This is a genomic window from Comamonas sp. 4034, assembly GCF_050434545.1.
GTDB classification, from domain to species: domain Bacteria; phylum Pseudomonadota; class Gammaproteobacteria; order Burkholderiales; family Burkholderiaceae_C; genus Comamonas; species Comamonas odontotermitis.
Window position 1 is genome coordinate 57672 of the sequence record NZ_JBNDIT010000001.1, and the last position, 57671, is coordinate 115342.

The following is a 57671-nucleotide window of genomic DNA, read 5'->3' on the forward strand; positions in this document are numbered from 1 at the left end:
AAATCCTTGAACACATCGTATTTGACGGCTTTGTTGATCAACGGCGCAATCGCCATCTCGTTATTGGCCGACACCAGCAGGGTGTAGCCATCTGCCGTGGCCTTGGCCACCTTCTGCGCCCCAATTGCGCCACCAGCCCCGCCCAGGTTCTCGATCACGACCGGCTGTTTCAATCGCTCGGACAGCTCGGTCGCCACAAGACGACCCACCAGATCGGTACTGCCGCCAGGCGGGTAGCCGACCACGATGGTGATGGGTTTGCTGGGATAGTTGTCTGCTGCCAGCGCCGGGATCGCCAGCGTGCCGAGCGCCACAGCGCAGAAAACCGGCATCATGTGCCGGCGCTTCAAAAAGTTATGCATGGTTTCATCCTTGTGCGGCGCAGACACCGGGAAGTGCCGCACCAGCCATGCCCCATTGTGCCCACAAAGGAGAAGCAGACCAATCCAAAAGATTGATCACACGCTACACACTATAGCGGCCGGTTCAATCGCTTTTCCACCTGGCGGCGTTCCCAATCCGAGCCGAGAAACGGCACCCACTGGAACAGCCTGTTGGCTTGCAACAGCAACGCCAAGCCCCAGCCGAATGCGGGCCACACCACCCACCAGTAATGGCGCTGTGTGAATGCGTTGACCAGGGCCAGTACGGCGATGACAACGACATATAGCATCAGTTGCCGGTAAAAGCGGCCCAGTTTACGCACATGGCGCATCGCCAGCCATTCTTCTTGCGCGCGCTGCTGGTCGCTTGCAGTGGTCATTGGCGCGGGGGCTTGCGGGAAAGCGTTGTCAGCGTCTGGGCTGCCCGTTGTCTGTTCGGATGCATGCATGGCCGGAACTCCTCGTAATTGCTGAAAGTCCACCTCAAAGACGGACGCCAGCGATTTCCAGGTCTCGACCGTGGCACCACTGCCTTGCTCGATACGTTGAATGGTTCGCACGCTCAGGCCACTCAGTTCGGCCAGTTGTTGTTGGGACCACCCTCGTTGCAAACGCAGTTTTTGAACCAGCATGTCATTTCTCCTGAAACATCGCCACTGCAATGTGCCAAGTTTCCGTGTGCTGCACCACGCCAGCAGGCCGCCATCCGCACGACAGAGAGCCGACAGGCACTGGACAGTGCCCCTCAGTCCACTGCGTTCAGCATATCCCGCGTTTGCTGCGCAGCCAGACGCGCCGCCTGCGCGAAGTCGTCGCCCTGAGATGCGTACAGAACCGCACGCGAGGAATTGATGACGATGGGGCCGCCCCCGATCCGCGCTGCCTTGACCGTGGCCACGGCATCGCCGCCCTGCGCGCCCACGCCAGGAATCAGCAAGGGCAGCGACGGTGCAAGCGCACGCACGCGCTCGATTTCCTGCGGGCGCGTGGCGCCCACCACCAGGCCGAGCTGGCCATTGGTGTTCCACGGGCCCTGGGCCAGTTGGGCCACATGCTCGAACATCCGGGGGTTGCCGGGCACATCGGCCAGCACCTGGGCCTGCAGGTCATCTCCCCCCGGGTTGGAGGTGCGGCACAGCAGGAAGGCGCCCTTGCCTTCGTATTTCAGATAGGGCGTGATGGAGTCAAAACCCATGAAAGGCGACAACGTCACCGCATCGGCGCCATAGCGCTCAAAGGCTTCCTTGGCGTATTGCTCGGCGGTCGATCCGATGTCGCCGCGCTTGGCGTCAAGAATCACCGGAACATGGGGTGCAACCGCACGCATGTGCGCCATCAGCTTTTCCAGCTGGTCCTCGGCGCGATGGGCCGCAAAGTACGCAATCTGCGGTTTGAAGCTGTTGACCAGGTCGTGGGTGGCATCCACGATGGCGGCACAGAAATCATAGATTCTGGACGCATCGCCCTTCATGGCCCCGGGAAAGCGGCTGGGTTCAGGATCCAGGCCCACGCACAGCATGGAGTTGTTTTGGGTGGCTGCGGCGCGCAGCTGGTCGATGAATGGCATGACCTGTATTGTAAAAGGCCGCCCTCGATGGGTTTTGCGCAGCTGACTGTGCCATGCGGGGATTGCAGTTACCATCGCTGCCCATGCCTACCCTGTCGCGAAAACAACTGATTACATTGACGCTGTTGACCCTGGTCTGGGGCCTGAACTGGCCGGTGATGAAGCTGGGCGTGCAGCATTTCCCTCCGCTGGCTTTCCGCGCCAGCTCCATGCTCATCGGTCTGCCCCTGCTGGCGGTCTTGCTGGTGGTGCTGAAGACGCCCTTCAAGGTGGAGCGCCGCTACTGGGCGCGCCTATTGGTGCTCGGCCTTTTCAACATGGTGCTGTGGCACACCTTGATCATCATTGCCATCCCCTTGCTGCCCAGCGGGCGGGCCGCCATTCTAGGCTATACCATGCCCATTTTTTCAGCAGCCATTGGCGCCCTGTTCTTCAGCGATCGCCTGCCAGCGCGCGCCTGGGCTGGCGTCGCAGCCGCAGCAGGCGGCGTGTTGCTGCTGCTGTGGAACGAGATGGACAAGCTGGGAGGCAAACCCACGGGTGTGGCGCTGATGCTGGTGGCTGCCGGCAGCTGGGCGCTGGGCACGCAGTTGCTGCGGCGCACCACGATCCCGGCACCGACACTGACGCTGGCTTTCTGGATGACCGTGGAAACCACCCTCTGCCTGTGCGTGCTGACCACGGTGCTGGAACGCCCGCAGTGGCATGCCCCCGATGCAATGGCCTGGGGCGCCATTCTTTTCAATGCCATCCTGGTGATCGGCTTTGCGCAGGTGGCCTGGTTCTTTCTGGTGCGCACCCTGCCACCATTGGCCTCCACATTGAGCGTGATGATGATCCCGGTACTGGGGGTCTTCAGCGGCGCGTGGTGGCTGGAGGAAGTTCTGCACTGGCAGGACTGGACGGCTGTGGCCCTGATGGTGGTGGCCATTGCCTCGGTACTGTGGCCGAGCAAAGGCAGATCCAAGGTGTAGCGGCCTTGGCATGTTCGAGCGCTTGTCACTGGGCATCGCTGGTGACCGGGCAGCGTGGGTTCGAAAACCGGATTTCCCCGTCTCTCATCCACCATAAAAAAGCGCACTATCATTTTGATAGTGCGCTGTGCTTTTCAGAGGGGCGAGAGCCCCGTTCTGCCTTAGCGAGGTGCGTTCACCAGACGGGTCACGTCGCGGTCATTTGGCAGTGCGTAGTCGTAACCCGCGAGGATGCGGCTGTCTTCGGTGCGCACGAGCTTGAGGCTGACGTAGGTGAAGTTGGCCGCAGGCGAGTAGGTACCCACCACCACCATCGAGGCGTTCTGGCTACGGGCAATGTCACGCATTTCGCGCGACAGCATCAGCTCGCCAGTGCCTTCACGCACATACAGATCGGTGCGCAGCTTGACTTCCTTGACGTGGAAGCCACGTGCAGCCATCTGGTTGGCGTAGATCTCGGACAGCGTGCGACCCAATGGGGCCGACGCACTGGTGTTGTTCACGTTCACCACGGTGGCCACCAGCACAGGGCCCGTGCCCACGGCTTGAGGCACCACGGTGGCCGTCAGCTTGTTGATGGCGTCCTGGCTGCTGGCCAGGAAATTGTTGGCATCTGCAGCCTGGTAGGTAGGCTCGGTGCGAACCGTGCTCACCGGCTGGGCAGGAACGCCCCAGCTGGTGCAGCCTGCCAATACGGCGGCAGATGCGAGAGCTGCAATGGAAGTCAGTCGCATCATCATTTGTTCACCACCTTCATGTTCACGGCACGATAGGCTTCGGTCTTGGCGAACTGGCCGACGGAGGCATTGTCCACATAGTACACATTGGACTTGCGCGCCACGTACTGGCCTTGGCGCAGCACGGTCGAGGTCAGCAGCACTTCCGAGTAAGCTGGTGTGCCAGCGGCGGTGACGGGCTGGTAATCGGCGTCGCCAATGGTGGCACCAAAGCCGTAGTGACCATTGCGGTTGTAGCCATCCGGCGCTTCGGGGCTGTAGCCGCCGACATGCTGCAGATTGTGGTGCACGATCTTGGCATCGTAGTTCAGCTCAAGCTGCTGACCAGGGGTGTTGTAGACCGAGGCGCCATGCTGCACCAGCTTGGTCACCACCAGATCGTGGAACACCGCATCAAACGCGCTAGCATTCTGCGGCAGGGCCACATACAGCGGCGTCTTGGCATTGAGGCCATTGCGCTCCAGAGTCGCCATGGTTTCTGCCACCACGTCGCTGGCCATCAGGTCCCAGTGGCCCGCAGCACGCACCTTCATCTGGGTTGGTTGCGCATAGTTTGCGCCGTATGGAACGGGAGCTTCTACCGCGCAGCCCGTCAATGCGAGCACAGCGCCAGCCAGCGCTGCAGCTCCAATGGTCTTTTTCAATGCCATGTTTTCCCTCCTCGGAATTGGAATGTGGGCGAGCCGATGCCCGTCCATGCTTGGTTCCATTGTTGTAGATGTGATGGCGCAAAGACAAGGAAAACGATCCAAAGTGCGAGCACAACGAAGCATTTTGTTGTTTTTGCTCACACTTTAGTGTTTACTCCTTGCAAGCGCTCCGGCCAGGGCGCGCCGTGAGCCACCACGCGGGTCGCCTTCAGCCGTTGGCGCGCTTTTCCAGGATCTCGAACGCTGGCAGTGTCTTGCCCTCCAGCACTTCAAGGAAAGCACCGCCGCCGGTCGAGATATAGCCGATCTTGTCTTCAATGCCGTATTTGGCAATTGCTGCCAACGTGTCGCCGCCACCGGCAATGCTGAAAGCAGGCGACTCGGCAATGGCCGCTGCAATGGTTTTGGTGCCGCCGGCAAACTGGTCGAACTCGAATACGCCGACCGGGCCGTTCCAGACGATGGTGCCCGCCTGCTTGAGCTGCTCAGCCAACCTGGCCGCCGTCTCGGGGCCAATGTCCAGGATCATGTCATCGTCGGCCACATCGGTCGCCTTCTTGACCGTGGCGGGCGCATCGGCGGCAAAGGTCTTGGCCACCACTACATCAGTCGGGATGGGCACATTGGCGCCGCGCGCTGCCATGGCATCGATTACCGCCTTGGCTTCACCCACCAGATCAGCTTCGGCCAGCGACTTGCCGATCTTCAGGCCAGCAGCCAGCATGAAGGTGTTGGCGATGCCGCCGCCCACGATGAGTTGGTCCACATTGTTGGACAGTGATTGCAGAATGGTCAGCTTGGTCGATACCTTGGAGCCCGCAACAATGGCCGCCAGCGGGCGTTTGGGGTTGGCCAGCGCCTTGCTGATGGCATCGATCTCGGCAGACAGCAGCGGGCCTGCACAGGCAACCGATGCGTACTCGGCAATACCGTAGGTGGTGCCTTCGGCGCGGTGGGCGGTGCCAAAGGCATCGTTCACATAGATATCGCAGAGTTTGGCCATCTTCTGCGCCAGCTCGGGAACATTCTTTTTCTCGCCCTTGTTGACGCGGCAGTTTTCCAGCAGCACGACCTGGCCGGGCTGCACCTCAACGCCATCGACCCAGTTGGCAACCAGCGGAACATCGCGGCCCAGCAGTTCGGCCATGCGTTTGGCTACGGGGGCGAGCGAGTCTTCGGGCTTGAATTCGCCTTCGGTCGGACGGCCCAGATGGCTGGTCACCATCACGGCAGCACCCGCCTTCAGGGCCATCTCGATGGCGGGAACCGACGCACGCACGCGCGTATCTTCGGTGATGTCGCCGGCATCATTCAACGGCACATTCAGGTCGGAGCGGATGAATACGCGCTTGCCTTGCACCTTGCCCTGGGCACACAGATCGGAGAAACGGAGGATGTTCATGGAATGGTCGTCACAGAGTCAAAAAAACCGAAGGACAGCATGGCCGCTGCCGGAATTGCCGCCATTGTAGAGGCGCCATCCGTGCGGGTGCAGATGCCAGGAGAGGTCTGCGTCTCGCCAGTGATAAAGATCAAGATGGAATCGGCCGCCAGCGCCCCACTGGTATGCGCATTCACATCAAAATCAATAGCAAATCACCAGCCCAGACCAATGTGCAGGGGCAGATATACCGCCATACCGACCACGATGGTGCCCAGAATGCCGCGTTTCTTGAAGTAATAGAAGGTGGCGCAGACGAGCGCTGGAATGCGCGCATCCAGCACCGTGGTGATGAGATGCCCCTGGGTCATCAGCACCTCTGGCGCGATGACGGCGGTGAGCGCCGCCAGCGGTGCGTATTTGAGGCCACGCTTGAGCCAGTCCGGCAGCGGCAGCTCGTTTTTCGGAATCATGAAGAACGCGCGGGTAATGACGGTGATCACCGTCAGGCCGACGATGGCCGTCAGTTGGTAGAGCAGCTCCCAGTCTTCGGCGCTCATCGCACATGCTCCTCGTGCACGGGCACGGCACTGGTTCCATCGTCGGGCTGCTCCGGGCCGGGCGACGGCAGTGGCTTGCTTTTGGCCACGACAACGATTTTGGGTTTGCGCCCGCGCTGATCCACCGCTTCCACCAGAAGGCCAATCGTCACGGCGCAGGCAATTGCCACCAGGATATTGAGCTTGAGCGGAATGCCGTAGGCCGCAATGGCTGCAGTGGCGGCAATCACAGCAGAAACCTTGGTCGCGCGATCAATCAGCATGGAATACAGTACGCCCAACAGCGCCAGCACGCCAGCAAAGCCCAGGCCCCACTCAAGCGGCACCACATTGGCCAGCAGGATGCCGGCAATCGAGAAGCCTTGCCAGGCGACAAAGTTGACCGACGACGCCCCCCAGAAGTAGTACACCTGCTGGGGCTTGGGCACAGGTGCGGTATAGCGGCGCATGAAGGCCACAAAAATCACATCGCCGCTGAAATAGCCGATGCACAGCCGGTGCCATAGGGGCAGGTGCGCAAAATAGGTGCGCCACATGCTCGAGAGGATGACGAAGCGCAGGTTGACGCATGCCGCCGTGAACCACACCACCCACAGCGGCGCACCGGCCGCCAGCAGCGGCAGCACGGCCAGTTGGGCACTGCCGGCATAGACGACGAGCGACATGAAAATGGCCATCGGCGCCGAAATGCCCGCCTTGACCATGGCCACGCCTGTCACCAGCGCCCAGGCGGCAATGCCGACTGCGGTGCCGGACATATCGATCACCCCGGCACGAAAGCTCGGATGTTCGGTTGCGCGGCGCAGCTGCTGCAGGGTCATGCAGCCGCCGGTGCAGATGGATCGTCGCCCAGGATCTGGCCTGCCTGCAGTGCATGGCCACGCAAAAAGTCTGCGGCCTTCAAGCGCTTACCGCCGGGACGCTGCAACTCGGTGATGCGCAAGGCTCCGTTGCCACAGGCCACGACCACGCCTTCATCAGATACAGACAGAATCTGCCCGGGTTTCGCTTGTGGATTGCGCTCTTTGCTATCAATTTCTGCAGACCACAGCTTGACAACTTCGTCGCCGATGCGGGTGGAAGCAGCCGGGAACGGATTGAATGCACGGATGCGGCGGTCGATCTGCTCGGCGCTGTCGTCCCAGTGGATGGTGCTCTCTGCCTTCTCGATCTTGTGCGCGTAGGTGACGCCTTGCGCAGGTTGCGGCGTGCGAGCCAAGCCGCCACAGGCGCTCATCTCCAGCGCTTCCACAATCATGCGCCCGCCCAGATCGGCCAGCTTGTCGTGCAGGCTGGCGGTGGTGTCGGTATCGGTAATCTTCAGGCGCTCGATCAGGCACATGTCTCCGGTATCGAGGCCAATATCCATCTGCATGATGGTCACGCCGGTCTCAGCGTCGCCCGCCTCGATGGCGCGGTGGATGGGAGCCGCCCCGCGCCAGCGCGGCAGAAGGCTGGCATGGATATTGAGGCAGCCCTTGGCGGGCAGATCCAGCACCCACTGCGGCAGGATCAGTCCGTAGGCGGCCACCACGATCACATCGGGCTGCGCCGCCAGCAGGGCATCGCGGGCGGCTGCCGCCTCATCGGGGTATTTGCCATCCAGGCGCAGACTGTGCGGCTGGCTGACGGGAATGTGGTGGTCCAGTGCGCACTGCTTGACGGGCGATGCCTGCAATTTCATGCCACGGCCTGCCGGGCGGTCAGGCTGGGTCAGCACCAGAGGCACATCAAACCCGGCTGCCAGCAACTGCGTGAGCGCCACACGGGCGAATTCCGGCGTGCCGGCAAATACTACTTTCATGTCGTTTGGTGGTGGCGCAAGGCCCCTGTCATCGGCAGGCTTGCACAATGGCTGCAAGCCGCCTGTTAATCACGCTGGCGCGGCTCGGGCGTGGGCTCGTCCATGAACATCAGCTTTTGCACGACGCCCTGCGGATCGATATGCACATGCGCAAACCGCTTGATGTTATTGTCCCAGAAGCGGTAGGTAAAGACGCGGCCCTTGAAACTGTAAACCTGGGTGACTTCCATTGGTGGCCCGAAGTCCTGCAACAGTTGCCGCTCGGTGTACTGGCCATTGCGGATGGCGCCAAATTTCTCAGCCGTCAACACCTGTGTCGTGGACTGCAACTGGCCATCGGCCCCAAAGCGCAGTTGGAAGGCCTCGCGTCCCATGGGCTGGGTGGAGTAGAGCCAGCGCTCACCTCCATCATCGGTTTTGACCACCGAATACGGTGCACCCAGCTTGGCCTGCACCGCCTGCGCGCTGTCGCCCGGCTTGAACTGGGTGGGATAGGCACAGCCTGCAAGCAGCAACCCCGCCGCCAATACCGCCCACAGCCTGTGCAACAGGCTTGCAGGACGACAGCCCGCCCTCTGCAAGGATACGGTGCCGTGGCGCAGGGGCGTGTGCATATCAGGCTTTCGCGTCTGCCAGATCGCGCTTTTGCTGCTTGACCAGCTTGGTCTTGATGCGGTTGCGCTTGAGCGGCGAGAGGTACTCGACAAACACCTTGCCCATCAGGTGATCCATTTCGTGCTGGATGCAGATGGCCAGCAGGCCCTCGGCGTCGATCTCGCGGCTTTCGCCCTTTTCATTCAGCGCCTTGATCTTGACGGCAACCGAGCGCTCGACGCCGTCATAAATGCCGGGCACCGACAGGCAACCCTCATCGCCCATCTGCTTTTCATCGCTGGCCCAGAGAATTTCCGGGTTGATGATGACCATGGGCTGGTCGCGCTCTTCGGACACGTCGATGACGATGACACGCTCGTGCACATCAATCTGCGTGGCCGCCAGGCCAATGCCGCTGGCGTCATACATGGTGGCCAGCATGTCCTGGGTGAGCGTGCGGATACGGTCGTCCACCACTGCAACAGGTTTGGCCACCTTGTGCAGACGGGGGTCGGGATAGCAAAGAATCGGCAGAATTGTCATGGATTTGGTCTGTGAATGTCGTTATTTTCGCCACTTTTGCTCGCCAATGCCCGCCCGGCTTGCAATAATCATTGATCGATCAAGGGCTTGGCCCGAGAATCAGAGCGAATTACAAACGATTGAACGCTGGTCGGCTGCAGCCCGCCAGCGCATGTGAGGGAGTCACCCGGCAATGCCAGCATCCACGCCAACCCAGCTACTGTTCCGCCATCTGCGCGTCACCGCTGTTGCGACAGCCATCGCATCGGTCTGTCTCACCAGCCTTGCGGCAACCCCGGCATCGCAATTGCCGGTTACCGCCCAGCAACGCAGTACTGCGCAAAAAGTGGCATCGCAAGGTATTCCAGAGAGCGATCTTGCAGCCAAGGCTCCTGATACCTATGTGGTCAAGCGCGGCGACACGCTGTGGGATATCTCTCGCATGTACCTGAAGCAGCCATGGCGCTGGCCTGAGCTGTGGGGCATGAACCTCCAGACCATTGCCAATCCACACCTTATTTACCCGGGTCAAACCCTGTACCTGGAGCGCAAGGATGGCTTTGCGCGCCTGGTCACTTCGCGCAGCGGCGAGGACGAAGTCATCCGCATCTCTCCGCGCGTGCGCAGCGAAAGCCTGTCTGGCAACGCATTGCCCGCTGTGAACCAGCGCCTGATCGAAGCCTTCCTGGTAGAGCCCGAGGTACTGGGCGAGGGTGAAAGCGAAAAAGCGCCACGCCTTGTGGGCGCCACCCAGGAACGCGCCCTGCTCTCCCCCGGCGACCGGGTCTATGGGCGCTCGGCCGACAACTCGCTGGAAATGGGCCAGGAGCGCCAGTTCTACCGTGTGTTCCGCAACGCGACGCCTATGAAGGATCCGGAAACCGGCGCCATCCTGGGCTACGAAGCGCAGTACCTGGGCAAAGTCCAGTTGGTGGCAGGCGAACGCCAGGAAACCACGTTGGATGTGAAGGGCCGCCAGCACACCGACCCCGTACCGGCCTCGCTCGACGTGACTTCGGTCAAGGAAGAAATCCGCATCGGCGACAAGCTGCTGCCCATGCCGCGCCTGCAGGTGACAAGCTATGTCCCCCACGCGCCCGATGAGCACCTGCAAGGCAGCGTGGTCTCCATCTACGGCAGCAATTCAGTGGCGTACGCCGCCCGCAACAACGTGATTGCCATCAATCGTGGCCAGGCAGACGGTGTGGAATTGGGCCATGTATTTCGCCTGATGACGCGCGGCGCCCGCATCAAGGACAAGACGGATGCCGACCAGACCGTGATCAAGCTGCCGAACGAAGCCAATGGTCTGGCCATGGTGTTCCGCACCTTTGACAAGGTTTCCTACGCCTTGATTCTGGAGGCCAAGGAAGGCGTGAAGGTCGGCGATGCCCTCATCTCGCCCGACTATCGCCCCTGACAGGTATCGGCCCCCACCCCGCGCAGTCCTTGAACCATGCATGAACAGGCACTGCGCGACTGGATTCAACTGACAGCCACGCCAGGCCTGGGCAATACGTCGGTTCGCCGCCTGCTTGCCCAGTTTGGTCTGCCCGCGCAGATTCTGGCGCAGCCCGCATCGGCGCTGCAATCCTGCATCTCGGCGAACCAGACAAAAGCCCTGCTCCAGCCATCGGATACCGTCCGTAGCCTGCAAACAGCAAGCTGCGCATGGCTGCTGACGGCACCATCATCGTCGCTAAGGCGCCACATCATCACCTTGGGCGACCCAGACTATCCGGGCCGCCTGCTGGAAACCGCCGACCCTCCTGTTCTGCTGTACGTGTTGGGACATGAGCAATGGTTTGGCGCAGACGGTTTGCTCAAGGCTTGGCCAGATAAATCCCTGGCAGTTGTTGGCAGCCGCAATCCCACAGCGCAAGGCAGTGCCAATGCCCATGCTTTTTCTCAGGCACTTGCCAGCCAAGGCGTGAGCATCGTGTCCGGCTTGGCGCTGGGTATTGATACTGCTGCGCACCAGGGCGCTTTGGCAGCACCGCCTCTTGAAACCCCGGCGACGATTGCCGTGATCGGCACCGGCATTGACCGCGTCTACCCCAAACACAACCATGCGCTTGCCCAGCAGGTTGCGGAGCGCGGACTGATCGTGAGCGAATACCACCTGGGAACACCACCACTGGCGCAGAATTTCCCCAAGCGCAATCGCATCATCTCGGGCCTGGCACTGGGTACGCTGGTGGTTGAGGCCGCTCCGGAATCCGGCTCGCTGGTGACAGCCCGCCTTGCCAATGAACAGGGGCGCGAAGTATTCGCCATCCCGGGCTCCATCCATTCCCCCCAGAGCAAGGGTTGCCATGCACTGATCCGGCAAGGCGCCAAACTGGTCGAAACAGTCGCAGACATTCTGGACGAACTGCCACTGCTTTCCAACACCAAGTTTGGCAATCTGCCGCCTGCAGCGGCAGACGGGATTGCAGGTGCACCCAGCTCCCAGCCCCCTGCCAACCCATTGCTTGCAGCACTGGGCTATGACCCGACAGATCTGGACACGCTGTCTGCGAGAACCGGCTGGGATGCGGCGACCTTGCAGATCCAGTTGCTTGAGCTGGAGTTGCAAGGCCAGGTGGCGCGCCTGCCAGGCGGTCTGTACCAGCGTCAAATCAGCGGCTGATCGGCACAGTAGTTCAGTAGTCAACCCGTGACTGATTGCCGGCAGACCTACTGCAACAAGCGCTCGGGATTGGCTTCGATCTTTGCCAGGGCATCGCGCGCCGCACGGGCCGTGATGCCCTCCGCATCGCGCGGCACCAGCAAGCCCGATTGCAGGTAATTGCCCATCCTGCGCAACTGGAACAGAAAATACACGCCGCTGAGCGCCGCAAACAATTGCAGTTGCCGACGCTCGCTGTGCCACGCATATTGCACCTGCATGGGGCTACCGTTGTGGTCCAGCATGAACCAATGGCCCACCGCCAGGTGCTTTGCCCACTCCAGCACTTCAGGCGAGACTTGCGTGCCATTGTCCGCAATCACATGGATGGCCGTGGTATCAATGCCCAGCATGAGCTCGATGCTCTCGGCGCTGAGCGGATAGTCTTCGGTCACGACGTCATCGAGCGCATCTTCGAGGTGGGCCAGGCGTTGTGCCATCGCCTCGATGCGCTCGCGGGGAATTTCATGGGTCTTTGCCAGAAACGCACCGGCAACGATGTCCATCAAGGATTTGACGATTTCATCCTGTCTTTCATTCAGGACACCTGCCAGCGTCAAACCTTGGCGCAAGACCGTTTGCAGCACAGGCAACTGGCGGATGACCTTGGCACGCTCTTCCTTGCTGGGTTTGGCGGACGCGGACCACACCAGATCCAATGCAGCCTGCTTGAATTTCTTGGTGTTCTCGTGCTCGGCCCCGAACCGGATGGTTGACATGGCCAGAACATCCGACCATTGCTTGAACAGGAATTCGCGCACCTCACCATCGACTGGCATGTCCAGCAGCATATCGCGCAGCTGGATCGTGTACTGGATGGCGAGCGTTTCCTTCTGCTCCACCTGTTGCGCCAGACTCACCAACTCCTGGGCCTTGGGCGTCTGCTCGGTCAGGTTGGTTTCCAGAAATTTCTGGAACTCCTTGAGCACCAGTTGAAACACGCGGCTGCCCGTTTCGGGGTATTGCTCAATCACCTGCACCACACGCTTGACTTCGGCCTCCAGTGCCGTCCCGCTGAGCGCTGAGGCCTCGAAGCCCAGAACGCATGCCCCCATGCGGTCGATCAGCTGACGGGCCGGGTGTTCCATGTCATTGAAGAATGCGGGCTCCGCCAAGGCCACGCGCAGCACCGGCACCTGCAGACGCGCAAACCAGATTCGGATACCGGCAGGTATGCGGTCCTCGTTCAGAATGCTCTGGAACATCAAGGCGATGATTTCAATGATCGCCTTTTCTTCGTCAGATGTTGCAACGCTTTTGAGCGATGACGATTGCTGCCTGGCAGCCATGGCTACTGGCGCAATGATGTGCGCAGCGCCGTATTGGGTCGGGCCCGGAACGGTGTCGAACCAGGCCGACTCCATCATCGAGGGTTGTGCGATCAGCGCCTGTTGCAGTGCATGGGAAATCAGTACACCACCTCCACCGCCGCCGCCTTGCACTGTTCGTGCAGTCGCGCCGCCGCCAGCCACGCCCCCACCACCTGCAGACCCTGCAAGTCCGCCCAGAAAACCTCTCAGTTGCGCAAGCACGCCCGTTGCCTTCTGCTTGGCGGCTGCAATCGCACCCATTCCCTGCACTGCGGCAAAACTGGGCGCTACGTCAACCATTCCTGTGGCCAGCCCTGCCCTGGCAGACATGTTGGCGGAGAAAGCTCCTGGCACCACCTGCCCGGAGCTTGCTGCTGCAGCACCGCTGGCAGCCTCCCCTTCCGTCCGCTTGATGCGACTGCTTTTCAGATCCTCTTCTGTGGCAGCATTTTGCTCGCTATAGAACTGCTGCACACTTTCATAGTTTCTTGCACCCACATCAGTGATCTGCGCGAGCAACTCCGTGCGGAGCATCTCCAGCGTGGCACGGTCCAACCCTGCACTCTCCCAGGCCTCCATCAACTTCTGGCACCAGATTTCGGGACGCAGAATATCGCTCGTCCCCAATTCTTCATCTTCCAGAAACTGGGTGACTCTGCGGACATGGTCAAATGCAGGAGCTACGGCCTCCAGAACCTGGGCCGCCATGCGCGATGCAAAAATCTTGCCATTCATCGCCTCATCGGTGACCAGCTCCAGCATCAGGCTGGAGGACGATGTGTCTTCCTGGGCATCTCCGCTCAACAGGCTTTGACGAAAGAGCTTGGTGGCGGCATCAATCCAGGCCTTCTGGTGCTGCTCCAGCTTCTTCAAGGCATCACTCAAAGCCACATGGCTGCGCCCTCCATCCACGATGGGTTTGGCGAGGATGGCTGCTAGCTGCTGATTCAGTTGCAGAATCACCACGGGAAGCCCGGCACACAGACCGCCGACAAACCGCAATCGCGCCTGCCGGGCCAGTTTCTTTTGCCAGATGCGTTGGTGCGATGGAGCGACAGCCACAGAATTCCCGATGCGTTAATGTTATTGTGGCCCTCGCAAACCAAGCCCGGACAAAACGCCTGTCTCATCGAGTTGCGTTTTGTCCGGCGGCATGGTCTGCACAAGCCTTAAGTTGTCACACCGTGGCACCCGCATTGGGGTCGTTGGGGTCATGCTCCTTCTTGGTCTGCTTGACCAAGTCCTCCCGCTTGACACCCAACCACATCGCGATCGCAGCTGCCACGAAAACCGATGAGTAAATACCAAAGAGGATACCGATAGTCAGCGCCAATGCAAAGTAGTGCAGGCTCGGTCCACCAAAAAAGAACATCGAAAGCACCATCGCTTCGGTCGAAGCGTGGGTAATGATGGTGCGGCTCATGGTGGAGGTGATGGCGTGGTCAATCACCTCGTGCGTGTTGAGTTTGCGGAACTTGCGGAAAGCTTCGCGGATCCGGTCAAAAATCACCACCGACTCATTGACCGAGTAGCCCAGCACCGCCAGCACGCCCGCCAGCACGGACAGCGAAAACTCCCACTGGAAGAATGCAAAGAAACCCAGAATGATCACAACATCGTGCAAGTTGGCAATGACCGCCGCCACACCAAACTTCCACTCGAACCGAATGGCCAGATAGATAACGATACCCAGAACCACCATGCCCAGCGCCATCAGGCCCCCGTGCACCAGCTCTTCTCCTACCGAGGGGCCAACGAATTCGCTGCGCTGCAAGGTCACGCTGGAATCGGCCTGCTTAAGCGCCGCCATGACCTTCTCGCCCTGTTGTGCAGATGTCACGCCCTTTTCAATAGGCAAGCGAATCATCACGCGGTCTGCGCTGCCGACGTTCTGCACCAGCACGTCCTGGTAACCCAGGGCACCGACCTGCTCACGGATCTTGCCGACATCCGCAGGCTGCTGGTAAGCCACCTGCATGACCGTACCGCCAGTGAACTCCACCGACAGGTGCAGGCCACGGGTGGTCAGGAAGAACACCGCAAGAACGAAGGTGATGACCGAAATCGCGTTGAGCACCAACGCGTATTTCATGAACGGGATGTCTTTTTTAATACGGAAGAATTCCATTTTCTTCCTCCTTATCGCTTCATCGAGGCCACGGAACGGAGGTCCTCACCTTCGGGCTTCCACACCTGGCCGATAGCCACACTCTTGAGCTTCTTGCGAGAGCCGTACCAGAGATTGACAAGGCCGCGCGAGAAGAATACTGCAGAGAACATGCTGGTCAGGATACCGATGCAGTGCACCACGGCAAAGCCGCGCACCGGACCAGAGCCGAACGCCAAGAGCGCCAGACCCACGATCAAGGTCGTCACGTTCGAGTCCAAAATGGTGTGCCACGCGTGCTCGTAGCCGGCATGGATGGCCGATTGCGGCGACGCACCTGCGCGCAACTCTTCTCGAACGCGCTCATTGATCAGCACGTTCGAGTCAATGGCCACGCCAATGGCCAGGGCCATGGCGGCGATACCTGGCAGGGTGAGCGTTGCCTGCAGCATCGACAGGATCGCCATCAGCAGCAGCAGGTTCACCACCAACGCGATGCTGGAGATTACACCGAACACCATGTAGTACAGGCACATGAAGATGGCGATGGCCACAAAACCACCCACCACGCTCTTGATACCTGCTTCGACGTTTTCCTTGCCCATGCTCGGGCCGATGGTGTATTCCTCAATGATTTCCATCGGTGCTGCCAGCGAGCCAGCGCGCAGCAGCAGCGAAGTGTCGCTGGCTTCCTTGGTGGTCATCCGGCCCGATATCTGCACGCGGCCGCCACTGATTTCAGAGCGGATCACCGGAGCGGTCACCACCTGGCCCTTGCCCTTTTCGAACAGCAGGATGGCCATGCGCTTGCCAATGTTGTCGCGGGTCACGTCCTTGAAAATCGTTGCGCCCTTGCCGTCCAGCGTCAGATTCACCGTGGCTTCATGCGTCTGGCTGTCAAAACCCGGCTGGGCATCGTTCAGGTTTTCACCGGTCAGGATGACCTGTTTCTTCACCACGATCGGCTGGCCGTTGGGGTCGTTGTATTTTTCGGAGCCAAAAGGCACGGGGCCCGAGCCCATTTCGGCCGAGCGCGCTTCCGAGCTCTCATCCACCATGCGCACTTCCAAGGTCGCCGTACGGCCCAGAATGTCCTTGGCCTGTGCAGGGTCCTGCACGCCGGGCAATTGCACAACGATACGGTCCGAGCCTTGCTGCTGGATCACCGGCTCGGCAACACCGAGTTCATTGATACGGTTGTGCAGGGTTGTGATGTTCTGCTTGAGCGCCTGCTCCTGAACGCTGCGCAACGATTCGGGCTTGATGCTGGCGCGCACCGTATATGTGCCGCCAGCATTGTTCACGCTGGCCTGCAGATCAGGCATGGTGTCGGCAATCAGGTTGCGCACGGTGGTCGCAGTCGCCTCGTCCTGCAGGCGCACTTCCAGCGACTGGCCTTCGCGGTTCACGCCGCCATGGCGAATCTTCTTGTCGCGCAGTGCCAGACGAACATCGCTGGTCAAAGTCTCGATGCGCTTGGTCACAGCTGCCTGCATGTCCACCTGCAAGGTGAAGTGCACGCCGCCACGCAAATCCAGGCCCAGGTACATGGGCTTGGCATGCAGCGCCGTCAGCCATGCGGGCGAGCGCGAAATCAGGTTCAGCGCCACCACATAGGCAGGATCGGAAGCATCGGGAATCAGAGCCTTCTCCAGTACACCCTTGGCCTTGAGTTGCTCGTCTTCCTTGTCAAAGCGGGCGCGGATCGATCCGCCATCCAGCACGATCGACAGCGGCTTCACCTCTGCATCGGCCAGCAGCGACTCCACCCGCTTTTCGAGCGCCGCATCCACGGGCACCGTGGCCTTGACCGAGGCGACCTGCACGGCAGGCGCCTCACCAAAAAAATTCGGCAGGGTATAAATAATCCCCACCAGAAGCGCGATCACAATGATCGCGTACTTCCAGACCGGATAACGGTTCATGATCGCGCTTTAACCTTACACAAAATACAAGGCGCAGCCATGCTGCGCCACATCTGTTCTCTCGAAGATTACTTCAGGGTCCCTTTGGGGAGCACCTGAACAACCGCGCTGCGCTGCAATTGCACCACCACGCCTTCGGCCAGCTCCAGCTGCACAAACTGCTCGTTCAGGCCCGCCACACGGCCCACGAGGCCACCGGAGCTGACGATCTCGTCGCCCTTGGCCAGTGCTTCGATCATGGCGCGGTGCTCTTTCTGGCGCTTCATCTGAGGACGGATCATCAGGAAATAGAGCACCACGAACATCAGCACCAAAGGCAGCATGCTGGTCAGGGTGGAGGTCATGCCACCCGAAGCAGCGGCAGCCGGGGCAGTCTGGGCAAAAGCGGAAGAGATAAACAAATGAAGCTCCAAACGTAGATGCAGGCGCCTGTCTCGGCGGCCCAAAGATAGGCATTGTATGCGTGCGCTTTCCTCACGGTGGTGGCAATACCTGCATCTGGGGCGGTTTTTCCCCTGTTTTTCATGGAATTAAGCAGGTTTTGTGCCACCCGGCTATCCAAGGGAGGCGAATGCCTGTAGGGCGTTTATCGTCTCCATTCCCTGCATGCCATGCGCAGCCATTCATCGAGATTGACAAATTTGTCATTCATCGAAAGCCCCTCGACGAAAAAGGCTGCCCGAGGCAGCCTTTCATACCAACACTTGCGGCATCAGACTTGGGCCGGTTGCCGGGCATCGCTGCCAGCCGTCTGGGCTGCTGCCGCCGGATTGCGCCAGCGCTGCAGCAGTTGCTGCCACTTGGCACGGGCGGCCACCAGATGGCGCTCCTTCACATGGCCGTAACCGCGAATGTCTTCGGGGATGCTGGCGATCTCTACTGCCAGTGCCAGGTTCTGGGCATTGAGGCCACGCAGCATCTCTTCCACACAGTCGCGGTACTCCTGGATCAGGGCCCGCTCCATGTGGCGCTCCTCGGTACGGCCAAAAATATCCAGCGCGCCGCCACGCAGGCCCTTGAGGCCGGCCAGCACGCCAAAGGCCTTGCGCATCCAGGGGCCGTAAGCCTTTTTGACCAGTTCGCCCTTGTCGTTCTTCGCCGCCGTCAGCGGCGGCGCCAGATGGTGCACGATCTTGTAATCGCCTTCAAACATGCTGGCAATCTTGTCGGTGAACTCCTGGCTGGTGTGCAGGCGTGCCACCTCGTACTCATCCTTGTAAGCCATCAGCTTGAACAGGTACCGCGCGACGGCCTGCGACAGGCGCGTGCCGGTGCCCAATTGCGCTTCGGCGGCATGCACCTTGTTGACGAACGCCTGGTAATCGGCAGCGTAGGCCGCGTCCTGGTAGTCGGTCAGGAAGGCCACGCGCTTGGTCACCAGCTCTTCCAGCGATGGCTTCTTGACCAGCTGGATCACCTGTTGCGCGGCAAACATGGACTGCACCTGCGACAGATTGGCGGCACACTGGCGCCCCCATTCGAATGCCGCCTTGTTGTTGTCCACCTGCACGCCGTTCAGCTCCATGGCGCGCATCAGCGCAGCGTGCGACAAGGGCACGCGGCCCTTTTGCCAGGCGTAGCCCAGGATCAGCGGGTTGGTGTAGATGCTGTCGCCCAGCGCCTGGGTGGCGATGTGCTCGGCATCGAACATGCCCACGCCGTCCTGCCCCACGGCTGCAAGAATGGCAGCCTCGCAGCTCGCCTCGGGGAACTGCCAGTTCGGGTTGTGCACAAATGCCGCCGTCGGCGTGTTGTGGGTGTTGAGCGCCACAAAGGTGCGGTTCTGCTGCATGGCAGCCAGGGTGGTCTTGGTGGCAGCCACGATCGGGTCGCAGCCAATGATCAGGTCGGCCTTGGCCGTGTCCACCTTGGTGGTGTAGATGGCGTCCGGCGAATTGGCGATCTGGATGTGGCTCCAGGTGGAGCCGCCCTTCTGGGCCAGGCCTGCCGCATCCTGTGTGACCACGCCCTTGCCCTCCAGGTGCGCAGCCATGCCCAGGAGCGATCCGATCGTGATCACCCCCGTGCCACCGACACCCGCAACCACAATGCCCCAGGCCTGCGTGGCGTTGGGCAGCAGCGGCTCGGCCAGGGGTGGGAGCTTGCTCAGGTCACCCTTCTGCTCTTTCTTGGCTTTTTTCAGCTTGCCGCCTTCGATGGTGACAAAGCTGGGGCAGAAGCCGTTGACGCAGGAGAAATCCTTGTTGCAGGTGCTCTGGTTGATCTTGCGCTTGCGGCCAAAGTCGGTCTCGACTGGCTCCACCGACAGGCAATTCGACTTGGTCGAGCAGTCGCCGCAGCCTTCGCACACCGCTTCGTTGATGACGACGGTCTTGTCCGGCGTGGCCATGGTGCCGCGTTTGCGGCGACGGCGCTTTTCGGTGGCGCAGGTCTGGTCGTAGATGATGGCCGTAGTGCCCGCAATCTCGCGGAACTCACGCTGAATGCGGTCCAGCTCATCCCTGTGGTGCACCGTCACGCCTTCGCCCAGCTTGACGCCGTCGTACTTCTGCGGCTCGTCGGTCACGATCACGAGCTTTTTCACACCCTCGGACAACAGGCTGTTCATGATCTGCAGCACCGAATGGCCTTCGGGGCGCTCGCCCACGCGCTGGCCGCCGGTCATCGCCACGGCATCGTTGTACAGCACCTTGTACGTGATGTTCACGCCAGAGGCAATGCTCTGGCGGATGGCAAGCAGCCCGCTGTGGAAGTAGGTGCCGTCACCCAGGTTCGAGAAAATGTGCTTGTCGGTGGTGAATGGCGCCTGACCGACCCAGGTAACGCCTTCTCCGCCCATTTGCGTGAAGGTGCTGGTGTTGCGGTCAGGCATCCAGTTGACCATGTAGTGGCAGCCAATGCCAGCCACGGCGCGGCTGCCTTCAGGCACCCGGGTGCTGGTGTTGTGCGGGCAACCGCTGCAGAACCACGGAAGGCGGTCGCCGCTGTCCTGCTTGAGCTCGATCAAGCCTTTTTCGCGCGCGGCAATGATTTCCAGGCGCGCATCCATGCGGCGCACGATGTCATCGGGCACGCCCAGCTTCTTGAGGCGCTTGGCGATGGCCTGCGCGATGATGGCGGGCGTCAAGTCGGCCTTGGGGCGCAGCAGCCAGTGGGCGCTCGGGTTGGGCACCGACCATTCGCCGCCGGAATTGTCGCCGTCGGTCTCGTCGAACTTGCCCAGCACGTTCGGGCGCACGTCCGAGCGCCAGTTGTACAACTCTTCCTTCAGCTGGTACTCGATCACCTGGCGCTTTTCCTCCACCACCAGGATTTCCTGCAGACCCATGGCGAAGTCGCGCGTGATCGATGCTTCCAGCGGCCAGACCACGTTCACCTTGTGCAGGCGGATGCCCAACTGGCGGCAGGTGTCGTCATCCAGGCCCAGGTCGACCAGCGCTTGGCGCGTGTCGTTGAACGCCTTGCCGCTGGCAATGATGCCAAAGCGGTCCTGCCTGGTCTCGATCACGTTGTAGTTGAGCTTGTTGGCGCGGATATATGCCAGTGCGGCATACCACTTGTAGTCCATCAGGCGCGCTTCCTGCTCCAGCGGCGCATCGGGCCAGCGGATGTGCAGGCCGCCGGGCGGCATCACAAAATCGTCGGGCGTGATGATGTTCACGCGGTCCGGATCGACCGAAATGCTGGACGAGGACTCGACGATCTCCTGGATCGTCTTCATGCCCGACCACACGCCTGCAAAGCGGCTGAGCGCAAATGCGTGCAGCCCCATGTCCAGAATGTCCTGCACGCTGGAAGGAAAGAACACCGGCGAGCCCACGGCCTTGAAGATGTGGTCGCTCTGGTGCGCTGCGGTGGATGACTTGCTGATGTGGTCGTCTCCAGCCAGCGCAATCACGCCGCCGTGCTTGGCCGTGCCTGCCATGTTGGCATGCTTGAACACGTCCACACTGCGGTCCACGCCTGGGCCCTTGCCATACCAGATGCCAAACACGCCATCGAATTTCTTGCTCTGTGGGTACAGATCCAGCTGCTGCGTGCCCCAGACAGCCGTGGCGCCCAACTCTTCATTCACACCGGGTTGAAACTCGATGTGGTTCTCTTTCAAATACTTCTTGGCAGCCCACAGTGCCTGGTCGTAACCACCCAGCGGAGAGCCACGGTAGCCGCTGATGAAACCGGCCGTGTTCAGGCCCTGCAGTGCATCGCGCTGGCGCTGCAGCATGGGCAGGCGCACCAGAGCCTGCACACCGCTCATGAAGGCGCGGCCATGGTCGAGCGCGTATTTGTCGTCGAGCGTGACGCTTTCCAGCGCCTTGCGGATGTGTTCTGGTAGTGAGGCGTTCATCGTCTTGTCTCCTGGGGAGATCTCCTGATATCGGCTTGTGGCTCTTCAGGTTTTTGTGGGGTGTGGATGGGGCCGGCGCCAAGGCCGGCGGGTGCGGCAAAACACCGCACCTTTCTCCGCTGCAGTGTACGGGCAAGCGCGCGGATAAAGTATTCTTTTTCTTGCCGGGGCTTCCCTAATTTTTGAAAGAATCTTGCTCTAAACTAGCCATAAATGAATCAACTCGACAAATTTGACTGGGCGATCTTGCAAGAATTGCAAAATGACGCCCGCCTCACCAACGCCGAGCTGGCCCAGCGCGTGGGTCTGTCAGCTGCGCCCTGCTGGCGCCGCGTGCGGGCGCTGGAAGAAGCTGGCTACATCACCGGCTACCACGCCACGCTTGATCGCCACAAGCTGGGCCTGGGTGTGCTGGCGTTTGTGCGAGTGGATGCGGCGCAGAACACGGCCGACATCACCCAGCGCATGGAAGAGTCGATCCGCCTGCTGCCCGAGGTGACGACCTGCCACTACATCAGCGGCGCGGGCACGTTCGAGCTGCAGGTGGTGGCCAGGGATCTGGAGAGTTTTTCCGGTTTCGTGCGCAACGTGCTGCTGCGGCTGCCGAACGTCAAGGACGTGCACACCACCTTCTCCTTGGGGGAAGTGAAGGCCAGCAGTGCGCTACCATTGCCAGTTACACCTACTAACAAGACACTTCCTCCTCACAAGCCGATGCGATGACTCGGTACAGCATGGGCGAGGCAAGGTCTGTCCACAGGCATCGCCATGCAAGAAAAAGCCGAACTCTTCACATCCATCAAGCGCCATACGCTATCTTTTTTGATGATTCTTGCCAATAGCTCCGCGCTCGCCAGCGCGCACGCCGGCTCAATCTACCAGTGCAAGCAATCCGATGGCAAGGTGGCCTTCCAGGAAACGCCTTGCGCCGCCAGCGCCACCCAGACCCAGATCAACCAGCTCCAGCGGCCCGATGCGGCAGCTCCCAAAGTGGCCAAAGCGGGCGCCCAACCCGCTGCTGCCACCGCAACCAAGGAGGAGCCCGCCGCCAACCTGTGCGTACAGGCGGGCCGTGCAGTCCATGCGCGACTGCAGCAGACGCACCCGCAGGCAGCGTTCAATGCCTGCAGAAAAGAGCTGGCAGAACTTGCCACCAATATGGAATGTGTGCAGGCCTGTATGGACGCCTGGGTGGCAGCGTACAAAAAGCACCAGGCTTCGCAATAAGACTCTCTACGCTGTCCCCATTGCCTTGGCGTCCATCAAACAGCTATCCGGCCCGTACCAAAACAACCTGTAGCGCACAGTGGATATGCGCCACAAGCTATTCATTTAATAGCATTTCAGCGCTTGGCCAGTTGGCGAGGCCACAGCACCCACAGGCGAAGCGGCTGCTTGACGCGGCCGGCGAAATCGCCCGCCTCGTGGCCCCAACCCGCAAAATAGTCGGCGCGTACCGCCCCCAGAATGGCGCTGCCCGTGTCCTGCGCCATCACCAGGCGGTTGAGTTGCACAGTCGGCCCCGTGGACGACAGCCACACCGGCGTGCCATAGGGAATGCTGGCGCGGTCCACCGCAATGGAGCGGCCCGGGGTCAGCGGCACGCCCTGCGCGCCATTGGGGCCGAATTCGGCGTCCAGTGCAGACAGCGGCTCCTCCTTGAAGAACACATAGCGCGGATTGCTCCACAGCAGTTCGTTGATTCGCGCGGGGTTGGCAGCGATCCAGGCCTTGATGCCCGGCCAGGTGGCGTCGCGCACCAGGCCCTGGTCCAGCAGCCATTTGCCAATGCTCTTGTAGGGATGGTCATTGGTGGCCGCATAGGCCACGCGGATCATGCGCACCGAGCCGTCAGCCTCCTGCACCCGCACCCGACCCGAGCCCTGGATGTGCAGCATCATCGCGTCCACCGGGTCGTTTACCCAGGCGATCACCTTGTCCTGCAGCTCGGCCTGGGCCTGCGGCAGGGTATCAATCTGCTGGCGACTGAACCAGGGCTTGCGCGCACCAAGGCTGGCGGGCGCCTTGTACAGCGGGATGGAGTAGCCATTGCCCGGCTGGCGCGCGCCATCGAGCATGGGCTCGAAATAGCTGGTCAGCATGCCGTCCGGATTGCCGTCGAGCGACTCAACCCGGTAGGGCTGAAAGCGCGCCACCATCCATTCGCGCTGCTCCTGCGTGGTGGCCATGCTCATGCGCCGCACTTCCGAGCAGAACTGCGCAAACGGTGCGGGCGGGCGGCCGCAGCTCTTGATCCAGGCGTTCCAGGCGTCAGCCAGGTTGTCCTGCTCCAGCCCCGGTACCGACGACCAGTGCACCGGCACCCAGCGGCTTTTGCCTTGCTGAATGGGTGCAGGCAAAGGCTCGTTCGCATCGGGCGGTGGCACCTCGATACTGCCCGAAATGGATGGCCGCGAGGTCGGCTCCTCCAGAGGGACTTTGGTGGAGCAGGCAGACAGAATTCCTACAATGGCAACCATCCACAGCGTGCGTAAGGAACGAGAACCCATGGGATTGATATTGCTGGAGGCGCTATTGGCGTTGGTCATACTGGTGGCGATCGTCTGGTGGACGATGTTTGCCGGTCGCAAAAAAGGGGAAATCGTACGCAAAGATGAGCAGCCTCCGCATGAGTAGGCTTTGGGCAGATACCCGCCAGCCGTAGGACAGTGCCGCTCGTTACCGTCGTTTTTACCATTCTTAAGCTTTGTAGCTGGCATTTGCGTGTAGGTGCGCTCACAATTTGGCTCCAAGGTGCAGGCCCGCTGGAGGCCGCGCCCAACTTGATAAGGAGTTCCACAATGAGCAAAAAAATCCTGGTCCCTGTCATTGCCAGCCTGGCGATTCTGAGCGGCTGCGCCAATATGTCGGACACCCAGCGCACCACTGCGACCGGTGCCGGCGTGGGCGCCCTGGGCGGCGCCGCCATTGGTGCCATTGCCGGCGGCCATGCAGGCAAGGGCGCCGTGATCGGCGCGGGTGTGGGTGCCTTGGGCAGCTACATCTGGTCGCAGCACATGGAAAAGCAAAAACGCGAGATGGAGCAGGCCACCCAGGGCACTGGCGTGACCGTGACGCAGACGCAGGACAACCAGCTCAAGCTCGATATCCCGAGCGATATTTCGTTCCAGACCAACCGCTCGGACATCCAGAGCAACTTCGCCCCCATCCTGGACCGCTTTGCCGAAGGCCTGCGCAACAACCAGAACGCACAGGTACGCATCATCGGCCACACCGACAGCACTGGCAACGATGGCATCAACGACCCGCTGTCGCTCGCCCGCGCCGAGAGCACGCGCAACTACCTGACCTCGCGCGGCGTCAATGGCGGCCGCATCCAGGTGCAGGGCATGGGCTCGCGCCAGCCGATTGCGACCAACGACACCGCCGACGGCCGTGCGCGCAACCGCCGCGTCGAGATCTTTGTGGGCGAAGTGCAGCAATAAACGCTTGCTGCCGCTGTTGCTGCCCCGCAGCACTTGCGGGCCTGCCTCCCAGGAGCGCCAAAGGCGCTCCTTTTTTGATGGGTGCGCCTGCCAGAGGCGCCCCGCGTTCAGGTCAGCTCGCGCAGCAGGTTGGCCAACTCCACCGCCGACTTGACCATCATCTTGTCGAACACGCGGGCGCGGTGCACCTCGACCGTGCGCACGCTGATGGCCAGTTCGTCGGCGATCAGCTTGTTGGGCAGGCCGTCGATCACCAGGCGCATCACGGCCTGCTCACGGTCCGTGAGGTCGGCCACACGTCCGCGCACCTGCTGCTGCCCGCGCAATGCCTCCAGGTGCGCGGCAGATGCGTGCAGGGCATGCTCCACACGGTCCACCAAGGCATTGTCGGAAAACGGTTTTTCGCAGAAATCAAAGGCGCCGCGCTTGACGGTGGCCACCGCCGTGGGCACATCGGCGTGGCCGGTTAGAAAGATCACCGGCATCGCGGCAACCACGCCCTGCTCCAGCAGGCGGTCGAACAGGGCCAGGCCGCTCATGCCGGGCATGCGCACATCCAGCAGCACACAGGCAGGATCCTTCTGAACCGGGCGTGCCTGCAGCATGGCTTCAAACGCCTCGGCTGACGCAAAGCCTTCACTGAGCAGGCGGCGCGAGCGCAGCAGCCAGGCGAGCGCTTCGCGCACTTCGGCGTCGTCATCAACGATATATACGGTGGCATTCACAAGCGGTTGCATCGTCTCTCAATCATTGCGCCAGGTCGGCAAGGTAAAGCTGAATATCGTGCCCTGCGGGCTGTTGTCATGGTGCACCAGATGGCTGCCGTGCTGCTCCACCACGGTACGGCACAGGGAAAGGCCCAGGCCCATGCCCTCGTCCTTGGTGGTGAAGAACGGCGTGTACAGCTGCTGCGCCACCTCGCCGGAGATGCCCACACCCCAATCCGTCACGGCAAACTCCACCCAGGCTCGGCCAGCAGCGGCGTCGCCCTGCGCATTGGTCAGACGCACATCCATGCGCAAAAGCCGCGGCTCGCAGCCCGGCGAGTCCATGGCCTGCATGCCATTGCGGCTGAGATTGAGCAGCACCTGCTCGACCATGGTGCGGTCGCAGTACACGGCGGGGACATCCGGCGCCAGCACGGCCACCACTTCCACCTGCAGTTTACGCCCCTGCAGCCGCACCAGCGGCAGCACGGCATCGAGCAGCTCCTGCGGAGGCACCAGCTCACGCGCCTGCCCGCGGCGGCGTACAAAGTCGTGCACGCTCTTGATCACGCGGCCCGCGCGCTCGGCCTGAAAAGCCATGCGCTGCACGGCCATGCGCACATCGGGCAGATACGCCTGCAGCTCGTCTGCAGGTGCGTTCTCGGGCAGCAGATTGAGTGTGCCGGTGGCATAGCTGGATATGGCTGCCAGCGGCTGGTTCAGTTCGTGGCTCAGTAGCGACGCCATCTCTCCCACCGTGGCCAGGCGTGCCGTGGCTTGCAACCGCTCCTGCGAAGCCCGCGAAAGCTCTTCCACCCGGCGCTGCTCGCTCATGTCGACAAAGGCGCTCATCCAGCCGGTATGCAGGCCTGCGGCATTGATCAGCGGCGCCTCGAAGATCAACACCGGAAAGCGCACGCCATCCTTGCGCATGAAGGTCGATTCATAGCCCTCGCGCGCAGGCGGCAACTGCCCCGAGAGGCGGATGCGCTGGCGCCGCGCATACTCCGGCGCCAGCTCGGGCGGCCAGTAGGGCGTGGAGCGGCTGGGGTCCAGAATCTCCTCTGCCGTAAAGCCCACCATCTCGCAGAAAGCCGGGTTCACATAGGTGGTCTTGCCCTGCAGATCGCGGGCCCGCAGCCCGGTGACGAGCGAATCTTCCATCGCCTTGCGAAAGGCGAGTGCGTCGCCCAGGTCCCGCTCGGCCTTGAGGCGTTTGCGGTTGTCGCGCACCAGCACCACCAGCACGGTCACGAGCGCGATCGACATGCCCGTCACCAGCGCCGTCAGCACATTCGGGAAGACGTTGGGCGCCGCATGCCAGCTGTCGATGCGCAGCATCAGCGTGGCACCCGGCAGATCCAGCAGCTGGGTGGCCGTGAACACGCGCGTGCCGCGCCGAGGCGTACTCACGATCGCCAGGCGCGTGCCATCGGGCTCGGTGAACGACAGTTCGTGGTTGCGGCGAAAGTTCTCGTTCACCAGATCCGTCAGCACGTTCTGCAGGATGTACGTCACCACCACGAATCCGTGCAGGCGCTCGCCGGTCTGCACAGGCGTGCACAACTCCAGCAGCTCCAGCCCGGTGCCGTTGCCCTGCGAGAGAAAATAGCTGCCCGCATACGAGGCGCTGCCCGAACGCTGGGCGCGCATGCAGGCGGTGTTGCTCTCCGTATTGACGCCGGTGCGGTCGATGCTGGACCACTGCAGGTTCAGGTAGGGAGATTCCTCGCTCGCTTCAATCTGCATCTGCGGGTTGCGCCATTCGATATGCGCCAGATCGCGGTGGTTGCGTAGCATGTCGGCAGCCGTCAGTTGCCAGGCCATCACATCGCTGTCATAGCGCGGCATGGTACGCAGGCGGTTGACATTGCTGTTGAACGTGGTGCGGATGTCGGCCACGGCATCGGCCGCTTCGCGGTCCAACCGCTGCTGTACTTCAGAGACCTCATAGCGCCCGGCCAGCCATACCTGCATTACCAGCATGCCCGCCACCAGCAGCATCAGCAACAGCCATAGCGACCAGCGCCGCCAGCTGTAGTGCCAGCGCCGGGCCGTCCAGCGCGCCCATGCGGTCATCAGCATACGCGGTGCTGCAATGCTGGCAGTTGCGCGCGCCACTGCTGCTGCGCTGCCCAGTCCAGATCGGCCAGCACCACGCCAGCCTCGCTCGCCTGCATCGCCATCACTTCGCCCCACGGATTGACGGCCATGCTGTGGCCCCAGGTGCGGCGGCCGTTGTCGTGGGCGCCACCCTGCGCGGCCGCCAGCACATAACTCAGGTTCTCAACCGCCCGGGCGCGCAGCAGCAACTCCCAGTGCGCCTGGCCTGTGGTGTAGGTGAAGGCGCTGGGTGCCAGCAGCAACTGCGCGCCTGCCTGGGCATGCAGGCGGTACAGCTCCGGAAATCGCAGGTCGTAGCACACCGACAGGCCAATGCGCCAGATATGGCCATCCTGGCTTGCCAGATCAAAGAACACCGGCTCTCGCCCCGGAGCAATGACGCGGTGCTCGTCATACGCCTCGGTGGCATTGGCATAGCAGAACAGATGCATCTTGTCGTAGCGCGCCACGCGTTCGCCCTGCGGGCTGAACACCAGGCTGCTGTTGAACACATGCTGCGCATCCGGCCCCTGCAATGGGAGGGTACCTCCCACAATCCACACCCCCAGTTCGCGCGCGCTGTCCGCCAGGAACTGCTGCATGGGGCCGTGCCCCAGGGGTTCGGCCAGCGCCAGCTTGTCCGTGTCCTTGTGGCCCATCAGGCAGAAATACTCTGGCAGAACAGCCAACTCCGCCCCGGCGTGCGCTGCCTGCTGCAGCAGCGCCCAGGCCTGGTCGCGGTTGGAATCCCAGCGTGTGCTGGTCACCATCTGAAGGGCGGCAACTTTCATGGCGGCGGAGTGTCCAGGCAAAAGTTCAAAGAAATCTGCGAAATGCCTTGATTATCCGCGCGAGTGCTCAGAACGTGTTTACGTTCTCAGGAGCTGGAAGTGAGGCAGCCTCTCAGTGCGACGGCTCTGCCTGCTTGTCCGCCGCAGCGGCACGCTGAATGCGCCGCACCTCCGGGTCCGCCCAGGAACCCGAGACTTCGAACTGCTGCGTCACCGCCTGCGTGATCTGCCCCTTGAACAGCGCCTGCGCCAGAAAGCTGCCGATACCGATGACAGGGTTGATGGCCGTCGTCACCAGCGACAAGGTGGTGGTGTTGAGCTCGGGGATGACCACCACATGCAGGTTCTGGGTTTCATCGCGCAGATTGACCTTGCCCTCCAGCAGCACAGCGGCGGTCACGCCTTTCATCTGCAGGTTGGTGGTGGAGGCCAGGCCATCGTGGATGTCCACATCGCCACGCACAAAATCAAAGCCGAACCCGGCGCTGAAGATGTCCTTGAAATCCAGGGTCAGCCGACGCGGCAGCGCCTGCAGGTTGAGCACACCCAGCAGCTTGGCAATGCCCGGCTCCACTTTGAGGAACTGGCCCTGTCCCACGTCCACATGCAGCTTGCCGTCCATGCTGGTGTAGTCGGGGCTGAGCGGGCTGCCCGTCCATGCAATGCGCCCTTGCAGAACTCCCTTGCCCCTGCTCACCACACCGGCCATGCCCAGGCGACGCAGCAGATCGCCCGTGTCCTTCAAATCGAGCCGCATGTCGAGCTGCGTGCGGCGCGCGCCCTGCGCAGCAGGCCCGACGGCTGCCGCTTGGACGGCCCCCGTTTGGACGGCCCCCGTTTGGACGGCCCCCGTTTGGACGGCCCCCGCTTGGACGGCCCCCCAATCTCCACTCGCCTGCAGGCTGGCGGCGTCGTTGCTCAGCACCATCTGCTGCAGGTGCCACCACGACTGCGCACCCTGGCTGCGGTTGCTGGCCTGCAAATCCAGCCGACCGACAGAGTGGCCGTGCCAGCGCAGGTCATCCACGACAATGTCGAGCGCAGGGAGGCGCCGCGGCTGCTCATTGCTGTCGTCCTCTGCAGCTGGCGCCTTGCTCTCGTCGCTGCTTTTCTTGTCCACCCGCAATTGCGACAGGCGCGCGCGCACCGTGCCGGGGCCGCCCTTCTCCTGCACATAGTCGAGCTGACCGTCCAGCAGGCTGGAGCGCACCTCGCTGCTCCAGCGATCACCCTTGCGCGACCCGCGCATCTGCAATTGCTGCACTTCCATGCCCCGCACCTGCAGCGCGCCCACACGCACATCCCAGTGGTCAGGCAGGTAATCGGCCACGAGATCACTGCTGCCGATGGTGCTGCCGGCACTGCGCGCTGCGGTCTGCCCGGAAGGCGGAGCCGCAGCCGGGCCTGCCGCAGGCTCCAGCCGCTGCAGCGCGGTTTGCCAGGCCTGCACGTCCAGCCGTGGCAACTCGATCTCCGCTGCCACGCCCTTGGCAGGCAGGGCCAGCGCACCGCTGCCCAGGCGGATGGCACCACTCACCACCTTGGCCGGTGTCGCCGCATCGGCATCCCATTCGCGCACGTAGCGTACCTGCGCCCTGCCCGCAAGATCAAAGTCAATGGTTTCTCGCACGGGGCTCTGCCCAGCAGAGGCCGCACTTTCCGGTACCGTGGATGCAAAGTGCATGGGCCAGCTCTCGGCCTGGGCCTTTTGCAGCGGCTGCGGCAGGTTCAGCGCCATACCCTGCAGATCGCTGCGCACGTCCACCAGGGGCACCCCACGCGCCATGCTGATGCGCAATTGGTAGGCCGCCTGCCCTTGCGCGAGCCGGGCCAGTTGCACGGCGGGCCCCAGCTCCTGCGCCTGCAGCAGGCCTTGTACGGTGGCGATGCCGCTGGCGCGGACATCCACGGCCGGGCCGTGGTCTACACCGGGAGGGAGTTTGCTCACGTCCATGCCGCCCGCAAACTGCACCGCTCCCCCCAGGGCCTCACCCTTCAAATCCTGCAATGCAAAACCATGTTCGGAAAACTGCACGGCCCCCGTGACCTGCTGCACCTCGGGCGCATCGCTGTGGAACTGGATGCGGTTGCCGGCCAGCAACACCTTGCCATCGACCTTGGCCTTTTCCATATGGTGCACCGGCAGATCAAGCTTGAGCTGCAACTGCGCTTCGCCATCGGCCTGCGTCTGCGCCAAAGCGCCATCGGTGAGTGCATCAATGTGCGATTTGCGCACCGTGTTCAACATATCGACCAGTGGCCCGCGCGCGCGGGCATTGACGGCGACCGTGGTGTCGTGAAAATCTGCAATCCTGGCCGTGGCCTGTTCCACGCGGATGCGCTCGTTGCCGTCCAGGATGCCTTTGGCCTGGTTGACCTGCATGCCCGGGCCGTCAAACACCAGCTCTCCCGAGAGGCGGTTGAGCTCCGGCCAGGGCTTTTCGCCCGGCAACAGGTGCGAAGCGGGCACGTAGGCATAACGCACATCGCGCACGGGAGCCGTGATGCGGAAAACGCCCTGCCCCCGCTCGCGGAAAGGCACATCCCACAGATCGCCTTTGATCTCGAACTGCACATTGCTCGCCTGGCCCGCCAGAATGGCATCGCGCACATAGTGGCGCGCATCGGGAGGGATGTGCAGCGGCAGATAGCGGTGAACCATGGTGCCATCGGCGCGCTCCAGCGCCCCTTTGAGCTGCAGAATGCCGGGAAAGCGAGACTTAGCTCCCGACTTTTCCGGATCAGCCGTGTGCCAGGACCAGCGCGCATGGCCCGCGGCGTGCGGATTGGCAAATTCCAGCTTCTCCGACTGCATCTGGATCTGGTCGCCCGCCACGGTCCAGCTCAGCTGGGTGTGCGCTGCGGTAATCGGCAGCAGTGGCTCCTCAAACACGGTAGGCAGATAAAGCGCCCCATCGGCAAAGCGCACGGTCGCCTCGCCCCCTGCGGCGCTGGCGTTCAGCTGCAAGTCGAGGCCGCGCAGGCCCCAATGCGCATCCCGCGCGCCGAGCACCAGTCCGCCATGTTCGTCGCGCGCTGCGTTGGCGCGCACGGGAGCAGCAGGCATGCCAAAGGCCAGGTGCCCCACATCGGCCTTGACGCGCCAGTCCTCGATCGTGTCGGCATCCCCGCCGCGCCAGTGCGCCGAGGCTTCACGGATCAGGCCTGCGGGCCGGTTGCTCACCAACCACTGGCGTACATCGGCAGGAATGGGCAACAGCCGCGCCAGCTCGGCCAAAGATGCGATATCGAGCGATTGCGCGCTGGCTTCCGTCTCACTGGGCTGCTTGCCCTGGGCATACACGTGGTTGATGCGCACACTGCCACCGGGCCACTGCTGGCCCTGGGCCGATTCCACGGCCAGCTTGTCGGTAAAGAGGCGAAAGCCGGTTGCATCGGCCTTGCCTCCCAGCCGTCCGTGTACCGAGCGCAGCAGCAAAATCGGAGTTTCGTCCGCCGGCTTGCTATATTTTTGAGAGCTACCAGCACTTACTGGTCGTTCACCAGCCGCAGCTTTTTCTTCGAAAAGCGCAAAATTGCGCCGCATGCCGACATCGCGCAATGCCACATCGGCAGTTCCATTCTTGATCTGGCCGCGTTCCACATCGATCCACAGGCGTGCAGAACCCAGCCCTTGCTGCAACCCGACCGAAGGCGGCAGGTAGGGTGCCATGGCAGCGGCATTGAGCTGCTTGGCCTCGGCGTAAAGCTGGCCGCTCCAGTGTTTCCAGTTGCCATCGTGCAACGCCCAGATCGGCTGGCGCATGCGGCCGCGCAGCTCCAGCACATCGCCCCAGTCGGCAGGCGGGCGGGCGCTGATCTGCCATTCATGGCGCAGGCCGGGGTTGCGCAGCAGAATATTCACATCGCGCAGGGTGACCGGCGGCAGGCCGCGCAACTGGTCGTCCCACACCACGCTGCCGCCTTGCAGCACCACTTCGCGCTGGCGGAACAGCCAGTCCGCCGCGCCGCTGGAGTCACTCTGCCCCGATGTCGCCACAGGAATCCCCGCCACGTGCACAGCGCCATCGACCGTGCGCTGCACCACCAGTTGCGGCGCAATAATAGCGATCTGCTCGGCCCGCAGTCGCAGCAGCGACGGTACCGACAGGGCAACTTTCACCTCCGGCAGTGCCAGACCGGCAGCGCCATCGGGCTGCAACAGCTGAACCCCCCGCGCCGCAATGGCGGGCACCAGGCCGTTGTCGCCATCGGCCTGCAGCGACTCGATGCGCACGGGTACGCCCAGCAGCTGCGACAAGCGAGATTCCACTTGCGGGCGAAAGTCATTGATACGCGGCACAATCCACCAGTGCAACGCCGCCACGGCCACTGCCAGGAGCAATGCCGCAACCAGCAAAAGCCTCAAAGCCCATTGCACCAGTGTGGCAAGAGGCCGGAGCAGTCGGGACGCGCGCACAGTCAATGAAGTCCAATCAGTAGGGGAAAGAAGAATTATGGCCCGCGGCAGCCTCGCAGCTTGCATTTCAGATGTGAACATTTGAACAGGCGCCGCCGATCCATTCTTTGAATAGCGCTATGGCACAAACGGATATCACCACCCAGCCGGCTCCCATGCAATTGCCCTCGCCGCTGGCAGCACACTCCCGCTTTTTCCAGCGCCTGCATCGCCGCTATGCCGACATGCTGGACATGCTGCCCGCTGGCGCTCCTGTGCATGCCACCATGCGTTCCACCCTGGAAGCACTGCAGGCCAAAGGCTACGACCTGGGTGCCTCGCTGCGCATCCTGCGCCAGCTGGTGATGGAGCGCCTGATCTATCTGGATTGCGATGACCACGCAACCCTCGCGGCAGTCACCCGCAGCGTCACCGAACTGGCCGAGTTGGCACTGGATGCCGCCACCGCCGCCGCCCGCGCAGAGCTGGATGTCGCACACGGCGCGCCTCAGGGCGCCGATGGCCAGCCAGTGCAGTTCTGGGTGATCGGCATGGGCAAGCTGGGCGCGCGCGAGCTCAATGTCTCCAGCGACATCGACCTGATCTATGTGTACGAACAGGACGGCGATACCGCCGGACGGCCGGACGGCCGGGGCAAGCTCAGCAACCACGAATACTTTCTGCGCGCCGTCAAGCGAATCTACCAATTGGTTGGCGACACCACCGAGCACGGTTTCGTCTTTCGCGTCGACCTGATGCTGCGCCCCAACGGCAACTCGGGCCCGGCGGCCATCTCGCTGTCGGCACTGGAAGACTACCTGCAGACCCACGGCCGCGAATGGGAGCGCTTTGCCTGGATGAAAAGCCGCATCGTCGCGCCGCTCGCCGACATTGCCACGCCCAACGTGCAGGCACTGCGTGGCGTGGTGCTGCCCTTTGTGTTCCGCCGCTACCTCGACTATGCCGTGTTCGACTCGCTGCGCAACCTGCACCGCCAGATCCGCGAGCATGCGTCCAAGCGCAGCGCCGGGCACCCGGAGCGCGCCAATGACGTCAAGCTCTCGCGCGGCGGCATCCGCGAGATCGAGTTCATCGTGCAATTGCTGCAGGTGGTGCGCGGCGGGCAGTTCCCCGAGCTGCGCTGCCGCCCAACCTTGGAAGCACTGGGGCGCCTCGCCCGCGCAGGCCTGATGGCCGATGCGACCGCCCAGGCCCTTGCCAATGCCTACACCTTCCTGCGCCAGGTGGAGCACCGCATCCAGTACCTGGACGACCAGCAGACCCACGTATTGCCCACGCGTGACGACGACCTGCTCTGGATGGCCAGAACCCTGGGCTACGACAACGAATGCGCCTTCCTGCACCAGCTCGATGCCCACCGCGAGCTGGTGGCCGAAGAATTCGACAAATTGCTGGGCGATACCAAGGGCTGCAGCTCCGGCCAATGCGGCGGCACCAAGGCCCCGGCAGCCCCGGAACTGGACGCCGTGCTGGCCCAGCTGCCGGGCAGCGTGCGCGAGCGCATCGAGCAGTGGCAGCGCAATCCCCGCTACGCCTACCTGAGCGACGGAGGCAAGACCCGCCTGGTGATGCTCCTGCAGCGCACCGCGCAATGGCTGGCCCAGGGCCAGGTGAGCGAAATCGCTGCCGTGCGCCTGGCCGACTGGATGGAGCCCTTGCTGCGCCGCGAAAGCTACCTCGCCCTACTGCAGGAACGCCCCGCTGTGCATGAGAAATTGATGCACCTGCTGGGCGCGGCCAAGTGGCCAGCCCGTTACATGCTGCAGCACCCTGGCGTGATTGATGAGCTGGCCAGCGATGCGCTGATGCACGAACGCTTCAACGCCCCCGAGTTCGAGACCGAACTGGAGCGCCGCCGCGCCGCACTGCAATCGACCGGAGAGGACGACGACGAAAACCTGCTGAACCTGCTGCGCCGCGCCCACCACGCGGAAACCTTCCGCACCCTGGCGCGCGATGTCGAAGGGCACATCACCGTCGAGCAGGTCGCCGATGACCTGTCGGCACTGGCCGATGCGGTGCTGCGCATCACCACACAGTGGTGCTGGCAGCGCCTGAAAAACCGGCACCGTGACGAGCCCCTGTTCGGCATCATCGGCTACGGTAAGCTGGGCGGCAAGGAACTGGGCTACGGCAGTGATCTGGACATTGTCTTTGTGTTCGACGACGCCGACGATCGCGCCCCCGAGGTGTATTCGGCCTTCGTGCGCAAACTCATCAGCTGGTTGACCGTCAAGACCGGCGAGGGCGACCTGTTCGAGATCGACACCGCCCTGCGCCCCAACGGCAATTCGGGCCTGCTGGTCACCAGCTTTGATTCCTACGCCAACTACCAGCAGCAGCGCGGCAGCAATACCGCCTGGACCTGGGAGCACCAGGCCATGACGCGGGCGCGCTTTGTTTTGGGCAGCGACGCCCTGGGCGCACGCTTTGATGCCGTGCGCGAAGCCGTCATCACCGCGCCGCGTGATGGCCAGGCGCTGCGTGACGAAATTGTCACCATGCGTGAACGCGTGCGCGGCGCTCACACCGTACCCACGGGCCTCTTCGATGTGAAACACAGCGTGGGTGGCATGATGGACGTGGAGTTTGCCGTGCAATACCTGGTGCTGCTCCACGCTGGCGCGCACCGCGAACTGATTCCCAACCTGGGCAATATTGCGCTGGTACAACGCGCCGAAGCCGCCGGTCTGGTGCCTGCCAGCGTCGGTCAGGCAGCCGCCAATGCCTATCGCGCGCTGCGCCGTGTGCAGCACGTGGCACGGCTGAACGAAACCCCGACGCAGGTGCCGCTGGGTGAATTGCAGCCAGAGCAGCAAGCCGTTCTGGCGCTGTGGCAAGCCGTATTCAACCCGGGCTAAATACCCCACACCCACCGCATTGCGACAAGGGTTTATACTTGGTTCCGACATCGGCGTGGGCGATCACTTGCACGCAAAGACCCGGCCGTTTGCACTAGTATTAATATTTACCCTATACTGAAACGCGATAGAAAATTACATTCGAAAACAATTAATTTGTTTATTTACAATACATTTTCTCCGGTGCTCTGGAACTTCGGGATTTGAGCCATACTCTATGAACAAGAGTTCAGCAGAGTGGCTTGCCCAAGCTGCAGAATCCCAGCCAGTTTAGTGTTGCGAAGTCTTTCAGGCCGTATGCGGTATGACTGCAAACCTGAGGTGCTTCTCCTCCCTCCCTCTCTATCATTCACTTCGGGACGCTTCGCAACTTTTTTCTTCCAAGGCCCAGTCTACGGACTGGGCCTTTTCTTTGGTGCGGATGGCTTTGGCGCGATGAAGCTGTCGGCAGCGGTGCGCAGAAGGAGGGGGTCTGCCCCGTATCAGATATCAGACCTGGGTTGGGTAGCTGCAAAGCTGGGCCGCGCTTCCAGACGCTCCAGCAATTGCGCCAGATTCGGATACTTGCCCTGCCAGTCCAGCTCCGGAAAGCGGAACAACAGCCACGCCAATGCGCATCCCACGGCAATGTCGGCCAGGCTCAGGTGGATGCCGTTGCCGGCAAAATAGCTTTTCTTGCCCAGGCCCAGACTCATGGCATCGAGCCCAGACCAGACCTTGCCCCATTGGCGATCAATCCATTCCTGGCTGCGCTGCTCAGGCGAGCGCCCGGCAAAAATGTTCTCCAGTCGCACCAGAACGGCCGCATCCAGCACGCCGTCGGCAATCGCTTCCCATGTGCGCACCTCAGCGCGCTCCCGGCCCACGCCAGGAATCAATTTGCCCACCGGCGACAGCGTATCGAGATACTCAACAATCACGCGCGAATCCACCAACGCCGCGCCATCATCCAATACCAGGCAAGGCACCTTGCCCAGTGGGTTGGCAGCAGTGATGGCCACCCTGTCCTGCCACACATCCAGCAGCTCCAACCGGTAGTCGAGCTTTTTCTCCGCCAGCACCACGCGGACCTTGCGTACGTAAGGGCTGGCGAGGCTTCCTAACAATTTCATAGCATTTAAGGTAATGGATTTGCGTAATCGTGGGAGCAAGGGTGGGCTGCACGGACCTTGCTGTAGGTCAACGTGCGCGGCACTGGTGTGGATTGTACCGAGCCAAATCCAGACTGCCGCCGCGGCAAAAGTGCAACTCCTACAATAGCGGTCCATGAGCCTGTCTTCCCTTACCGCCCTTTCCCCGCTGGATGGCCGTTACGCCTCCAAACTCGCAACCCTGCGCCCGATCATGAGCGAATACGGCTACATGCACCGACGCGTGCAGGTCGAAATCACATGGTTCATCGCGCTGTCGGACGCCGGTTTCGCCGAGTTTGCCCCGCTCTCCGAAGGCGCGCGCAGCTATCTGCACGGCTTGGTTGCCAACTTCTCCGAAGCAGACGCCGAGGCGATCAAGGAGATTGAAAAGACCACCAACCACGACGTAAAGGCGGTGGAATACTGGATCAAGGGCAAGTTCGATGCCCGTCCCGAGCTGCTCAAGGCGGCGGAATTCGTGCACTTTGCCTGCACCAGCGAAGACATCAACAACACCAGCCATGCGCTGCAGATCCGCGCCGGCCGTGACCAGGTCGTGCTGCCGGGCCTCGACCGCGTGGTGCTGAAGCTGCGCGAAATGGCGCACCAGTACGCCTCTGTTCCCATGCTCAGCCGCACCCACGGCCAGACTGCATCGCCCACCACCGTTGGCAAGGAGCTGGCCAACGTGACCGTGCGCCTGCAGGCCGCCATGGAGCGCATTGCCAACGTAAAGCTGCTCGCCAAGATGAACGGTGCCGTCGGCAACTACAACGCCCATCTCTCGGCCTGGCCCGAATTCGACTGGGAAGCCTTCAGCAAGAACGTGATCGAGAAGCAGGAGCCGCAGGGCCTGGGACTGAGCTTTCAGCCCTATTCCATCCAGATCGAGCCGCACGACTACATGGCCGAGCTGTTCGATGCAATTGCCCGTGCCAACACCATCCTGATCGACCTCTCGCGCGACATCTGGGGCTATGTCTCGGTCGGTTACTTCAAGCAGCGCCTCAAGGCAGGCGAGATCGGCTCGTCCACCATGCCGCACAAGGTCAACCCCATCGACTTTGAAAACGCCGAAGGCAACCTGGGCCTGGCCAACGCGCTCCTGCGCCACCTGGCCGAGAAGCTGCCGATCAGCCGCTGGCAGCGCGATCTGACCGATTCGACCGTGCTGCGCAATATTGGCGTGGCCATGGGTTACACGGCCCTGGCCTACGCTTCGCTGATGACCGGGCTGAACAAGCTGGAATTGAACGAAGAGCGCCTGGCCGAAGACCTGGACAATGCCTGGGAAGTGCTGGCCGAGCCCATCCAGACCGTGATGCGCCGCTACGGCGTGCAAGGTGCATACGAAAAGCTCAAGGAAGTCACGCGTGGCAAGACGGTGCTCGCCGAAGACCTGCACCGTCTGATCAACGGCCTGGAAATCCCCCAGGCCGACAAGGATCGTCTCCTGGCAATGACACCTGCCTCGTACACCGGCAAGGCGGCCGAGCTGGCCAAGCGCATCTGACCCTGTCACCGGGCATTCCGCCCGGTTTTTTAATAAAAGTAGCTGCTGGTGCGTACCCCAAAAACGCAAGCAGCTATTATTTTTGAAGCATTACCCGCCATGGCGCTCAAATCCACGGTCTACAAGGCCAACCTGTCGATTGCAGACATCGACCATAACTACTACGCCGACCACAACCTGACCCTGGCGCGCCACCCCAGCGAAACCGACGAGCGGATGATGGTGCGCCTGGTGGCCATGGCGCTCAATGCCCACCAGTTGCAGGATTTGTGCAATGGCGATGGCACCCTGGGTTTTGGCGCAGGCCTGTCCGACCCCGATGACCCGGATGTCCACCTGACCGATTTCACCGGCGCCAAGCGCGTATGGATCGAAGTGGGCCAGCCCGAGGAGAAGCCCATCACCAAGGCCTGCAACAAGTCGGACCACATGCTGGTGTACTGTTTTCACCACGCCGCCGAAGTATGGTGGAAAGGCCTGGAAGGCAAACTGGCGCGCCAGGAGAAGCTCGAAGTCTTCCGCCTGCCCTCCGATGTGTCGCAGGAGCTGGCCCGGCTCGCCGAGCGCAGCATGCAGCTGCAGGCAACCATTCAGGAAGGACAGCTGACGCTCTCCAGCAACCTTGGCACCGTGTTCGTGGAGCCGATTCGCTGGAAATAAGCCATCCGCTGCTGCAAAAAGCCCCCATCGACTGGTTGAGGCGACGCCACATACGCCGCTGGAAACCATGAAAACAATAGCTGCTGGCGCTTATGTATCAAGCGCCAGCAGCTATTTTCATTCAACGAGCTTGACAGGTACGCCGCCCAGAGCACGCTCGGCATAGCGGTTGAAACGCCACGCCGAGCCATCGGCCGTAATGCGCTGCCACACGGCGCGCTTTTGCACGGGCGAGTACGACAGCCAGTGCTGTACCTCTTCGAAGCTGCGCCCGCAGCCCTTGCAGAAACCATCGCCCTGGCTGGTGGAGCAGATCGCGATGCAGGGCGTATCCGGCGTGGTGTCATACCAGGCAAGCCAGGCAAACATCGCCTCGCCATCCAGCGCGCCGGCGTCTATCTCGGAAACGCGCCCAAACACCATCTGCGCATACACCTCGGCCAGGGCGCACACTTCGGGTGCCAGCGCCAGCCCCGGGCCACTGGGCACCCGTTGGCGCCAGTGGTTGATGGCGGCCTCGATGTCGGTGATGTAAATACGCTCCATAACCCTGGCGATCATAGACCGCAGCATCTGCCAGTCGGGCAAGCCCATGACAATTGCCCTGCGCGCTTTGGGCTTGAAAAAGCCGGGCCACGGGCAATACTCCGACGCCGCGCCGGGGCTTTTCACCCATTGTTCGCTGGCATGTGTTTCAATACCGGCTGACGAAGGGGAGTAGCTCCCGTCCAAGCGCTGCCTGCGGCAGGTGTGGGGACAGATAATGCGTCGTCAATACGAAGCCTCAACAGCTTCCGGCGCGTTAGGTTCATGGCGACATGATCTGAGCAAGACCTTTGAAAACCATGGTGCCGCACCACAGGTTTTTCGAAGCCACTGCCCCTGCCTGCGCGCTCGCCGCAGCGGAACACGTCGCCTCTTCAAACCTGTAACGACACCCCATCGCTGGCGGTTTTCCAAAACCGGCCGGTTTCTCAAAATAGGTGCTTACATGGATTTGGATTTTCTCACGCACACACCCTTCTGGATCGCCCTCGGCCAGATCATCATCATCGACATCCTGCTCGGTGGCGACAACGCCGTCGTGATTGCGCTGGCCTGCCGCAAACTGCCTCCCGAACAACGCCGAAAAGGCATCATCTACGGTACTGCCGGTGCCATTGTGCTGCGCGTCATCCTGATCGCCTTTGCCATGGTGCTGCTTGCGCTGCCTTTCCTCAAGGTCGTGGGTGCCATCCTCCTCGTGTGGATCGGTATCAAGCTGGTGGCTCCCGATGAAGAGAGCCATGACAACATCCAGGGCAGCGACAAGTTGCTGGCGGCCATCAAAACCATCATCGTGGCCGACCTGGTCATGTCGGTGGACAACGTGATCGCCATTGCCGGTGCCGCACAAAGCTCCGGCGAGCACCAGATGCTGCTCATCATCCTGGGCCTGCTCATCTCGATCCCGATCATCGTCTGGGGCTCGCAACTGGTCATCAAGCTGATGGAGCGCTATCCTGTCATCATCGTGGCTGGCGGCATGCTGCTGGGCTGGATTGCAGGTGGCATGCTCGTGACCGACCCCGTGTTTGTCAACACCGAGAAATGGACCTGGATGCCCAAGCTGGGCACGACCGACGAAAAGGGCATGGCGGTGATCTCCACCTCGCTGTACTGGATAGCCCATGTAGGCGGCGCACTGCTGGTGCTGGCACTGGGCAAGTGGATCGCCAGCAAAAAGACTGCGGAACTCTCGGCAGAAAAGTCCCACTAAGCGGATACAGCCACATTTTCCTTCAACCACCGGGCGGCGCCCAAAGCGCCCCCCGGCCCACCTAGGCCACTTGGATGAACGTAAAAATAGTCTTTGTAGATGACGCCGCTTTCGCCCTGCAACGCTTGACGGAGCGAGCAGCCAGCTGCGAAGAGCACTGGGTGTTGGTGGCTTGCGCCCCCAAGATCACCCGCCGCGCCAGCCGCTGGGGCAACCGCAGCACGCTGGACAAATGGCGCAACAAGTGGGCCAAGAACCTGTTTGAAGGCCTGATCCCGCAAAGCCCTCTGCTGCAGAGCGCACGCGTGTCCACCCACATCTCCGAGGTGAGCGTTCAGCAGATGACTGCCCAGCTGCATGCCGAATACCCGGAAGCTGAAGTGCTGGACTGGCGCCGCCCCAAGGCCATCTCGGAGCCGCCTTCGGCCGATTTTGTGCCCCACCGCGCCAAGCTGGCAGGCTCGCTGCTCAGCGTACTGGGCGTCTGCTTTACCTTGGCGCTGGATTGATCAAATCACCAGCCCGCCCTCACCGGGCCTCTCCCATCAAGCACCTTCGGGTGCTTTTTTGTTGCCTGGGGAGCAACTGTCACTGGGCGCGAGTCTCGCAATAGCGACACTCACATCCGATATTGGAGAAATGGGATGACATGACGCAGCTACTGCAATCCGCTATGCTGCCCAACCATGAAACTCCTCATCAAATGGCTCCTCTCTGCCCTCGCCCTGCTGTGCGTGGCCTATCTCTATAGCGGCGTAGAAGTGCGCAGCTTTGGTTCAGCACTGATTGCAGCCCTGCTGATCGGCCTGTGCAACGCTATCGTGCGCCCGATTCTGGTGGTACTGACTTTGCCAGTGACAGTGATCACCTTGGGCCTGTTTCTCTTCGTGATCAATGCGCTGATGTTCTGGGCCGCATCGGGAATCGCAGGCAGCGGCTTTCAAGTGCATGGCTTCTGGGCCGCGCTGATCGGCTCGCTGCTCTACTCCATCATCAGCCTGGTCATCGAATCACTTACGAGCCGCCTGCTCTTTCGCGAGTGATTGCATCTCGCGCAGGCGCGTATCGATGATCGAGGCCTCGTAGTAATCGGTGCGGTTCTGGCTGCTGCGCGCCATGTCCTGCCCTGCACGCAAGCGGTCTACGGCAGCCGCATAGTCGTACTGGGCGCTGCGCGCCTCCGCTTCGGCACGGATTGCGCGCAAGGGCTGGCCTTGCAGGCGGAATGCCGTCGCCAGCGCTTGCCATGCAGCAGCGTCCTTGGGAGACTGCGCCGTCAGGCTCTGCAAGGCATTGCTGGTATTGCGCAGCACATCGGCATGCTGCGCCAGGGCTGTGGACGGCAACTGTGCCAGGGCCTGCGCATCCAGTATTGCAACGGCCCGATCCAGACCACCGATTGCCGATGATGGCGCAGCAGTCGAGTTCGTTGGCATCGCCAGCGGGGTGCTGGCGTCCGCATCCGATATGCGCAGTGATTTGTCTTCGCCCCGGCTGATGACCGCTTCATTGACCAGACCCGTCGCCGCATTGCTGACCGTCGTCGTCTGGCGAGCAGCGGGCGCTTGTGGATTGGCAACAGCCGCACTGGCCAGCTTGCCCAGTGCAGCCAAGGCGGCATCCGGCGCCCGGTTGGCCAGTGCCAGATCGGCGCGCAGCAGCCCGGCCTGCCGGGTGGCATCCGGGTGGCCCTGCACCAACGCGTCCAGTTGGTCCAGCGCCGCCCGCATTGCATCACTACGGCCCAGCTGGCTATTGGCCAGCGCCGCCAGATACCAGCCACCGGCACGCTGCCCAGCCGTCTTGGCGGCAAACTCGGGCGCCTGCGTCAGTTGCACCCATTGCTGCAGTACGGCGGGCTCCGCCTTGGACAGCACCTTGGCCCGCGCCGACATCATCTGCGCCACCATGCCTGCATCCTGCGGCTGGCGCGCTGCACTGCTGGGCAGGCGCGACTGCATATCGGCAATCCGCTCCGTGGTGAGCGGGTGGGTGCGCAGATAGGGCCAACTGCCGTTGTCATTCATGCGGTTGGCCTGCTGCAGCTTTTCAAACATCGTGACAAAGCCCGCCTGCGAGTACCCTGCAGGCTGCATCAGGCCCATGCCGGTGCGATCCGCCTCGCGCTCCATATCGCGCGAAAAGTTCAGCTGCGTCTGAATGGCGGCAGCCGTCCCGCCCATCATCAGGGCCTGCGCCGCAGCCGGGTTCTTGCTGGCAGCCAGTGCGCCCAACAGCATGCTCGCAATCATCACCGGCGTCATGCGCTTTTGCTGCGCCATCATGCGTGCGATATGCCGCTGGGTGATATGGCTCAACTCGTGCGCCAATACCGACGCCAGCTCGTCACGGCTACCCACCACCGCCACCAGACCCGTCTGTACCCCCATGAAACCGCCAGGCAGCGCAAACGCGTTCACGGTCGCATCCTGGATCAGCATCACCTGCCAGGCAAAACGCTCCTGCAACTCGACCGTCAAGGTGCCGCGCTGCTTGGCGGCAGCCATCAATTCCTGCCAGATGCTGTTGACATAGTCGTACAGAATCGGGTCGTCGATGAATTGCGGATCGCGGTAAATCTCGCGTGCAATATCGTCACCTAGACGCCGCTCCTCGCTGGTCGTCATCTCGGCGCCTTCGCCCATGGCTGGCAAACTCCCCTGGGCGTGGGTCGCCATAGGAGCCAGCGCAGCTGAAACTATCAAATTAGTAGCTAACAGCGCACATCCCGTACGCGCAAACAGCCATTTTTTCATCAAAATTCCGTGTAGCAAAAGATATGACTCCCGGTCGGAGTCAAGGCATTGCCTGTCGCAATCTCCATGCAGGCAACGATAACGCTAACACGTATGATGAAGCACCCTCGCACAAGTTGCACATGCTGCGCAGAGACAAGAGATACCAGCGATTGAGATTGAAAGCACACGCCATGAATGAACTCACCCACTTCGACGCCCAGGGCCAAGCCCATATGGTGGACGTAGGCGCCAAACCTGCCACCCACCGCATTGCCATTGCAGAAGGCTACATCACCATGCAGCCAGAAACCCTGGCCATCATCCAGGCTGGCACCGCCAAGAAAGGCGACGTTCTGGGCGTGGCACGCCTCGCCGGCATCATGGCCGCCAAGAAAACCAGCGATCTGATTCCGCTATGCCACCCCATTGCGCTAACCAAAGTGTCAGTGGATTTTGAAGTGCTGCCGGAGAAAAATGCTGTCCGCTGCGAAGCCCGGACGGAGACGGTGGGGCAGACGGGGGTGGAGATGGAGGCCCTTGCTGCGGTGCAGATTGCGCTATTGACTATTTATGATATGTGTAAGGCGGTAGATAAGGGGATGGTCATGAATAGCGTGTGCTTGCTAGAAAAACACGGCGGCAAAAGTGGTAGCTTTATCGCTTAAACCAATTTCTAGGCGATCATTTTCTTATTTATAAAAACCAGACGCTTGTCAAGCATATATTTAATAACATAGCCAATCACCAATCCAATCAGCCCTCCAACATACCGCATCACTTCACCAGCAAACAACCAATGGAATAGTACCTCCATTCCCCAAAAGACAAAAGTGGTGATCACCCCCATCAAAGAGTAGAGCACAAAAATCTTGGCTTCATGCTGGGCACTGCTTGCTTGAAAACGGAATATCCAACGCTTGTCCAGCACATACTTCACCACCAAGCCAATCCCAGTGCCTACCAACATGGAAAGGGCAATACGATAAGGCCCGTCATAAAGCTGATTACTCAACCACTGGCTGCCAAGGTTGGCTGCAATGGAGATCCCCGCAAACGTTGTATAAAGCAATGCAAGCGGCATCACAGACGGATCCGACGAAAGATAATTTCAGGGATATTTTTTATAATCTGCATTATCCCCCACCAAAACCATGGCAAATAAACCACCGCCTTGCGCCGGTCTATGGCACGGATAATACCGCGTGCAACCACCTCCGGAGACGCCCACAATGCACCTTTCTTGAAGCCAGCCGTCATCGGTGTATCCACAAATCCAGGTTTGATAACAAGAATATTGATGCCCTTGGTTCTCAAACGCTGCCCAAGTCCAGAGAAAAACGCCGACACGGCAGCTTTCGCGCTCCCATAAAGATAATTACTGGCCCGTCCTCTGTCACCTGCAACTGAAGAGATCACCGCCAGTGTTGCCCCGCGCTGCAAGTAGGGGACCATCACAAGCCCCAAACCAATAGTTGATGTTCCGTTGGTCGAAAATTCACGCAAGGCAGTCTCCACTGATGCATCACACTTTTCCTGAGAGGGCAAGGTTCCGTGGGCGATCAGAGCTATATCTATGCCACCAAGTGCCGCCCGAGCGGCCTCCAGCATCGGAGCATGCTGGTCAAAACTATTGACATCAAGCTCCCAAGTCTTCGTATCGGCTGCACCACGCACTCGCAAATCATCTGCCACCGCGTCAAGTCGCTGAAGATCACGCCCCACCAAAAAAAGCGCTGCACCGCGCTTTGCGTATTCGCGCGCAACGGCTTCCGCAATAGCAGAGTATGCCCCAATAATAATTACTCTTTGCATGAAAATCTCTCAAGCCATTACACGACGCCAGAATGCCGATGAAAAATTGGGGTCGATATAGCGCGAAAACTCCTGCCATCGCGGATATCCTGCCCGAAAAAGTTGCCCTGACATATGCGCATCCTTGGCAGGGTAGATAGCCCCGCCAGCCCCTGCAACTATCGCATCAAGGCGATCAAACAGCTTTAAAACACTTTCTCCATTGTTTCGAAAATCCAGCGCCAAAGTGGTACCCGCGCGCGGAAATGAAAGCATTCCAGGCGATGGTTTATTGCCAAATTCTTTCAACACTGCCAAAAATGACCCGTTCCCACTACGAGAAATTTCGCGCAATAGATCTTTCACCGCATCCCTAGCAGTAGCAGATGGCAGCACACACTGATGCTGCAAAAATCCCTTGGGCCCATATATTCGATTCCAATGAGAAATGCCATCAAGTGGATAAAAATAGCTCTGATAATGTGTTAAAGCACGTTTTCTGCGCGTAAACTGGCGCCAATAATATAGTGTATTAAAAGGACGCAACGTCAGAGCGTTGACCAGAGAAAATGGCGGCACCAGTGGCATGCTTTGGCGAGCTACAGTCGCTGGGGTTGGTGCATTTGCGTCACCGCTGACATGGTCACCACGTAAAAAATGACCTCGCCCCAGGTGCTTGCCACTTGCTAGACAATCAATCCAAGCCACCGTGTATTCAAATTGGTCTGCAGACTCTTGAGAAAGCGAGAAAAAATCATCTAATGTGTCAAAACGGATTGATTCTGTCTCCAACCATGGACCCGGAACCCGACGCAGCTGCAACTCTGCTGACAAAATGACTCCAGTCAACCCCAACCCGCCGATAGTTGCAGAGAACAAAACATCACCTGGCTGTAATTGCTGCCGAGAGCCATCACTACGCAACAACTCCAGCGCACGCACATGGCAGCCAAAGCTGCCGGTGCGATGGTGATTTTTGCCATGTACATCATTGGCGATAGAGCCACCAACGGTAGCGTAACGGGTTCCAGGGGTCACCGGCAGAAACCAGCCCTGCGGTAGCACTACGTCAAGCACCTCCGCCAACGTTACTCCAGCCTCGCAGCACAGCACACCACTGGCAGCATCAAAGGCGATAAAGCGGTCCAGTGAGCGCACCATCAGCAGCGAACCTCCCGGGTTGAGGTTGCTGTCGCCATAGCTTCGCCCTGCTCCATGGGGCAACACCGTTCCATCAAACGCAGGCAGGTCGGTATGTCTATTGACTACCGGGAGCAAGCGTTGCGTATTCTTCGGACAGTGCGGATAACGCCCCCAAGATTGGCCGGTGACACGGCCCGCCGACGGTTCGCTCATGGATGCTCCTGATTGGGCCTCATGTCGCCAACACAACCGCGATCGCACATAAGCAGATTACCACCAAGCTCGCCTTGTCGGATGCCGCAAACACAATCGGGTCATCATGCATGCCTCCTCGGTGAGCCACCATCCACATATGACTCACCCAATAAAGCAACATAGGGCATAGTAACCAAAGCAGCTTGGGCTGGTGATACAGCGTGAGACTCTCAGGGCTATTGATATAGAGCGCCAACACCAGCACACCAATATAGCCAGCGGCAGCACCCAGCGATTCAATCAATGGCAAATCCATCGTGTCATATCCGCGCCCGGACGCGCCCCCTTTACCGGCAGCCTGGGCGGCGTGCAACTCAGTATAGCGCTTGAGCAATGCCAAACTGAGGAAAATGAACATCGAAAACGACAATAGCCAGAAAGACAAGGGCGCGCCAATCGCAGCCGCTCCAGCAATGATTCGCACCGTATATAACGCCGCCAGCAATATCACATCAATCATCACCAATCGCTTGAGATGGAGTGAATAACTCACAGTCAACAACCAATAGCCTAGCAGCACCAAAGCGAATTTCCAGCCACACCATGCAGCCAATATGAAACTGACCACGGTAAGCACAACAGCAGCAAATAGGCCCTGCAACACTGGTAAATCACCGGCTGCAAACGGACGTTTGCATTTACGCGAATGCTGACGATCGGAAGACAGATCAAGCAAATCATTCAGCAAATAAACACCCGATGCACACAGGCCAAAAGCCAGAAAGGCCACAGTCGCTTGCACCAGTGCTTCTGGCTCCAAAACACGGTGTGCGGCTAACAATGGCACAAATACCAGCAAATTCTTGGCCCATTGGTAGATGCGCATGGCCTTAACCCAGGTGCGCAAGCGATACAGGCCGCCACGCGCGGTTGTGGGCCAATGCGCCCGTACCTGTGTCAAAAGGCCCGCCTTCTCAGCCAAAGCATCACTGCCAACTACCAATCCTGTGGCTGCATGTTTCCATACCTGCAGATCTACGTCGCTATTGCCAACATAGTCAAAGCCGCGCTCGCCAAAGCGCTCCACCAATTTTTCCGCCTTGTGCCGCCCAGCCAGATTGGAGCAGCCATCACTCGCCATCACTGATTCAAACAATCCCAAATGATCGGCAATTGGCTGCACCAGTAATGCATCGGACGCTGTGCACAATACACGCGGACGCTGAGAGGTTGTGCGTAATAGCTCCAGTATACGCATGTCATACGGCAAAGTGTTGGCAGTGACCTCAACACGGGTAGCTATTTCGCGTTTGAAAGCAGCCTTGCCCTTTAGTAGCCAAAAGGGCAATAAAAACAAATAAAGCGGATTTTTTGTGAAGAGTAATAAAAGGGATTCATACAATAAGTCACTACGTAGCAGGGTTCCATCGAGATCAATGCATAAGGGGCAATCAATCACGCTACCAATGATTTTTTTTTCAGTCATTTTTCAGCGATTTACAGAAACCGCAGTCGCGGGAACTCCCACTATCTGCCATGTGTAATTCCAACCAGATGAAACTCCATAGCAAGATAACGGAGATTTATCGGAAATAGGGACACCCGGCAATCCAATTGCTTCTCTGTCAAAATTATCAAATATTTCTTTATAATATCCAGTATTTAATCGCCATACTGCCTTAAATCTTCCTTTTGCAAATAATGGCTTCCTGACTACCATATCAACATCAGCATAAAGATCCGAAAGTGCTTTGTCTACGATTTTATTTTCTCCAGAAACCATAGACTCCAAATACCCTGCAGGTAGGGCTCTTTCATGATGCCCAATACGCGATTTTGACTTGGCAGGTAGTCTCGCCAAAAAGGGCTCAGCAAGTGCCATAGGGTCGATCCATCTGACCGTTTTCTCCGACGCAAATCCAGCCATACCTATAGCACATCGAGTGTACAAACCAGGCAGCACCAATCCCGCTTGAAACCAAGGATGCAAGGTCCACCCGCCTTGTCTTAAAGATGGAGAAAGGCCAAGCCATTGGTAATAAAACCCTCGCTCGTCCGCAATGCCATTTTCTATAACGGCCTGATTAAAATTAGGCGGAGAAAATACCGTAAGCATTAATGAATTAAAAGACAATAACAAATAACTCATTAATAAAGAAACGAGAACCCTTCCAGCCACACAAGAAAAAAGCAATGCCGCGAGTAGTGTCGGCATACTCAAGAACCGCCCCCCCATATAGTCAGCGCCAACATAGAATAGATATGCAGTAAAAAGCAATATCCCCAAAGAAAAAGCCAAGAAACGCTTGTTTAAAAATCCTGAAATTATTCCCAAAATGAGAATAGGTAGAGTAACCTTATCGTTCTCATATATCCATTGAAAATAATAAACTGCTTGAACAAACCGATCTTGAACAGCCAATCCCGTGCCAACTTTCGCAAGCGCCGTATTAGGAACTGGTGATCCGTAATAAAACAAAGAAAAAATAACCCACGAAATTATTGGAATTAGACCTATAAATATACGGCCCCATCTTCGATCTTGGAAGCATAGAAATAAAAAGGCAGGGAAAAATAGAACAACAGCATCAGGACGCGTTAAAAACAATAGAGATATCAGCAACGAAGCCAGACCAGCATCCTTTCGCTCAATCCACATCCAGAAAAATAAAACTGCAAGCAAATGCAGAAGTGGATTTTCCAGGCCCGAACTAGAATAATCAACAAATGACCTAGACCAAAGCAATGAGCATATAGGAAAAAGTGCCCACCAACGATGATTCTTTAAAGCTCGATAGGAAAAGTATAGCGTCAGTACTAAAAGAAAATACGATAAGAATATGACTACATAAAACGGATCATCAAACAATCCTGTCAAAGGGAGCAGAATAAAAAACCAAAGAGGGTGCGTATAAACCTGTACACGCTCCCCTGAATTCCATACCAAACCCAACCCATCAAGGGTGTTATTTATGACACGAAAGGTAATGAAAGCATCCTCTGCGACCCATGCTGTCTTATAGAATGCCATCGTGAAAATAAGCACAATAGCGATAAAAATCAAATTTCTTGATTTTTCGAACTCTTCGTTTATTTTCATAATTCACCAATCAATAAGGATCGAGATCAATCCATGCCTTGGGCAATAAAGATTTCTTATCAATCAATACCGTCCATACATTTTCAAAATATCTCACAGGCAGCCATAATATTTCTCCACTTTCTTGACCTGCATTTGCAATGGCGTCTCTAATCACTGGCAATTGCTCAGGATATTTTTGAATCAATTGGTCAACAGGCTTCGCTTTGCTTGCGATTAAATCGTAACCGGTATTCAACGATCTATAATATTCTGGTAAAAACTGAATATCCTTCCCATTCAGCGCACTAAAGATCAACTCTGTTCTTTCTCGTGGATCTTCAGGCATAGGAGTCCAAACATATTTCGGCCCTGTCCAACTACGCTGCCTCCACTGTAACTCTGGGGCCTTCGACAAGTCCTCGTCCGTAACATCTCCGGCTGCCACGACCTCAAAGCCATCTACCGCGAAAACAATAAATACTGGACGTGCAGCTGTAATTGCATGCATACCATATACAAGCGCAGAGGCTTGAATGATCGCAACGACTATATAATCTCGAAATAATACCGAACGCGTTTTTTTTGGCGTGTAAATTACCAAGCTAATGAGCGGCCCCAGTATAAAATCAGAAATCGTTACCAGAAGAAAAAGTTTGGCCCCCCCCAGCATTTGATGAAAAGGAGCAGGAAACCAAATTTTAAATACTAGTAAAGCACAAAGCGCCGCCACAATAAGCGTAATGAGCAGATGCACAGTCGCAGCTCTAAGCTTGCCAAGCAAGATTTCGCGCTGCATCATTTGTAGCTTTCAAAGGCTTCTGGTAGTACTTGGCTTCTCAGTTCTTCGCATGTTTTTCTTACATCCTCTTTGCTGTCCTGCCATCTATTGCAAAATAACAAAACTGCACCGCTCATATTTTTTATATATCTATTTTTTCCGAAGTAATAAATATCCTTTTGCGCGTCCACAGTTGCTTTTGCCTTCGAATAATCACCAGTCAAATACTCAATTGTTGCCCTTTGCAAAGCGACCGGCACTCGTTGTCCTGATCCGAAATACCATTCGGCTATCTTGTTATATTTAGCCGCTGCCTTTAGATCTCCATCAAACGCAAGTTTGGCATTTGCATAGTCCATGAGTGATCCGCCGACTTGCTCAGACGTCAACCCTAAATCAATCAGCATTTGCCTTCCATTTTTAATCGATTGAAAGTCTGGCATTGCGTACATAATACCTTCCATGTACTTCACAGCTTCTGCATCACCCTTTCTAGTCAAAAGATTGGCATATAGAATCTGCTCCGGCACCCCAAGACCTCCATTAATCTCTTTGAGACGCTCGATTTCTTTCTCAACTAAATCAAAACGTTCTTCTGTCAGTGCAGCTTGCATATAATTGTAGCTAACCACACCTGCATCAGGTGTAGATTGATGCGCCCACGCCCATAAATTCAGCGGTGTTTTCCAAACTGGAATTGTTGTAATTGTCACCAAGCTCGCAAGCAACAGCCACCCGACCATACCAACTGTCACCATTAACTTCATTGCTCTGGCAGAAATATAATTTCTCAAAAATCTGATCTTCCTCAGCTCTAATGACGCAACAAAAATCCCCAAAAAGGCGAGCGGCAATGTCATGAATCGGTCTTGCACCAAGCTACCTGCTATCCATAGCGGAATGATGTGAAGCACCAGAGAAAAACTGATCAAGGAAGCTAAAAGCATCCACGCCCAGACCTTGCCCTTCCATACCGCCTTCCATATTGAGAAAGCTATAAAGAAAGCCATCAGCGGGTAGATTACTAAACTATAACTAGACCACCAATCCAAATCGCCATAAGGATAAAAAAGACTAATTCTACCAAAAGGAAGGAAGGCAAGAATTGCATACTCTTGCAATGTTTGCATTGGGAGCAATGTTTTTACAATGGCTTCAAAATGCTGAAAATTGATTGTGGAATGATAGATTCTCGAAACCGTTACTGTCCGAAGAATGCCATATAAAACACCAAAAACAATTAATGCAAAGAATGTTTTTCTCTCTTGCGAAAAAATTTTTATGATGGAACTCAGTCCCTTTTCAGTACCGCTACTTGAAGCCAAGCCAACGCATATTAATAAAAATGGTAAAACAACTCCGAGCTCTTTTGATAAAAGCGCCAAAATAAAACAAAAACCTATAACTAATGACTTTAACCATCCAGTTATTTTCTGGCTAACGAATATACAGCACGCCAACAGACAGAACGTCGTGCACATCACATCAAATCGCCCAGACACCCATGCAACAGCTTGAATTAAAGCAGGGTGAACTGCATAAAAGCCGGCTGAAAAAAGAGCACGAATCTGGACATTTTTAAATCCTGCTTTTTCCAAGATTTGGCATGCCAGCCAATATACTAGAATGACGTTCAGTGAAAATAGCAATAAATTAATTGCATGCGAAATAACAGGATTTTGACCAAATATATGAAACTCGATGAACCATGTTAAGAAAATCACGGGGCGAAAATATGTTGTCCCTTCTAGCACTGGTTGAGATATCAGACCCCAGCTCAGTGGCTGCGTCATCAAATCGTTCTTATCCAAAAATATAACACCGTCGTCCCACACATAAGCAAAACCTAAACTCTGCGCGTACAAACACCATGTCAATGCCAATAAAAGCAGTATGGCCGCCTTTTTTTTGTAATACCATTCATTCGACATGTGAATCATCCATTAAATTTTTAAGCAAACACGAAATAAAGGCCCTAAAGGGCCTTACGTTGAGTCAATATTTCATGTAAATTATGGTTTACACGCATTTGGCAGATATTTTGTCTCAATAGTCGTACCACTCCCGGTATAACCATCTAAAGAGGTATTTCCGCATACCCATGCAATACCTCCATTACCAGTACTAAAAGTCAAACGCTGCCCATTGGCCTTGCCAGTTGTCATGTATGCAGAAATTATTCCTGAAGGAAAAGTGCCACCAATTGTTGCCGCCACCGACGCATATTTTCCAGCAACTGTAGCATTGAGCTGCCCCGTGCCAGCAGTGACTGCGGGTCCCACTAGAGTGGGCCAGGTATTTTTGTCAGTTGCCCATTCCGCCAACGGGTTTTTCAAACCGGCCACCATTTCAACCGCATCTACCACCTGACTGCGAGTCAAGTAATCTTGATATGCAGGCAAAGCCACAGCAGCCAGAATTCCGATGATCGCCACGACGATCATCAATTCGATCAAGGTAAATCCCTTGCTTTTCAGATTTATCATCATGCCCCCCGATATCGAAATAGAAAGGGGGCCGTAGCCCCCTTTTTTTAACTTAAGCCGCAGCCTTATGGCTTGCAGGAGTTTGGCAAATACTTGGTTGCAATCGTGGTATTCGCGCCAGTTACACCATCTACTGTCGTATTGCCGCATGCCCAAGTGCTGCCGCCGTTGCCAGTAGTCAGCGTAAGGTTTGTACCAGATGCCTTGCCGGTTGTCATCGCTGCCGTGATTGTACCCGCTGGGTAAGTACCACCAATAGTGGTATTTACGGTCGAATACTTACCAATGACGGTTGCATTCAATTGACCAGTGGTCGCAGTTACAGTAGGACCAACCAGCGTAGGCCATGCATTCTTGTCAGCGCCGTACTCTGACAGAGGGCTCTTCAAGCCACCAGACAAGGTAACGGCTTCAGCCACTTGACCGCGGGTGATGTAATCTTGATATGCAGGCAGCGCCACAGCAGCCAAAATACCGATAATCGCCACAACGATCATCAGTTCGATCAGGGTGAAACCCTTTTGCATCTTACGCAGCATGTTGAAACCTCTCTATGGAATCTGTATTGAAACTAGTAGCCAGATCACAGCGACTTGGCTTGTGAGTAGTAGTGCAAGCGCCGTGCCAACTTTTGGCGGTGAGCATCAGCTTGCGTGAGGCTGACAAAACTGCGGCTTTTTGTTAATTGATTGTTGCAAACAGGCATTTTTGTCACATTCGGCCTGGCTCGACATTTTTGTCATTTCGCAGACCATCCGCCAGCCGGCCTCAACCTCCCCCTCTCAAGTGACAACGGCACCCGAAGGTGCCGTTGGTCTAGAGATTGAAGGAGTGAGCAGACAATCATCAACTCAAGAACTCATACTCCATGCCCGCCAACTCAATCTTGTCGCCACCTTTGACCACCGCTTCGGTAGTGCTCAGTGCGCGACCATTGAGCTTGGCATCGGTAGCACCGTCTACCTTCGAGACCACGTAGCCCTTGCCGCGTCTGGTGAAGGCCACTACTGCGATGCCAGGGCGGCCTACGGCGGTCACGATCTTGGAGAGCATCACATCTTCATCAGCACCCTTGACTGCGCGCAGGTGGGCACCAGCGTTATAGGGCGATTCCTCATGATGGGGAAATGCTGCGGGCGACGTGGATGGGCCTTCTTCATGCGACTCGTTCTCGGGCAGCATGTGGGGCACGGGGACGGACAGCGCTTCGGTATAGAAGCCGCCATTGGGCGAGCCGGTTTCCGGTGCAATGGAACTCATCAGAAAGCGGATGCGGCATTTGCCGATGTCGAGCAGATCGCCGCTTTGGAGCACCTGGCGGCGGATCTTGATGCCATTGACCCGGGTGCCGTTGGTGCTGCCCAGGTCTTCCACCACCACGATGCCAATTTTCTTTTCATAGGTGAATGCCACATGCTCCCCACTGACAGCCATGTCAGTGAGGATGATGTCGTTGGAGGAACGACGGCCCAGGGTAGTTCTGGACTCTTTGAGCACATAGTCCTGAACCACCATACCATCTAAAGAAACTATTAATCTTGGCATGTTGATTTACCTCCGTGTAATTATACGTAAAATCACAATGGAGTTGCCGGTCTTGATAGTTTTGTTAACAAACGATACGTATCGTCGCTCACGCGTGGGTTTCGGGCGCAAAAAAAGCGCCCTCGGGCGCTTTTCTGGAAGATGGTTGCGAGGGCAGATCAGGCGGCTTTCGCCTCGCCTCGCTTTTGCAGCCACAGGCCCAGCCCCACCACCAGTGCAGCACCTGCAGCAGCGGCAATGTAGTGCAGCGCAGGATTGGCCTCGACATAGCTGTGCAGCAGTCTGTCGTTCATGATTGTTTCGCCGCCAACCCAGCCGATCAGGCCTGCGCCCAGGATGACGATCACGGGGAAACGCTCCATCAGCTTGATCATCAGTGTGGAGCCAAAGATCACCAGAGGGATGGAGATGGCCAGGCCCAGGATGAGCAGCACCATGTTGCCCTGCGCCGCTGCGGCTACGGCAATCACGTTGTCCAGGCTCATCACCAGGTCGGCAATCAGGATGGTACGGATGGCAGTCATCATCGAGCCGGTGCCCTTGGATGCGCCTTCGTCGTCTTCATTGCTGGTCAGCAGTTGCAGACCAATCCACAGCAGCAGGCAACCCCCGACGATCTGCAGGAAGGACAGCTCCAGCAGCTTGGCGGCCACCACAGTCAGCACAATCCGCAACACCACGGCGGCGCCGGAGCCAAACATGATGGCTTTTTTCTGCTGCTCAGGCGGGAGTGAACGTGCTGCAAGGGCAATGACAACCGCGTTGTCGCCCGAGAGAATGATGTTGATCCAGATGATCTTGACCAGCCCGATCCAGAAGTCGGGGTGACTGAGGTACTCCATTTTGCGCTCCGTAGTTATGAATGCAAAGACGCCAGATCATGGAGATCTGGCGTCTTCTTTTTAGTTGGAGTACGCAGTGTAGCGGCGCAAACCGCTCTTTACATGCGTAATTTTGCGTAGATACCGCTCGGAGCCTCTTTACGGGTACGCGGAGGCTCCGTCCACGTTCTTACTTCAGCAAGCCCTTGAGCAGGCGGCCCATTTCGGATGGGTTGCGGGTAATGGTGAAACCGCACTCTTCCATGATGGCCAGCTTGGCATCAGCCGTGTCAGCGCCGCCGGAGATCAGCGCGCCTGCGTGGCCCATGCGCTTGCCGGGAGGAGCAGTCACGCCAGCAATGAAGCCAACGACGGGCTTCTTCATGTTGGCCTTGCACCACTGTGCAGCTTCCGCTTCGTCCGGACCGCCGATTTCGCCGATCATGATGACGGCATCGGTGTTGGGATCGTCGTTGAAAGCCTTCATCACGTCGATGTGCTTCAAGCCATTGATCGGGTCACCACCGATACCGACGGCAGACGACTGGCCAATGCCCAGTTCGGTCAGCTGTGCCACGGCTTCGTAGGTCAGCGTGCCGGAGCGGCTCACCACGCCAATGCGGCCTGGCATGTGGATGTGGCCGGGCATGATGCCGATCTTGATTTCACCGGGGGTGATGAGGCCTGGGCAGTTGGGGCCCAGCAGCAAGGTCTTCTTGCCGCCGGCCGCTTCCTTGGCTTTCATCTTGTTGCGCACTTCCAGCATGTCACGCACGGGGATGCCTTCGGTGATGCAGATGGCCAGGTCCAGATCGGCTTCCACGGCTTCCCAGATGGCAGCAGCAGCGCCAGCGGGCGGCACGTAGATCACGGACACGGTTGCGCCGGTGTCCTTGGCAGCGTCCTTGACCGAGCCGTAGATTGGGATGTCGAAAATCTTTTCGCCAGCCTTCTTGGGGTTTACGCCAGCCACGAAGCAGTTCTTGCCGTTTGCGTATTCCTGGCACTTTTCAGTGTGGAACTGGCCGGTCTTGCCCGTGATGCCTTGGGTAATGACTTTGGTGTCTTTATTGATATAGATAGACATGTTGTGTTCTCCAGGGCTTACTTCACTGCGGCAACGATCTTGGTGGCCGCTTCGGCCATGGTGTCTGCGCTGATGATCGGCAGGCCCGATTCAGCCAGCATCTTCTTGCCCAGCTCTTCGTTGGTACCCTTCATGCGCACGACCAGCGGCACGCTCAGGTTCACAGCCTTGCAAGCGGTGATCACGCCGGTGGCAATGGTGTCGCACTTCATGATGCCGCCGAAGATGTTGACCAGAATGCCCTTGACCTTGGGGTTCTTGAGCATGATCTTGAAGGCTTCGGTGACCTTCTCGGGGGTGGCACCGCCGCCTACGTCCAGGAAGTTGGCAGGCTCGCCGCCGAACAGCTTGATGGTGTCCATGGTGGCCATGGCCAGGCCGGCGCCGTTCACGAGGCAACCAATGTTGCCTTCCAGGCTGATGTAAGCCAGGTCGAACTTCGAAGCTTCCACTTCAGCAGGATCTTCTTCGTCCAGATCGCGCAGGGCCACCAGCTCTGGGTGACGGAACAGTGCGTTGGGGTCAAAGTTGAACTTGGAATCCAGTGCAATCACATTGCCCTTGGAGTCACGGTTGAGCGGATTGATTTCAACCAGCGATGCGTCCGTGTCCATGTAGCACTTGTACAGCTTTTGGCAGATGTCGATGAACTGAGCCACCGAATCAGCAGGCATGCCAATGCCCTTAGCCAGCTCTTCGCCATTGGCTTGCGTGAAGCCAGCGATGGGGTCGACCAGCACGGTAATGATCTTCTCGGGGGTGCTGTGCGCCACTTCCTCGATGTCCATGCCGCCTTCGCTCGAAGCGATGAAGGCCACCTTCTGCGTGCCACGGTCGGTCACGGCAGACAGGTAGTATTCCTTCTGGATGTCGGCGCCGTCTTCGATGTACAGGCGACGAACCTTCTGGCCTTCAGGGCCGGTCTGGTGCGTGACCAGCTGCATGCCGAGGATCTGCTCAGCCAGCTTCTTCACATCGTCGATCGTCTTGGCCACCTTCACGCCACCGCCCTTGCCGCGGCCGCCTGCGTGGATCTGGGCCTTCACCACCCAAACCGGGCCACCCAGCTTTTGTGCGGCTTCCACTGCTTCTTGCACAGTGAAAGCGGGAATGCCACG

Annotated in this window: 52 protein-coding genes (2 of these 52 cut by a window edge); 14 read left to right on the plus strand and 38 right to left on the minus strand. The window is 59.0% G+C overall.

Annotated elements, in window-relative coordinates; all coding sequences use genetic code 11:
* The 3 genes from ABIE32_RS00250 to pyrF all read right to left on the minus strand — a co-directional run.
* Nucleotides 1–362, minus strand: partial view of a Bug family tripartite tricarboxylate transporter substrate binding protein gene (locus ABIE32_RS00250; protein WP_429012646.1) — the 5' portion only. It extends 625 nt beyond the left edge of the window; 362 of the gene's 987 nt are visible here — the first part of the coding sequence; it begins with the start codon at nt 360–362; its stop codon lies beyond the left edge, outside the window.
* A gap of 110 nt (nt 363–472) precedes the next feature.
* Nucleotides 473–1015: a helix-turn-helix domain-containing protein gene (locus ABIE32_RS00255; protein WP_429012648.1), complete on the minus strand. Its 543-nt coding sequence runs from the start codon at nt 1013–1015 to the stop codon at nt 473–475.
* Between the two features lie 113 nt (nt 1016–1128).
* Nucleotides 1129–1950, minus strand: coding sequence for an orotidine-5'-phosphate decarboxylase (pyrF, locus tag ABIE32_RS00260; protein ID WP_429012650.1), 822 nt, complete (start codon nt 1948–1950; stop codon nt 1129–1131).
* An 83-nt stretch (nt 1951–2033) separates the two neighbouring features.
* On the opposite strand from pyrF, the gene ABIE32_RS00265 reads away from it, so the two are divergent.
* On the plus strand, nt 2034–2924 hold the full coding sequence (locus ABIE32_RS00265) for a DMT family transporter (RefSeq protein WP_429012652.1): 891 nt from the start codon (nt 2034–2036) through the stop codon (nt 2922–2924).
* Nucleotides 2925–3085: 161 nt separating this feature from the next.
* Here ABIE32_RS00265 and ABIE32_RS00270 read toward each other — a convergent pair whose 3' ends face one another.
* The 9 genes from ABIE32_RS00270 to def form a co-directional block, all read right to left on the minus strand.
* On the minus strand, nt 3086–3658 hold the full coding sequence (locus ABIE32_RS00270; RefSeq protein WP_429012655.1) for a FlgO family outer membrane protein: 573 nt from the start codon (nt 3656–3658) through the stop codon (nt 3086–3088).
* Between the two features lie 2 nt (nt 3659–3660).
* A complete protein-coding gene (locus ABIE32_RS00275; RefSeq protein ID WP_429012658.1) occupies nt 3661–4311 on the minus strand; it encodes a hypothetical protein in 651 nt (216 codons plus the stop codon).
* A gap of 208 nt (nt 4312–4519) precedes the next feature.
* Entirely contained in the window at nt 4520–5713 is a 1194-nt protein-coding gene (locus tag ABIE32_RS00280; protein ID WP_429012660.1) for a phosphoglycerate kinase, read from the minus strand.
* Nucleotides 5710–5889, minus strand: coding sequence for a hypothetical protein (locus ABIE32_RS00285; protein ID WP_429012662.1), 180 nt, complete (start codon nt 5887–5889; stop codon nt 5710–5712). The genes ABIE32_RS00280 and ABIE32_RS00285 overlap by 4 nt, the downstream gene beginning before the upstream one ends.
* An 18-nt stretch (nt 5890–5907) precedes the next feature.
* On the minus strand, nt 5908–6252 hold the full coding sequence (locus ABIE32_RS00290; RefSeq protein WP_429012665.1) for an AzlD domain-containing protein: 345 nt from the start codon (nt 6250–6252) through the stop codon (nt 5908–5910).
* Nucleotides 6249–7073 carry an AzlC family ABC transporter permease gene (locus ABIE32_RS00295; RefSeq protein WP_184704354.1) on the minus strand — a complete coding sequence of 275 codons (825 nt, stop codon included), beginning with the start codon at nt 7071–7073 and terminating at the stop codon, nt 6249–6251. Before ABIE32_RS00295 ends, ABIE32_RS00290 begins: the two co-directional genes overlap by 4 nt.
* Nucleotides 7070–8056, minus strand: a complete 987-nt coding sequence (gene fmt, locus ABIE32_RS00300) for a methionyl-tRNA formyltransferase (protein WP_429012668.1) — start codon at nt 8054–8056, stop codon at nt 7070–7072. Before fmt ends, ABIE32_RS00295 begins: the two co-directional genes overlap by 4 nt.
* A 65-nt stretch (nt 8057–8121) precedes the next feature.
* Nucleotides 8122–8670 (minus strand): hypothetical protein, encoded by a 549-nt coding sequence (locus ABIE32_RS00305; protein WP_429012671.1) that lies wholly within the window; start codon nt 8668–8670, stop codon nt 8122–8124.
* Nucleotide 8671: 1 nt separating this feature from the next.
* Complete coding sequence (gene def, locus ABIE32_RS00310) at nt 8672–9193, minus strand: peptide deformylase (protein ID WP_224150577.1); 522 nt, start codon at nt 9191–9193, stop codon at nt 8672–8674.
* Nucleotides 9194–9365: 172 nt separating this feature from the next.
* On the opposite strand from def, the gene ABIE32_RS00315 reads away from it, so the two are divergent.
* Both ABIE32_RS00315 and dprA read left to right on the plus strand, forming a co-directional pair.
* Entirely contained in the window at nt 9366–10592 is a 1227-nt protein-coding gene (locus ABIE32_RS00315) for a LysM peptidoglycan-binding domain-containing protein (RefSeq protein ID WP_429012674.1), read from the plus strand.
* Nucleotides 10593–10628: 36 nt separating this feature from the next.
* Nucleotides 10629–11804 carry a DNA-processing protein DprA gene (gene dprA, locus ABIE32_RS00320; protein WP_429012676.1) on the plus strand — a complete coding sequence of 392 codons (1176 nt, stop codon included), beginning with the start codon at nt 10629–10631 and terminating at the stop codon, nt 11802–11804.
* A 47-nt stretch (nt 11805–11851) separates the two neighbouring features.
* Here the strand turns inward: dprA and ABIE32_RS00325 are convergent, their stop codons facing one another.
* From ABIE32_RS00325 to ABIE32_RS00345, 5 genes are all read right to left on the minus strand, one after another.
* Nucleotides 11852–14215 (minus strand): DUF1631 family protein, encoded by a 2364-nt coding sequence (locus ABIE32_RS00325; protein ID WP_429012679.1) that lies wholly within the window; start codon nt 14213–14215, stop codon nt 11852–11854.
* A gap of 115 nt (nt 14216–14330) precedes the next feature.
* Nucleotides 14331–15281, minus strand: a complete 951-nt coding sequence (secF, locus tag ABIE32_RS00330; RefSeq protein WP_395023758.1) for a protein translocase subunit SecF — start codon at nt 15279–15281, stop codon at nt 14331–14333.
* Nucleotides 15282–15292: 11 nt separating this feature from the next.
* Nucleotides 15293–17185 carry a protein translocase subunit SecD gene (gene secD, locus ABIE32_RS00335; protein ID WP_429012682.1) on the minus strand — a complete coding sequence of 631 codons (1893 nt, stop codon included), beginning with the start codon at nt 17183–17185 and terminating at the stop codon, nt 15293–15295.
* Between the two features lie 68 nt (nt 17186–17253).
* Nucleotides 17254–17586, minus strand: a complete 333-nt coding sequence (yajC, locus tag ABIE32_RS00340; RefSeq protein ID WP_224150583.1) for a preprotein translocase subunit YajC — start codon at nt 17584–17586, stop codon at nt 17254–17256.
* 311 nt (nt 17587–17897) lie between these two features.
* Complete coding sequence (locus ABIE32_RS00345; protein ID WP_429012685.1) at nt 17898–21494, minus strand: indolepyruvate ferredoxin oxidoreductase family protein; 3597 nt, start codon at nt 21492–21494, stop codon at nt 17898–17900.
* Between the two features lie 213 nt (nt 21495–21707).
* Here ABIE32_RS00345 and ABIE32_RS00350 point away from each other — a divergent pair, with 213 nt between their 5' ends.
* Together ABIE32_RS00350 and ABIE32_RS00355 are read left to right on the plus strand one after the other, a co-directional pair.
* The gene (locus ABIE32_RS00350) at nt 21708–22217 is read left to right on the plus strand and encodes an Lrp/AsnC family transcriptional regulator (RefSeq protein ID WP_429012688.1); all 510 of its coding nucleotides are present in this window, start codon (nt 21708–21710) and stop codon (nt 22215–22217) included.
* Between the two features lie 45 nt (nt 22218–22262).
* Nucleotides 22263–22721 (plus strand): DUF4124 domain-containing protein, encoded by a 459-nt coding sequence (locus ABIE32_RS00355; RefSeq protein WP_429012690.1) that lies wholly within the window; start codon nt 22263–22265, stop codon nt 22719–22721.
* A gap of 116 nt (nt 22722–22837) precedes the next feature.
* Here the strand turns inward: ABIE32_RS00355 and mltA are convergent, their stop codons facing one another.
* Nucleotides 22838–24043 (minus strand): murein transglycosylase A, encoded by a 1206-nt coding sequence (gene mltA, locus ABIE32_RS00360; RefSeq protein WP_429012692.1) that lies wholly within the window; start codon nt 24041–24043, stop codon nt 22838–22840.
* Here mltA and ABIE32_RS00365 point away from each other — a divergent pair.
* The gene (locus ABIE32_RS00365; protein WP_429012694.1) at nt 24003–24131 is read left to right on the plus strand and encodes a hypothetical protein; all 129 of its coding nucleotides are present in this window, start codon (nt 24003–24005) and stop codon (nt 24129–24131) included. The two genes, mltA and ABIE32_RS00365, sit on opposite strands and share 41 nt — an antisense overlap.
* A 164-nt stretch (nt 24132–24295) precedes the next feature.
* Nucleotides 24296–24940 (plus strand): OmpA family protein, encoded by a 645-nt coding sequence (locus ABIE32_RS00370; protein ID WP_224150588.1) that lies wholly within the window; start codon nt 24296–24298, stop codon nt 24938–24940.
* Nucleotides 24941–25047: 107 nt separating this feature from the next.
* On the opposite strand, the gene ABIE32_RS00375 is transcribed toward ABIE32_RS00370, so the two are convergent.
* The 4 genes from ABIE32_RS00375 to ABIE32_RS00390 form a co-directional block, all read right to left on the minus strand.
* Nucleotides 25048–25677, minus strand: coding sequence for a response regulator transcription factor (locus ABIE32_RS00375; protein WP_224150589.1), 630 nt, complete (start codon nt 25675–25677; stop codon nt 25048–25050).
* Between the two features lie 6 nt (nt 25678–25683).
* Complete coding sequence (locus ABIE32_RS00380; RefSeq protein ID WP_429012697.1) at nt 25684–27732, minus strand: two-component system sensor histidine kinase NtrB; 2049 nt, start codon at nt 27730–27732, stop codon at nt 25684–25686.
* Nucleotides 27726–28541 (minus strand): carbon-nitrogen hydrolase family protein, encoded by an 816-nt coding sequence (locus ABIE32_RS00385; RefSeq protein WP_429012699.1) that lies wholly within the window; start codon nt 28539–28541, stop codon nt 27726–27728. The genes ABIE32_RS00380 and ABIE32_RS00385 overlap by 7 nt, the downstream gene beginning before the upstream one ends.
* A gap of 112 nt (nt 28542–28653) precedes the next feature.
* Nucleotides 28654–32961, minus strand: coding sequence for a YhdP family protein (locus ABIE32_RS00390; protein ID WP_429012700.1), 4308 nt, complete (start codon nt 32959–32961; stop codon nt 28654–28656).
* 119 nt (nt 32962–33080) lie between these two features.
* On the opposite strand from ABIE32_RS00390, the gene glnE reads away from it, so the two are divergent.
* On the plus strand, nt 33081–35822 hold the full coding sequence (gene glnE, locus ABIE32_RS00395; RefSeq protein ID WP_429012702.1) for a bifunctional [glutamate--ammonia ligase]-adenylyl-L-tyrosine phosphorylase/[glutamate--ammonia-ligase] adenylyltransferase: 2742 nt from the start codon (nt 33081–33083) through the stop codon (nt 35820–35822).
* A gap of 482 nt (nt 35823–36304) precedes the next feature.
* On the opposite strand, the gene ABIE32_RS00400 is transcribed toward glnE, so the two are convergent.
* The gene (locus ABIE32_RS00400) at nt 36305–36934 is read right to left on the minus strand and encodes a glutathione S-transferase family protein (RefSeq protein ID WP_429012705.1); all 630 of its coding nucleotides are present in this window, start codon (nt 36932–36934) and stop codon (nt 36305–36307) included.
* Between the two features lie 154 nt (nt 36935–37088).
* On the opposite strand from ABIE32_RS00400, the gene purB reads away from it, so the two are divergent.
* A complete protein-coding gene (purB, locus tag ABIE32_RS00405) occupies nt 37089–38468 on the plus strand; it encodes an adenylosuccinate lyase (RefSeq protein ID WP_429012707.1) in 1380 nt (459 codons plus the stop codon).
* A 99-nt stretch (nt 38469–38567) separates the two neighbouring features.
* Nucleotides 38568–39128, plus strand: a complete 561-nt coding sequence (locus ABIE32_RS00410; protein WP_224150596.1) for a YaeQ family protein — start codon at nt 38568–38570, stop codon at nt 39126–39128.
* Between the two features lie 117 nt (nt 39129–39245).
* On the opposite strand, the gene ABIE32_RS00415 is transcribed toward ABIE32_RS00410, so the two are convergent.
* On the minus strand, nt 39246–39674 hold the full coding sequence (locus ABIE32_RS00415) for a DUF3717 domain-containing protein (RefSeq protein WP_429012710.1): 429 nt from the start codon (nt 39672–39674) through the stop codon (nt 39246–39248).
* Nucleotides 39675–40119: 445 nt separating this feature from the next.
* Between ABIE32_RS00415 and ABIE32_RS00420 the strand changes: the two genes are divergently transcribed.
* The 3 genes from ABIE32_RS00420 to ABIE32_RS00430 all read left to right on the plus strand — a co-directional run bounded on the left by ABIE32_RS00420 (nt 40120) and on the right by ABIE32_RS00430 (nt 41930).
* Nucleotides 40120–40887, plus strand: a complete 768-nt coding sequence (locus ABIE32_RS00420) for a TerC family protein (RefSeq protein WP_395023741.1) — start codon at nt 40120–40122, stop codon at nt 40885–40887.
* Between the two features lie 74 nt (nt 40888–40961).
* Complete coding sequence (locus ABIE32_RS00425; RefSeq protein ID WP_184704400.1) at nt 40962–41396, plus strand: hypothetical protein; 435 nt, start codon at nt 40962–40964, stop codon at nt 41394–41396.
* Nucleotides 41397–41573: 177 nt separating this feature from the next.
* Entirely contained in the window at nt 41574–41930 is a 357-nt protein-coding gene (locus tag ABIE32_RS00430) for a phage holin family protein (RefSeq protein WP_429012715.1), read from the plus strand.
* Here the strand turns inward: ABIE32_RS00430 and ABIE32_RS00435 are convergent.
* A complete protein-coding gene (locus ABIE32_RS00435; RefSeq protein ID WP_429012718.1) occupies nt 41898–43565 on the minus strand; it encodes a M48 family metalloprotease in 1668 nt (555 codons plus the stop codon). The genes ABIE32_RS00430 and ABIE32_RS00435 overlap by 33 nt on opposite strands.
* A gap of 251 nt (nt 43566–43816) precedes the next feature.
* On the opposite strand from ABIE32_RS00435, the gene moaC reads away from it, so the two are divergent.
* Nucleotides 43817–44290, plus strand: coding sequence for a cyclic pyranopterin monophosphate synthase MoaC (moaC, locus tag ABIE32_RS00440; RefSeq protein ID WP_429012720.1), 474 nt, complete (start codon nt 43817–43819; stop codon nt 44288–44290).
* A gap of 8 nt (nt 44291–44298) precedes the next feature.
* Here the strand turns inward: moaC and ABIE32_RS00445 are convergent, their stop codons facing one another.
* The 13 genes from ABIE32_RS00445 to sucC all read right to left on the minus strand — a co-directional run.
* Nucleotides 44299–44706: a GtrA family protein gene (locus ABIE32_RS00445; protein WP_429012723.1), complete on the minus strand. Its 408-nt coding sequence runs from the start codon at nt 44704–44706 to the stop codon at nt 44299–44301.
* Nucleotides 44706–45437: an SDR family oxidoreductase gene (locus ABIE32_RS00450; RefSeq protein WP_429012725.1), complete on the minus strand. Its 732-nt coding sequence runs from the start codon at nt 45435–45437 to the stop codon at nt 44706–44708. Before ABIE32_RS00450 ends, ABIE32_RS00445 begins: the two co-directional genes overlap by 1 nt.
* A gap of 9 nt (nt 45438–45446) precedes the next feature.
* Nucleotides 45447–46772, minus strand: a complete 1326-nt coding sequence (locus ABIE32_RS00455; protein ID WP_429012728.1) for an FAD-binding oxidoreductase — start codon at nt 46770–46772, stop codon at nt 45447–45449.
* Nucleotides 46773–46791: 19 nt separating this feature from the next.
* Nucleotides 46792–48240 carry a UbiA family prenyltransferase gene (locus ABIE32_RS00460; protein ID WP_429012731.1) on the minus strand — a complete coding sequence of 483 codons (1449 nt, stop codon included), beginning with the start codon at nt 48238–48240 and terminating at the stop codon, nt 46792–46794.
* Between the two features lie 3 nt (nt 48241–48243).
* On the minus strand, nt 48244–49854 hold the full coding sequence (locus tag ABIE32_RS00465; protein WP_429012734.1) for a hypothetical protein: 1611 nt from the start codon (nt 49852–49854) through the stop codon (nt 48244–48246).
* A 10-nt stretch (nt 49855–49864) separates the two neighbouring features.
* Nucleotides 49865–50632: a TfpX/TfpZ family type IV pilin accessory protein gene (gene tfpZ, locus ABIE32_RS00470; RefSeq protein ID WP_429012737.1), complete on the minus strand. Its 768-nt coding sequence runs from the start codon at nt 50630–50632 to the stop codon at nt 49865–49867.
* Nucleotides 50632–52545 carry an ArnT family glycosyltransferase gene (locus ABIE32_RS00475; RefSeq protein ID WP_429012739.1) on the minus strand — a complete coding sequence of 638 codons (1914 nt, stop codon included), beginning with the start codon at nt 52543–52545 and terminating at the stop codon, nt 50632–50634. The genes tfpZ and ABIE32_RS00475 overlap by 1 nt, the downstream gene beginning before the upstream one ends.
* An 81-nt stretch (nt 52546–52626) precedes the next feature.
* The gene (locus ABIE32_RS00480; RefSeq protein WP_429012741.1) at nt 52627–53100 is read right to left on the minus strand and encodes a pilin; all 474 of its coding nucleotides are present in this window, start codon (nt 53098–53100) and stop codon (nt 52627–52629) included.
* Between the two features lie 65 nt (nt 53101–53165).
* Nucleotides 53166–53639 carry a pilin gene (locus ABIE32_RS00485; RefSeq protein ID WP_429012743.1) on the minus strand — a complete coding sequence of 158 codons (474 nt, stop codon included), beginning with the start codon at nt 53637–53639 and terminating at the stop codon, nt 53166–53168.
* A 307-nt stretch (nt 53640–53946) separates the two neighbouring features.
* Nucleotides 53947–54645, minus strand: a complete 699-nt coding sequence (locus ABIE32_RS00490; RefSeq protein ID WP_395023734.1) for an FHA domain-containing protein — start codon at nt 54643–54645, stop codon at nt 53947–53949.
* Between the two features lie 158 nt (nt 54646–54803).
* Nucleotides 54804–55487 carry a TerC family protein gene (locus ABIE32_RS00495; protein WP_224150605.1) on the minus strand — a complete coding sequence of 228 codons (684 nt, stop codon included), beginning with the start codon at nt 55485–55487 and terminating at the stop codon, nt 54804–54806.
* Nucleotides 55488–55656: 169 nt separating this feature from the next.
* Nucleotides 55657–56553 (minus strand): succinate--CoA ligase subunit alpha, encoded by an 897-nt coding sequence (gene sucD / locus ABIE32_RS00500; protein ID WP_184704425.1) that lies wholly within the window; start codon nt 56551–56553, stop codon nt 55657–55659.
* 17 nt (nt 56554–56570) lie between these two features.
* Nucleotides 56571–57671, minus strand: partial view of an ADP-forming succinate--CoA ligase subunit beta gene (gene sucC / locus ABIE32_RS00505; RefSeq protein WP_429012747.1) — the 3' portion only. 60 nt of this gene lie beyond the right edge of the window; 1101 of the gene's 1161 nt are visible here — the last part of the coding sequence; its start codon lies off the right edge, out of view; its stop codon occupies nt 56571–56573.

Bases quoted from the DNA above. Each gene is read 5' to 3' on its own strand.
- ABIE32_RS00370 (WP_224150588.1), top strand. From the start codon at position 24,296: ATGAGCAAAAAAATCCTGGTCCCTGTCATTGCCAGCCTGGCGATTCTG.
- ABIE32_RS00475 (WP_429012739.1), bottom strand. From the start codon at position 52,545: ATGTCGAATGAATGGTATTACAAAAAAAAGGCGGCCATACTGCTTTTA.
- ABIE32_RS00420 (WP_395023741.1), top strand. From the start codon at position 40,120: ATGGATTTGGATTTTCTCACGCACACACCCTTCTGGATCGCCCTCGGC.
- ABIE32_RS00415 (WP_429012710.1), bottom strand. From the start codon at position 39,674: ATGGAGCGTATTTACATCACCGACATCGAGGCCGCCATCAACCACTGG.
- ABIE32_RS00430 (WP_429012715.1), top strand. From the start codon at position 41,574: ATGAAACTCCTCATCAAATGGCTCCTCTCTGCCCTCGCCCTGCTGTGC.
- mltA (WP_429012692.1), bottom strand. From the start codon at position 24,043: ATGACCAACGCCAATAGCGCCTCCAGCAATATCAATCCCATGGGTTCT.
- ABIE32_RS00490 (WP_395023734.1), bottom strand. From the start codon at position 54,645: ATGCCAAGATTAATAGTTTCTTTAGATGGTATGGTGGTTCAGGACTAT.
- ABIE32_RS00435 (WP_429012718.1), bottom strand. From the start codon at position 43,565: ATGGCGACCCACGCCCAGGGGAGTTTGCCAGCCATGGGCGAAGGCGCC.
- ABIE32_RS00315 (WP_429012674.1), top strand. From the start codon at position 9,366: ATGCCAGCATCCACGCCAACCCAGCTACTGTTCCGCCATCTGCGCGTC.
- moaC (WP_429012720.1), top strand. From the start codon at position 43,817: ATGAATGAACTCACCCACTTCGACGCCCAGGGCCAAGCCCATATGGTG.
- ABIE32_RS00400 (WP_429012705.1), bottom strand. From the start codon at position 36,934: ATGAAATTGTTAGGAAGCCTCGCCAGCCCTTACGTACGCAAGGTCCGC.
- ABIE32_RS00355 (WP_429012690.1), top strand. From the start codon at position 22,263: ATGCAAGAAAAAGCCGAACTCTTCACATCCATCAAGCGCCATACGCTA.
- ABIE32_RS00445 (WP_429012723.1), bottom strand. From the start codon at position 44,706: ATGCCGCTTGCATTGCTTTATACAACGTTTGCGGGGATCTCCATTGCA.
- ABIE32_RS00280 (WP_429012660.1), bottom strand. From the start codon at position 5,713: ATGAACATCCTCCGTTTCTCCGATCTGTGTGCCCAGGGCAAGGTGCAA.
- glnE (WP_429012702.1), top strand. From the start codon at position 33,081: ATGGCACAAACGGATATCACCACCCAGCCGGCTCCCATGCAATTGCCC.
- purB (WP_429012707.1), top strand. From the start codon at position 37,089: ATGAGCCTGTCTTCCCTTACCGCCCTTTCCCCGCTGGATGGCCGTTAC.
- ABIE32_RS00375 (WP_224150589.1), bottom strand. From the start codon at position 25,677: ATGCAACCGCTTGTGAATGCCACCGTATATATCGTTGATGACGACGCC.
- ABIE32_RS00425 (WP_184704400.1), top strand. From the start codon at position 40,962: ATGAACGTAAAAATAGTCTTTGTAGATGACGCCGCTTTCGCCCTGCAA.
- ABIE32_RS00495 (WP_224150605.1), bottom strand. From the start codon at position 55,487: ATGGAGTACCTCAGTCACCCCGACTTCTGGATCGGGCTGGTCAAGATC.
- tfpZ (WP_429012737.1), bottom strand. From the start codon at position 50,632: ATGCAGCGCGAAATCTTGCTTGGCAAGCTTAGAGCTGCGACTGTGCAT.
- ABIE32_RS00270 (WP_429012655.1), bottom strand. From the start codon at position 3,658: ATGCGACTGACTTCCATTGCAGCTCTCGCATCTGCCGCCGTATTGGCA.
- ABIE32_RS00450 (WP_429012725.1), bottom strand. From the start codon at position 45,437: ATGCAAAGAGTAATTATTATTGGGGCATACTCTGCTATTGCGGAAGCC.
- ABIE32_RS00365 (WP_429012694.1), top strand. From the start codon at position 24,003: ATGGGATTGATATTGCTGGAGGCGCTATTGGCGTTGGTCATACTGGTG.
- ABIE32_RS00290 (WP_429012665.1), bottom strand. From the start codon at position 6,252: ATGAGCGCCGAAGACTGGGAGCTGCTCTACCAACTGACGGCCATCGTC.
- ABIE32_RS00265 (WP_429012652.1), top strand. From the start codon at position 2,034: ATGCCTACCCTGTCGCGAAAACAACTGATTACATTGACGCTGTTGACC.
- ABIE32_RS00255 (WP_429012648.1), bottom strand. From the start codon at position 1,015: ATGCTGGTTCAAAAACTGCGTTTGCAACGAGGGTGGTCCCAACAACAA.
- secD (WP_429012682.1), bottom strand. From the start codon at position 17,185: ATGAACCGTTATCCGGTCTGGAAGTACGCGATCATTGTGATCGCGCTT.
- pyrF (WP_429012650.1), bottom strand. From the start codon at position 1,950: ATGCCATTCATCGACCAGCTGCGCGCCGCAGCCACCCAAAACAACTCC.
- ABIE32_RS00275 (WP_429012658.1), bottom strand. From the start codon at position 4,311: ATGGCATTGAAAAAGACCATTGGAGCTGCAGCGCTGGCTGGCGCTGTG.
- dprA (WP_429012676.1), top strand. From the start codon at position 10,629: ATGCATGAACAGGCACTGCGCGACTGGATTCAACTGACAGCCACGCCA.
- ABIE32_RS00460 (WP_429012731.1), bottom strand. From the start codon at position 48,240: ATGACTGAAAAAAAAATCATTGGTAGCGTGATTGATTGCCCCTTATGC.
- ABIE32_RS00295 (WP_184704354.1), bottom strand. From the start codon at position 7,073: ATGACCCTGCAGCAGCTGCGCCGCGCAACCGAACATCCGAGCTTTCGT.
- ABIE32_RS00305 (WP_429012671.1), bottom strand. From the start codon at position 8,670: ATGCACACGCCCCTGCGCCACGGCACCGTATCCTTGCAGAGGGCGGGC.
- secF (WP_395023758.1), bottom strand. From the start codon at position 15,281: ATGGAATTCTTCCGTATTAAAAAAGACATCCCGTTCATGAAATACGCG.
- fmt (WP_429012668.1), bottom strand. From the start codon at position 8,056: ATGAAAGTAGTATTTGCCGGCACGCCGGAATTCGCCCGTGTGGCGCTC.
- ABIE32_RS00410 (WP_224150596.1), top strand. From the start codon at position 38,568: ATGGCGCTCAAATCCACGGTCTACAAGGCCAACCTGTCGATTGCAGAC.
- ABIE32_RS00345 (WP_429012685.1), bottom strand. From the start codon at position 21,494: ATGAACGCCTCACTACCAGAACACATCCGCAAGGCGCTGGAAAGCGTC.
- ABIE32_RS00380 (WP_429012697.1), bottom strand. From the start codon at position 27,732: ATGCTGATGACCGCATGGGCGCGCTGGACGGCCCGGCGCTGGCACTAC.
- ABIE32_RS00350 (WP_429012688.1), top strand. From the start codon at position 21,708: ATGAATCAACTCGACAAATTTGACTGGGCGATCTTGCAAGAATTGCAA.
- sucD (WP_184704425.1), bottom strand. From the start codon at position 56,553: ATGTCTATCTATATCAATAAAGACACCAAAGTCATTACCCAAGGCATC.
- def (WP_224150577.1), bottom strand. From the start codon at position 9,193: ATGACAATTCTGCCGATTCTTTGCTATCCCGACCCCCGTCTGCACAAG.
- ABIE32_RS00465 (WP_429012734.1), bottom strand. From the start codon at position 49,854: ATGAAAATAAACGAAGAGTTCGAAAAATCAAGAAATTTGATTTTTATC.
- ABIE32_RS00480 (WP_429012741.1), bottom strand. From the start codon at position 53,100: ATGATAAATCTGAAAAGCAAGGGATTTACCTTGATCGAATTGATGATC.
- ABIE32_RS00455 (WP_429012728.1), bottom strand. From the start codon at position 46,772: ATGAGCGAACCGTCGGCGGGCCGTGTCACCGGCCAATCTTGGGGGCGT.
- ABIE32_RS00485 (WP_429012743.1), bottom strand. From the start codon at position 53,639: ATGCTGCGTAAGATGCAAAAGGGTTTCACCCTGATCGAACTGATGATC.
- ABIE32_RS00385 (WP_429012699.1), bottom strand. From the start codon at position 28,541: ATGAAAGTTGCCGCCCTTCAGATGGTGACCAGCACACGCTGGGATTCC.